At 39.7% G+C, this 57,671-nt stretch carries 48 protein-coding genes and 1 tRNA gene (2 of these 49 cut by a window edge); 18 read left to right on the forward strand and 31 right to left on the reverse strand.

Features of this window, described 5'->3' with window-relative positions; genetic code table 11:
• The 7 genes in view from H8B06_RS17250 to H8B06_RS17280 are tightly spaced (at most 26 nt apart) and all read left to right on the forward strand, a layout consistent with a single transcriptional unit that may run on beyond the window.
• Positions 1–388, forward strand: partial view of a sensor histidine kinase gene (locus H8B06_RS17250; protein ID WP_190995449.1) — the 3' end only. 1,082 nt of this gene lie to the left of the window's left edge; the window shows 388 of its 1,470 coding nt (coding positions 1,083–1,470); its start codon lies off the left edge, out of view; the stop codon is at positions 386–388.
• A gap of 6 nt (positions 389–394) precedes the next feature.
• Positions 395–3,991 (forward strand): response regulator, encoded by a 3,597-nt coding sequence (locus H8B06_RS17255; RefSeq protein ID WP_190995450.1) that lies wholly within the window; start codon positions 395–397, stop codon positions 3,989–3,991.
• Positions 3,992–4,017: 26 nt separating this feature from the next.
• Positions 4,018–4,383: a response regulator gene (locus tag H8B06_RS17260; RefSeq protein ID WP_190995451.1), complete on the forward strand. Its 366-nt coding sequence runs from the start codon at positions 4,018–4,020 to the stop codon at positions 4,381–4,383.
• Positions 4,384–5,208: a CheR family methyltransferase gene (locus tag H8B06_RS17265; protein ID WP_190995452.1), complete on the forward strand. Its 825-nt coding sequence runs from the start codon at positions 4,384–4,386 to the stop codon at positions 5,206–5,208.
• A gap of 4 nt (positions 5,209–5,212) precedes the next feature.
• Positions 5,213–5,794, forward strand: a complete 582-nt coding sequence (locus H8B06_RS17270; protein WP_190995453.1) for a chemotaxis protein CheB — start codon at positions 5,213–5,215, stop codon at positions 5,792–5,794.
• A gap of 13 nt (positions 5,795–5,807) precedes the next feature.
• Positions 5,808–6,176, forward strand: a complete 369-nt coding sequence (locus H8B06_RS17275) for a response regulator (RefSeq protein ID WP_130142939.1) — start codon at positions 5,808–5,810, stop codon at positions 6,174–6,176.
• A 23-nt stretch (positions 6,177–6,199) separates the two neighbouring features.
• Positions 6,200–8,428: a mechanosensitive ion channel family protein gene (locus tag H8B06_RS17280; RefSeq protein ID WP_190995454.1), complete on the forward strand. Its 2,229-nt coding sequence runs from the start codon at positions 6,200–6,202 to the stop codon at positions 8,426–8,428.
• A 3-nt stretch (positions 8,429–8,431) separates the two neighbouring features.
• Here H8B06_RS17280 and H8B06_RS17285 read toward each other — a convergent pair whose 3' ends face one another.
• Both H8B06_RS17285 and H8B06_RS17290 read right to left on the reverse strand, forming a co-directional pair.
• Positions 8,432–8,824: a hypothetical protein gene (locus H8B06_RS17285; RefSeq protein ID WP_190995455.1), complete on the reverse strand. Its 393-nt coding sequence runs from the start codon at positions 8,822–8,824 to the stop codon at positions 8,432–8,434.
• A 251-nt stretch (positions 8,825–9,075) separates the two neighbouring features.
• A complete protein-coding gene (locus H8B06_RS17290) occupies positions 9,076–9,915 on the reverse strand; it encodes a universal stress protein (RefSeq protein WP_190995456.1) in 840 nt (279 codons plus the stop codon).
• 234 nt (positions 9,916–10,149) lie between these two features.
• On the opposite strand from H8B06_RS17290, the gene H8B06_RS17295 reads away from it, so the two are divergent.
• From H8B06_RS17295 to H8B06_RS17310, 4 genes are all read left to right on the forward strand, one after another.
• Positions 10,150–10,392 (forward strand): hypothetical protein, encoded by a 243-nt coding sequence (locus H8B06_RS17295; protein ID WP_190995457.1) that lies wholly within the window; start codon positions 10,150–10,152, stop codon positions 10,390–10,392.
• A 44-nt stretch (positions 10,393–10,436) separates the two neighbouring features.
• Entirely contained in the window at positions 10,437–10,670 is a 234-nt protein-coding gene (locus tag H8B06_RS17300; RefSeq protein WP_190995458.1) for a hypothetical protein, read from the forward strand.
• Between the two features lie 80 nt (positions 10,671–10,750).
• Complete coding sequence (locus H8B06_RS17305) at positions 10,751–12,013, forward strand: dicarboxylate/amino acid:cation symporter (protein ID WP_190995459.1); 1,263 nt, start codon at positions 10,751–10,753, stop codon at positions 12,011–12,013.
• Between the two features lie 351 nt (positions 12,014–12,364).
• On the forward strand, positions 12,365–12,664 hold the full coding sequence (locus tag H8B06_RS17310; RefSeq protein WP_190995460.1) for a hypothetical protein: 300 nt from the start codon (positions 12,365–12,367) through the stop codon (positions 12,662–12,664).
• Positions 12,665–12,749: 85 nt separating this feature from the next.
• On the opposite strand, the gene H8B06_RS17315 is transcribed toward H8B06_RS17310, so the two are convergent.
• The 3 genes from H8B06_RS17315 to H8B06_RS17325 form a co-directional block, all read right to left on the reverse strand.
• Positions 12,750–13,682 (reverse strand): siderophore ABC transporter substrate-binding protein, encoded by a 933-nt coding sequence (locus H8B06_RS17315; RefSeq protein WP_190995461.1) that lies wholly within the window; start codon positions 13,680–13,682, stop codon positions 12,750–12,752.
• Complete coding sequence (locus H8B06_RS17320; protein ID WP_190995462.1) at positions 13,683–14,969, reverse strand: DUF4374 domain-containing protein; 1,287 nt, start codon at positions 14,967–14,969, stop codon at positions 13,683–13,685. It lies immediately after the preceding gene.
• A gap of 69 nt (positions 14,970–15,038) precedes the next feature.
• On the reverse strand, positions 15,039–17,429 hold the full coding sequence (locus H8B06_RS17325) for a TonB-dependent receptor (protein WP_190995463.1): 2,391 nt from the start codon (positions 17,427–17,429) through the stop codon (positions 15,039–15,041).
• 134 nt (positions 17,430–17,563) lie between these two features.
• Here H8B06_RS17325 and H8B06_RS17330 point away from each other — a divergent pair, with 134 nt between their 5' ends.
• Positions 17,564–18,595, forward strand: a complete 1,032-nt coding sequence (locus H8B06_RS17330) for a helix-turn-helix transcriptional regulator (protein WP_190995464.1) — start codon at positions 17,564–17,566, stop codon at positions 18,593–18,595.
• A 113-nt stretch (positions 18,596–18,708) separates the two neighbouring features.
• Here the strand turns inward: H8B06_RS17330 and H8B06_RS17335 are convergent, their stop codons facing one another.
• Genes H8B06_RS17335 through H8B06_RS17345 form a run of 3 tightly spaced genes read right to left on the reverse strand, consistent with a single transcriptional unit; the run spans position 18,709 to position 20,459 of the window.
• On the reverse strand, positions 18,709–19,497 hold the full coding sequence (locus H8B06_RS17335) for a DJ-1/PfpI family protein (protein ID WP_190995465.1): 789 nt from the start codon (positions 19,495–19,497) through the stop codon (positions 18,709–18,711).
• A gap of 10 nt (positions 19,498–19,507) precedes the next feature.
• Positions 19,508–19,840 carry a hypothetical protein gene (locus H8B06_RS17340; protein WP_190995466.1) on the reverse strand — a complete coding sequence of 111 codons (333 nt, stop codon included), beginning with the start codon at positions 19,838–19,840 and terminating at the stop codon, positions 19,508–19,510.
• 52 nt (positions 19,841–19,892) lie between these two features.
• Positions 19,893–20,459, reverse strand: a complete 567-nt coding sequence (locus H8B06_RS17345; protein WP_190995467.1) for a Crp/Fnr family transcriptional regulator — start codon at positions 20,457–20,459, stop codon at positions 19,893–19,895.
• 279 nt (positions 20,460–20,738) lie between these two features.
• Here H8B06_RS17345 and nhaA point away from each other — a divergent pair, with 279 nt between their 5' ends.
• Positions 20,739–21,917: a Na+/H+ antiporter NhaA gene (gene nhaA, locus H8B06_RS17350; RefSeq protein ID WP_190995468.1), complete on the forward strand. Its 1,179-nt coding sequence runs from the start codon at positions 20,739–20,741 to the stop codon at positions 21,915–21,917.
• Positions 21,918–22,087: 170 nt separating this feature from the next.
• On the opposite strand, the gene H8B06_RS17355 is transcribed toward nhaA, so the two are convergent.
• From H8B06_RS17355 to H8B06_RS17400, 10 genes are all read right to left on the reverse strand, one after another.
• The gene (locus tag H8B06_RS17355) at positions 22,088–22,933 is read right to left on the reverse strand and encodes a universal stress protein (protein ID WP_190995469.1); all 846 of its coding nucleotides are present in this window, start codon (positions 22,931–22,933) and stop codon (positions 22,088–22,090) included.
• A 315-nt stretch (positions 22,934–23,248) separates the two neighbouring features.
• Positions 23,249–24,169 (reverse strand): alpha/beta hydrolase, encoded by a 921-nt coding sequence (locus tag H8B06_RS17360; RefSeq protein ID WP_190995470.1) that lies wholly within the window; start codon positions 24,167–24,169, stop codon positions 23,249–23,251.
• 153 nt (positions 24,170–24,322) lie between these two features.
• Positions 24,323–25,186, reverse strand: a complete 864-nt coding sequence (locus H8B06_RS17365) for a helix-turn-helix domain-containing protein (RefSeq protein ID WP_190995471.1) — start codon at positions 25,184–25,186, stop codon at positions 24,323–24,325.
• Positions 25,119–25,634 (reverse strand): hypothetical protein, encoded by a 516-nt coding sequence (locus H8B06_RS17370; protein ID WP_190995472.1) that lies wholly within the window; start codon positions 25,632–25,634, stop codon positions 25,119–25,121. Before H8B06_RS17370 ends, H8B06_RS17365 begins: the two co-directional genes overlap by 68 nt.
• Positions 25,635–26,161: 527 nt before the next feature.
• A complete protein-coding gene (locus tag H8B06_RS17375) occupies positions 26,162–27,268 on the reverse strand; it encodes a hypothetical protein (protein ID WP_190995473.1) in 1,107 nt (368 codons plus the stop codon).
• A gap of 292 nt (positions 27,269–27,560) precedes the next feature.
• Positions 27,561–28,580, reverse strand: a complete 1,020-nt coding sequence (locus H8B06_RS17380; RefSeq protein WP_190995474.1) for an HNH endonuclease — start codon at positions 28,578–28,580, stop codon at positions 27,561–27,563.
• On the reverse strand, positions 28,577–30,445 hold the full coding sequence (locus tag H8B06_RS17385; RefSeq protein WP_190995475.1) for an ATP-binding protein: 1,869 nt from the start codon (positions 30,443–30,445) through the stop codon (positions 28,577–28,579). The genes H8B06_RS17380 and H8B06_RS17385 overlap by 4 nt, the downstream gene beginning before the upstream one ends.
• 401 nt (positions 30,446–30,846) lie before the next feature.
• Entirely contained in the window at positions 30,847–31,608 is a 762-nt protein-coding gene (locus tag H8B06_RS17390; protein WP_190995476.1) for a hypothetical protein, read from the reverse strand.
• A 10-nt stretch (positions 31,609–31,618) separates the two neighbouring features.
• Positions 31,619–35,422 (reverse strand): YecA family protein, encoded by a 3,804-nt coding sequence (locus tag H8B06_RS17395; protein ID WP_190995477.1) that lies wholly within the window; start codon positions 35,420–35,422, stop codon positions 31,619–31,621.
• A 65-nt stretch (positions 35,423–35,487) separates the two neighbouring features.
• Complete coding sequence (locus H8B06_RS17400) at positions 35,488–36,366, reverse strand: hypothetical protein (protein WP_190995478.1); 879 nt, start codon at positions 36,364–36,366, stop codon at positions 35,488–35,490.
• Positions 36,367–36,768: 402 nt separating this feature from the next.
• Between H8B06_RS17400 and H8B06_RS17405 the strand changes: the two genes are divergently transcribed.
• Positions 36,769–37,758 (forward strand): DUF6602 domain-containing protein, encoded by a 990-nt coding sequence (locus H8B06_RS17405; RefSeq protein ID WP_190995479.1) that lies wholly within the window; start codon positions 36,769–36,771, stop codon positions 37,756–37,758.
• Between the two features lie 576 nt (positions 37,759–38,334).
• Here the strand turns inward: H8B06_RS17405 and H8B06_RS17410 are convergent.
• The 4 genes from H8B06_RS17410 to H8B06_RS17425 form a co-directional block, all read right to left on the reverse strand.
• Entirely contained in the window at positions 38,335–38,706 is a 372-nt protein-coding gene (locus tag H8B06_RS17410; protein ID WP_190995480.1) for a hypothetical protein, read from the reverse strand.
• 68 nt (positions 38,707–38,774) lie between these two features.
• Positions 38,775–39,962 (reverse strand): hypothetical protein, encoded by a 1,188-nt coding sequence (locus tag H8B06_RS17415; protein WP_190995481.1) that lies wholly within the window; start codon positions 39,960–39,962, stop codon positions 38,775–38,777.
• A 237-nt stretch (positions 39,963–40,199) separates the two neighbouring features.
• Positions 40,200–41,168, reverse strand: a complete 969-nt coding sequence (locus tag H8B06_RS17420; protein WP_190995482.1) for a hypothetical protein — start codon at positions 41,166–41,168, stop codon at positions 40,200–40,202.
• Between the two features lie 172 nt (positions 41,169–41,340).
• The gene (locus tag H8B06_RS17425) at positions 41,341–46,401 is read right to left on the reverse strand and encodes an NACHT domain-containing protein (RefSeq protein ID WP_190995483.1); all 5,061 of its coding nucleotides are present in this window, start codon (positions 46,399–46,401) and stop codon (positions 41,341–41,343) included.
• Positions 46,402–46,507: 106 nt separating this feature from the next.
• Here H8B06_RS17425 and H8B06_RS17430 point away from each other — a divergent pair, with 106 nt between their 5' ends.
• Together H8B06_RS17430 and H8B06_RS17435 are read left to right on the forward strand one after the other, a co-directional pair.
• Positions 46,508–48,043 carry a recombinase family protein gene (locus tag H8B06_RS17430; protein WP_223857744.1) on the forward strand — a complete coding sequence of 512 codons (1,536 nt, stop codon included), beginning with the start codon at positions 46,508–46,510 and terminating at the stop codon, positions 48,041–48,043.
• On the forward strand, positions 48,040–48,237 hold the full coding sequence (locus tag H8B06_RS17435) for a PTS sugar transporter subunit IIBC (RefSeq protein ID WP_190995485.1): 198 nt from the start codon (positions 48,040–48,042) through the stop codon (positions 48,235–48,237). The genes H8B06_RS17430 and H8B06_RS17435 overlap by 4 nt, the downstream gene beginning before the upstream one ends.
• Before the next feature lie 158 nt (positions 48,238–48,395).
• On the opposite strand, the gene H8B06_RS17440 is transcribed toward H8B06_RS17435, so the two are convergent.
• From H8B06_RS17440 to H8B06_RS17460, 5 genes are all read right to left on the reverse strand, one after another.
• A tRNA-Glu gene (locus H8B06_RS17440) sits at positions 48,396–48,467 on the reverse strand.
• An 86-nt stretch (positions 48,468–48,553) separates the two neighbouring features.
• Positions 48,554–49,279, reverse strand: a complete 726-nt coding sequence (locus H8B06_RS17445) for a hypothetical protein (protein ID WP_190995486.1) — start codon at positions 49,277–49,279, stop codon at positions 48,554–48,556.
• A 35-nt stretch (positions 49,280–49,314) separates the two neighbouring features.
• Positions 49,315–49,806 (reverse strand): 6,7-dimethyl-8-ribityllumazine synthase, encoded by a 492-nt coding sequence (ribH, locus tag H8B06_RS17450; RefSeq protein WP_190995487.1) that lies wholly within the window; start codon positions 49,804–49,806, stop codon positions 49,315–49,317.
• A gap of 74 nt (positions 49,807–49,880) precedes the next feature.
• Positions 49,881–50,549: a tetratricopeptide repeat protein gene (locus H8B06_RS17455; protein WP_190995488.1), complete on the reverse strand. Its 669-nt coding sequence runs from the start codon at positions 50,547–50,549 to the stop codon at positions 49,881–49,883.
• Between the two features lie 128 nt (positions 50,550–50,677).
• Complete coding sequence (locus H8B06_RS17460) at positions 50,678–52,603, reverse strand: polysaccharide biosynthesis protein (RefSeq protein WP_190995489.1); 1,926 nt, start codon at positions 52,601–52,603, stop codon at positions 50,678–50,680.
• Positions 52,604–52,722: 119 nt separating this feature from the next.
• Here H8B06_RS17460 and H8B06_RS17465 point away from each other — a divergent pair, with 119 nt between their 5' ends.
• Positions 52,723–53,934, forward strand: a complete 1,212-nt coding sequence (locus tag H8B06_RS17465; RefSeq protein WP_190995490.1) for an alanine dehydrogenase — start codon at positions 52,723–52,725, stop codon at positions 53,932–53,934.
• Positions 53,935–53,937: 3 nt separating this feature from the next.
• Positions 53,938–54,780, forward strand: a complete 843-nt coding sequence (locus H8B06_RS17470; protein ID WP_190995491.1) for an alpha/beta hydrolase — start codon at positions 53,938–53,940, stop codon at positions 54,778–54,780.
• Positions 54,781–54,805: 25 nt separating this feature from the next.
• On the opposite strand, the gene H8B06_RS17475 is transcribed toward H8B06_RS17470, so the two are convergent.
• The 4 genes from H8B06_RS17475 to H8B06_RS17490 all read right to left on the reverse strand — a co-directional run.
• Positions 54,806–55,852 (reverse strand): ABC transporter ATP-binding protein, encoded by a 1,047-nt coding sequence (locus tag H8B06_RS17475; RefSeq protein ID WP_190995492.1) that lies wholly within the window; start codon positions 55,850–55,852, stop codon positions 54,806–54,808.
• A 69-nt stretch (positions 55,853–55,921) separates the two neighbouring features.
• Entirely contained in the window at positions 55,922–56,710 is a 789-nt protein-coding gene (locus H8B06_RS17480) for an outer membrane beta-barrel protein (protein WP_190995493.1), read from the reverse strand.
• Positions 56,711–56,721: 11 nt separating this feature from the next.
• Entirely contained in the window at positions 56,722–57,450 is a 729-nt protein-coding gene (locus tag H8B06_RS17485) for a hypothetical protein (protein ID WP_190995494.1), read from the reverse strand.
• Positions 57,450–57,671, reverse strand: the 3' portion of a protein-coding gene (locus tag H8B06_RS17490) for an RNA polymerase sigma factor (RefSeq protein ID WP_190995495.1). Its footprint extends 312 nt past the window's final position; the window shows 222 of its 534 coding nt (coding positions 313–534); the start codon falls outside the window, past its right edge; the stop codon is at positions 57,450–57,452. The genes H8B06_RS17485 and H8B06_RS17490 overlap by 1 nt, the downstream gene beginning before the upstream one ends.

Raw genomic sequence — 57,671 nt, forward strand, 5'->3', positions numbered from 1 at the left:
TGTACAGGTTAAAATTGAACGGCAGGGAGAAACGATTACAAAAGAGGTGAATGGAGATGCTTTTCGCATCGAACAGGTGCTTATAAACTTCCTAACGAATGCAATAAAGTACTCTCCCGATAGTGATAGGGTTGTCGTACATACTGTCGTTGACAAAGATCAGCTCTATATCGCCGTTCAAGATTTTGGCATCGGTATTCCTGAACACAAAAAAAATAATATCTTTACGAAATTCTATCGTGTGGAAGAATCATCTGTAAAATTTCAAGGACTAGGAATTGGTTTATATATCTGTGCAGAAATTATTAAGCAACATAATGGCACATACGGCATAGCAAGCTCTTCAAACCAAGGAACTACCTTTTATTTTACTATACCATTTAATTAAATCAATATGCCTAAGAAACTCATTCGGAAATTACAAATTGGATTTGGTTTTTCGTTGTTTGTGTTGTTGTTAAGTTCGTCAGCATCTTACGTCAGTATAAAAACACAAATGAGTAACCGCAGTAAGGTTATCAAAACACAGCGGACAATCGATTCGGTTAATAAGATTTTGATTGATTTGCAGAATGTGGAAACGGGACAACGGGGATATCTCCTAACAGGCGAAGTGAAGTTTTTAGAGCCTTATTATGAAAGCTGGACGTCCTTGCCATCATCGTTATCTGCAACACGTGAATTGGCGAAGGATGTGCCGGAACAATCGCGGCGCATAGACAGTATAGAGACGTTGGTAACAACGAGACTGGATCTTTTAAATGAGCTTGTTGATTTGAAAAGAGGTGGTGGATCGGCTACGGTCGAGCAGTTGGAACGTGGTAAGCTGTATATGGACAGTTGCCGGAATATTATCAGCCGGTTTGTCAGTGATGAAGCCGGAAAGCTTGATTTGAGTGCTGCCAAGATGCAACGAAATTCAGGACTGACTTCTTTCTTTATCATTTTTGCAGCTTTCGCCTCTCTTATCATCACGATCTTATTCTATCTGCAGATTCGGAATGAGTTTCGAAGAAGAGAGAAAATGCAACAATTGCTACGTGAAAAGGACGAGGATACAACGCGTCGCTTAAATATCGTGCGGAATCTGGCACATCAGATTGCGGATGGGGATTATTCCGTTAGGTTAGACGACGATGAAAAGGATACACTGGGCTATATTGCTTCTTCCCTGAATGGTATGGCGATAGCATTGGAGGAATCATTCGGGAAGCTCCATAATAACGAGTGGAGACAAACCGGATTGGCTAAGATTAACGATATTTTGGCCGGGAATAAGACCGAAGAGAGTGTTGCTAATGACGCCTTGGAGCTATTGATATCCTATACGGAATGTGTGAACGGTGCGTTCTATATATGGGATAAGGGATTATTGGTGCTCGCGGGCTCCTATGGGTTAGAGGAGCATATGAAAAAGGAGTACCGACCCGGCGAAGGAATTGTAGGGCAAGTGTTTAAAGATAAACGCATTAAAACGTTGGACAACCTCACTGATGAGGAATTTGTTGTTAGTTTTTCTTCGGGGCAAATCAAGGTAAAGCATCTTCTTTGGTTACCACTAATGCTGAAGGGACAGTGCTTTGGGGTAATTGAATTGGGAAGTGTTCTACCTTTTGAGAAACTAGATATGGAGTTTTACCAAGAAGCTTGTTACAACATTACGTTGGAAATATTGGCCGCTAAAGGAAGAAAACAGATTCAGACATTATTAGAAGAAACACAGGCACAGGCAGAGGAACTGCAAACACAGCATGCAGAACTGGAAAATCTTAATACAGAATTGGAAGCCCAAACACAGAAGTTACAAGCTTCTGAGGAAGAGTTACGTGTTCAACAGGAGGAACTGATGCAGTCTAATCAGGAGTTGGAAGAACGTTCGAAGTTACTGGAAGAAAAGAATCAGCTTGTTGCCGAACGAAATTTAGAAATCCAAAAGAAAGCGGAAGAGTTAGCGTTGAGTACAAAGTATAAATCGGAATTTCTCGCCAATATGTCACATGAGCTTCGTACGCCGCTAAATTCTATTTTGTTATTGTCCCGGTTGATGGTCGAAAATGCGGATGACAACCTAACAGATGATCAGATAGAATCCGCTAAAGTTATACAGAGCTCGGGTTCCAGTTTATTGAGCCTTATTGACGAAATTTTGGATCTATCAAAAATAGAAGCTGGAAAGATGGAGCTGGAGTACGAGCATGTGGCATTGACAGATTTGAGGAACGACCTGTTAAATTTGTTTTTGCCAATTGTGGATGAAAAAGGACTGGCATTAACCGTTGAAATAGATGAAGGAATGCCGGGCTATGTGGAAACAGATAAACTGCGGGTGGAGCAGGTTCTCCGTAATTTGCTCTCCAATGCCATTAAGTTTACACCAAAAGGCAACGTGGCGCTATCCATATCACAAAAGCAGGATAATCCGGATTATATACAGTTTGTCGTAAAGGATACAGGAATTGGGATTAGCCCTGAAAACCAAAAGATTATATTCGAAGCTTTCCAGCAAGCAGATGGATCTACAAGACGTAAGTTTGGGGGAACAGGGCTAGGACTTTCTATCAGCAGGGAAATTGCCCGGTTGTTAGGGGGCGAAATTACGGTGAGCAGTACACTTGGCGAAGGCAGTAAGTTCCGTCTGACGATTCCCAATCGGAAAATGTCGGATTCATTGCCCCTTACATCGGAAGTTCTTGTAGAGAGCATTACACAAGAAGTGGAGGAGATGACCGCCTTGGTTGCTGACACGGGATCTCCGTTCACTATTTCGAATATTCCCGAAGAGGTTGAAGATGATCGCCATGAGATAAGATCGGGCGACAAGGTTATACTTATTGTTGAAGATGATACCGCATTTGCTAAAGCACTGCTTAAATATGCCCATCAAAATGGATATAAAGGTGTCGTCATTGTACGGGGAGATTGGGCAACAAAGGCGGCTGAAAAATATCAACCTTTGGCAATTTTGTTAGATATACAGTTACCGGTGAAAGATGGGTGGCAAGTGATGGATGAAATCAAGAGCAATCCGAAAACCAGACATATTCCGGTACACATTATGTCATCCTTGGAAGTAAAGCGGGAAAGTTTATCTAAAGGTGCTATAGATTTTATCAATAAACCTATTGCAATAGAGCAGATTGGACAAATGTTCCGGAAGATAGAAGACGCACTTACCCGGAACCCCAAAAAGGTATTGATTGTTGAAGAAAATCCAAAGCACGCCACGGCGTTGTCTTATTTTCTGAGCAATTTTAACATCGCATCGGAAATTAAAAGCAATGTGGAAGATAGTATTCGTGCACTAATGTCGGAAGATGTTAACTGTGTGATTTTGGATATGGGGGTGCCTGATGATACGGGATATGAAACGTTGGAAGCTATCAAGCAAAAAGAGGGGTTGGAAAATTTACCTATCATTATTTTCACGGGAAAAAATTTATCACAAGCCGAAGAGCTTAAAATAAAACAGTATGCCCACTCGATTGTTATAAAAACAGCACATTCTTTTCAACGTATTCTAGACGAGGTTGGATTATTTCTTCATTTAGTGGAAGAAAGTAATCTGGAACCTGAAAAAAGGAAGACCAGCAAGCTAGGATCGCTGAATGAGGTACTCAATGGAAAAACGGTATTGATTGCCGATGACGACGTGCGGAATATTTTTTCATTGACGAAAACATTGGAACATTATCAAATGAAGATCGTGTCGGCGATAGATGGAAAAGAAGCGTTACAGCAATTGGAAAAATATCCGGAGACATCCATTATTCTCATGGACATGATGATGCCTGAAATGGACGGTTACGAAACAATTAGGCAAATTAGGAATATGCGCGATTATGCTAAACTACCGATTATTGCGGTAACAGCCAAGGCAATGACGGGCGATCGTGAAAAGTGCATCAAAGCGGGCGCATCGGATTATATTTCCAAACCGGTCGATAAAGATCAGTTACTATCCCTGTTGAGGGTTTGGTTATATGAAAACTAACGTTGGAACTAAATATGATGATAAAGATGCAAAAGGTAATCTTACTTATCGATGATGATAACCGGAATATTTTCGCTTTGGAATTGACATTAAAAGCTCGAAAATATAAGTTTTTGTCGGCTCAAAATGCCACGGAAGGTCTGCAGTTATTGCAGTCTAACCCGGAGATCGGTTTGGTTTTGTTGGATATGATGATGCCCGAAATAGATGGATATGAAGCGATAAAGCAAATCCGGAACTCAGAAGCATATGGGGACGTTCCTATTGTTGCCGTTACGGCGAATGCCATGAGTGGCGATAAAGAGAAATGCTTAGCGGCTGGGGCAGATGATTATATTGCAAAGCCTATTGATGTAGATCGGTTAATGAAGATTATTGAAGAGTTATTATAGATGATGGAGTTAGATATCGTGAAGAACGATGATATGGAAATGTTATTAAAAGATATTTCGCATTTATATGGTTATGATTTTACACAATATAGTAAGGCATCTTTAAAACGGCGTCTCAATAGGATCTGTATGCTCGATAAGTTTACTAGTTTTGCAGAATTAAGATATCGACTTATTCATGATAGCACTTATTTGTCCCGATTTATTGAGGAAATAACGGTTAATGTGACCGAGATGTTTAGGGATCCCCATTTTTACGCAACGTTACGTCATCATATTTTACCCCTTTTAGGCACTTATCCATTCATCCGTATATGGGTTGCAGGTTGTTCTACAGGAGAGGAAGCATATTCATTGGCGATATTACTGAAGGAAACAAATTTATTTGATAAAACGTTGATTTATGCTACAGACATCAATCCTAGCGTGCTCGAAAAGGCATCCAAAGGGATTTTTCCGTTAAACCACATGAAACAGTATTCGAGAAATTATATCCTGTCTGGAGGCAAAAACGATTTCTCTTCTTATTACGTTTCCATGTATGATGTGGCCAAATTCCATTCTAATTTAAGTAGTCGAATGATTTTTTCCACGCATAATCTAGTATCGGATTCTTCCTTTAACGAATTTCAGCTTATTTTGTGTCGGAACGTCCTTATTTATTTTGATAAAGACCTTCAGAACAAGGTGTTTAAGCTGTTTGATGATAGTCTTCAACCCCTTGGTTTTTTGGCCTTGGGAGCCAAAGAAACCCTTCGGTTTTCCAATGTGGAACATCATTATAAACAGTGGAATGAGGATAGAATTTGGAAAAAAATATCGTAGTGTGATGAAAAATAGAAAGGCTACAGAGATTTTATTGATAGGTGGCTCTGCCGGAAGCATCAGCGTCCTTTTGGAAGTCTTGCCCCATCTTAATGATCACCTCTCTTTTCCTATCATGGTTATTGTTCATCGCCAGGCACATCCCGAAAGTATATTGGAAGGATTATTAGCATTTCGTAGCCGTTTACCTGTGGAGGAAGCCTATGATAAAATGATATTAAAGGCAAGTCGTATTTATTTAGTGCCGGCAGATTATCATCTTCTATTTGAAGACAAACAGATGGTGTCTTTGGACTATTCGGAGAAAGTAAACTATTCCAGACCCTCCATTGATGTTACATTTCAGTCTGCCGCTCAGATATTTATGGGGCATACAGCAGCGCTATTATTATCTGGAGCCAACGCAGATGGTTTGGAAGGTTTGCGTTGTATAGCACAGCAACAAGGAGACGTACTTGTACAAGATCCCGATACGGCTGAAATAGCCTATATGCCACAACAGGCCCTTCTTAATTTACAGGTTGATGCGGTTCTAAAGCCAAGAGAAATGGCTTCCTTTATCAATCAGTTAAGTACAAAATATTAACATTTACCATACTATGAAAAACAAAAAAATACTTGTATTTGATGATGACACCAATATTTTGGATGTTTTTACGATAGTTCTCGAAGCTTCGGGATACGACGTAGAAATCTCCGAAACCTCTCATAATATTTTAGAGAGGGTCAGAGAAGTAAACCCCGATATGATTATTATGGATAATTGGATTCCGAATATCGGAGGGGTGAAGGCCACGCAAATACTGAAAAGTGAATCTGCTTTTAAGCATATTCCGGTCATTTATTGCTCGGCGAATAATGATGTAAGCTCCCTTGCCGAACAGGCTGGTGCAGAAGCATATCTCGCTAAGCCATTTGATTTAGATGAGTTGGAAAACAAGGTGGCAAGTTTACTTCGAAACGTTTAAGCTGTATACGGTGTTCTATAATTATGATGACAATAGAAAAGAATAGAAAGTTGCAACAATGGTTGCTTCGGCTTTTTGTATTATTGCTGTATAGTATTATTCATCCTGGGGTTCAATCCCAGGATTCGCTTTTTTATTCCCAGCAGTTTGTTTGGAAGGAGAGACAAGCACAAATGCATCAATGGAAACAGGTACAAGATACCCTTTCGACAACCGTAGACAGTATTAAAAAAAGCCTTTTATTTGAACGTAAGGCACCCGATTCCACAGCGCTAGATAGTACATTAGCTTTTTTGGGAGCAACAAAGAAAGGGATTTCACAATATATTTATGATATAAAGACCGCTCGAACGATATGGTCATCTACACCCGCACAAATACAGGTTGAAGCGGATAGTTTGCTGGAGGTAGACAGTTTGGTTACCGGCTTACTTGGAACAGATTCCCTAGAAAAAGGAGCGAAAGACCTGATAGATACGTTGCCGCAACTTATTCGCGGTTATGAAAGGTTGATTGGTGATGTGGTTTATTTGGAAAGATTGATTGGTCGCCAACAAGCAGAAATAGGGCTCGCCAATGTCGATTCTGCCGCTGCGGAGATGAATCCTGTTCGGCGACATATGGTGAGGGCGGTACAGACTAATTTAGGAAAGGATGGTTCCTCTTCGGAGTTTTTCGATTACCCGGCGTGGAGTAGTCGGCTTTTTTTAATTCTAGTAAGCTTCCTTTATTTTTATTGGATGTATAAATTGGGGCGAAAAACAGAAGGGGGGGAAGAAGAATTTCGATTATATCAGAACCAACCGTTATGGATTCCATTTTTAAAAGCCTCTATATTCTTTTTGGTCTTATTGCCATTTGCCTCCTTTTCTGTACCTGTCCTTATTCTTGAAAGTAGCTATTTTCTCGTTTTTGTTTTTCTTTATATTATTCTCTATCAGGAGCTTTCCATCTTTAAACGTAAAGTACTGGGACTGATTTTCGTTTCCTATATTATACTGATAAGTGCAAATCTTTTTTTATCGGCATTGTGGTGGACCAAGGCTTTAGCTATATTGGCTAACGTTATAAGTATCACTTTAGTTTGGTTTATGGGACGTCGAACAGATGTCGATAATCCAATAGGGTATATTCACCGTTATGCTCGTTGGTTGATTATACTTGGACATTTTCTTGCTATTGTACTAAATTTAATGGGATATATCAGCTTTGCACGAATGTGGAGTCTAGCGGCGGGTATTGGACTGTTGCAAGTTATCGCATTACGTGCTGTGCGTGAAATGTTACTTCACGATATTGAACATCAATATAAAAAGGCTAAACCTGAAGCTTTGTTTCGGCGTTTTGATTTGAAGCGGATGCTACTGAGTTTTGAACGTTTATTTCGTTTTTGTTCCGCCGTCTTGATCGTGTTGGTATTGTTGAACAATTTTCACCTTGTACGTGAAGCCAGTGCTTTGTTGGAGCGTTTGTTCATGACAGAACATAAAATTGGAGGTATTACGTTCGCTTATGCTAATCTTTTGCTTGCCGTCGTCGTTATTTGGCTAGCGAATTGGTTTCAGAAAGACCTGAAAAATTTGTTGGATGATACCTCGCCTACCGACGAACTGCAGGTGCGCAGGATGACACTATTCCCTTTATTCAGATTACTTATTATCGTTATCGGCTTTTTGATTGGTATTAGCATATTGGGTCTGGGAATGGATAAATTGACGGTTATCATTGGTGCATTGAGTGTTGGGATTGGGTTGGGATTGCAAAATATCATCAATAATTTTGTGTCAGGTATTATTCTGGTTTTTGAAAAACCTTTCAAGATTGGTGATTATGTGGAATTGGCAGATAAAAAAGGACAGGTGAGGGAGATTGGAATTCGTTCCAGTACGCTGCTGACCGATGAGGGGGCTCGTGTAATTATACCCAATGGCGATCTGCTTTCGGGGCGATTAGTCAATTGGACGTTTAGAGATGCCGATATTCGCGTGAATTTCAAATTAACGGTAGAGAATAGTGCTACACCCATCGAAGAGATCAGAAAAGAATTGAAAATAAAACTTGCGAGCTTTGAAGAAATCGATCGATCGATTCCAATGAAGATATTTACAAAGGAAATTACAGCTGAGAACTATCAACTTAGCATTCAGGTAGGCATTAAGCACGTTCGTTATATTGAACGCTTTCGGAGTCGATTTTTGGAATCCTTTAAAAAGGATATGGATGCTCGAGGAGTTAAAGTATCCTCGAGCTAAATCTTATCCCATAGGGTTTGTTCCCGGTTCTACTGTCGGATCCCGATCGATATTGGGCTCAGGCGTTGAGAGTTCATTGATTTCGGGCTCTACGTCCGGGTTAATCTCGTCAATATCAGGGTTGGGTGCTTCCAATGGATCAACATCCGGTTGCTCATTAGGTTGATCTTCATCGATCTCGTCCAGCTCCGGATCCTCGCGTTCAAGAGGGTCTACATCAGGTTGTTCCGGCGGTACGTTTTCCACGCCTCTTTCATCATCAGGAACAATTTCCTCTTCAGGTAAATTTTCTTGTCCTTCACGATTTGGAGAGGCAGGGTCAGACGTTGGATCTACTAATGCAAACGCTATGATAGGACCTTGTTCTTTCATAGCAAAAACGTTTTTTGTTTTCATCTCATTATTTTTTTAAGTTGTCGATCAGCGATCGATGTAAATAATTATTGTTCATATCATTTACACTCGGGTCATTGTACTTTTCCTTTGTAATGTATTAATTGAACCACTTTTTGCACCATATAGTTGCAGTGATAAATACTTGAAAAATAAGATAAATACCCTAGCGAATAGGGTGTTAAATAAAAACGACCCTGGTCGGGTCGCTTAAATTATATTCATATTCACAGGGAATTACATCAGTTTGTCTATTATTCTTTGTCCCTCAAAAGCAAGAGCGGAATAGCAGATTTTTTGATCAATTGTTTGCTTATACTTCGACGAAATAACCGCTCAAAAAAACCATAAGATTTGGGAATCGTCACAATTAATCCTGCGTCATGCTCTTTTGCAAACTCCTCGATTTCTTCCGCAATATCATCCCCTGTCTTATAATGATATTCCGGTTGAAATATATCTAATAGCGCATGCATTTTGTATTGTTCCATAATAGCGTCGGGGCTTACATTTTTTCCTTCTACGGTAACGTTTAATACCAATAATTTGGCACGGAGCCTTTCAAGCCAGTGACCAATTTCAGCTACAGGCGTACTATCCGATACTTTTCTCAAATCGCATGCAAAGACAATCTTTTGGATCGGGTCATAATCAGCATCTGCAGGGACGATAAGTAGTGGCAGTTTTAAAGAAGAAGCTAAATTAACCGTATTACTACCGATTAGCGCTTGCTCTAAATTACTCCTCCCTGTTGTTCCTGCGACAACTAGATCGGCATGCCATTCTTCGGCAAGACCTTCAATTCCACGTAGCAATGGGAAATTATTCGTTACTAATTGGACGTTCACATGGTCATTCTCGCCCAGTACCCGTATCAATTCTGCCTGTACTGTTCTCAAATTAGATAGACTTTGTTCCTCTACAAGGGAAGGGGTAGCGTCCGTCATGGGTAGATCCGTGCCGATAGGTAAATTATCATAGGCGTGGTAAAGTATAAGGTGATTTGCGTCTACCGACTTCGCCAATTTCGCGGCGTATCGAGCGGCGTTTAACGCCGATTCTGAAAAATCCGTTGTAATGATAATCGTTTTCATTTACTTATTTTTTTGTTCTGCTTAATTTAATTTTCTCTTCATCCTATTTCATAAACAATCAGTTGGACGGGATTGTTTCTATAATTAATATCGAAACGGAAATAAATACGATTATATGTGTGAGATACGTGGCAGCGCGGAGTGAAATACCCTTATTTAACTTTTGGCCAACATTTTTGGAATATAATCCTTTTACTATGAAAGACATACATGGTAATTATAAAAAACAACGACATGGAAAATTTAGAGAAAAACGTCAATGTGAAAGAAGGAGAAATGACCAAGGAAATTGAAAGCAAAACGGCGCAAGTTCCGTCAAAGGTATATTTATGTGTTGCCCTCACGGCGATGGCCGCATCTGCCACATTAAAATGCATGGGACATAAACACACGGCCCTGTTCGTAGGACAATGGGTAGCTCCTTTTTTGCTTTTTGGTATTTACAATAAAATTGTAAAAACACACGGACACGATTAAAAGAGTAGACGGTGTTCGGTAGAAACCTTATAAATAAAATAAATATGGCAACAAAAGTAGAAAACGAAAAAACGGGTCTTGGCGAAAAAAAGAAAAAGAAAGAGGGGAATACCTATAGAGAACTTGGATCGGTCATCAAAAAGACAGAGCGCACCAAGGATGGCGATGGGGAAGCGGGAGTAGATCCACAGGCAGAACAATTGAACGATATGCCTAACGATCCTACGGAACGTCCCCTAGAGCCGAAAAAGTCAAAAGACAGAAAAACCAAACAATAAGTTTTTCTAATCCGTAAGGTTATATTATATTGGGGTTTTCCATATAGACCGTCAAGTATCTATATATAAACCCGAAACAAATGAAGAAAATAGCATTACATTGGCAGATATTAATAGGTATAATAGGCGGTATATTAGTCGGCTTTTTGTGCATTCAATTTGCAGGGGGCAAAGAATTCGTAATTGATTGGATTAAGCCGTTCGGCACTATTTTTATAAATCTATTGAAATTAATTGCTATTCCGCTTATCATTGTTTCTCTCATTAAAGGCGTTTCGGACTTAAAGGATACCACGCAATTGTCCGGTTTGGGACTGCGAACCTTGGGCCTTTATCTTCTTACCACCATCATTGCTGTTACACTTGGGTTGGGGTTGGTTAACCTAGTGCAACCGGGAGGTTTCCTTTCTAACGAGACCAGAGAGGAGATGCTGCGCTCATTTGGCGGCGTGGTTGATGAAAAAGTGGAGGAGGTTACGGCTATCGAGGAAATGCGAGGGCCGCTGCAACCTCTTGTCGATATTGTTCCAGATAATATTTTTGAGTCGGCATCCGCTAATAGCAATATGTTGCAAATCATATTTTTTAGTATTATCGTGGGCATCGCGATGATTTTACTTCCTTTCAACCAGGTGGAAGCTTTCAAGCGAATAATGGACTCTGGAAATGCTATTGTGTTGAAAATAGTTGATATCATCATGTTCTTTTCGCCTTTTGGCGTTTTTGCACTGATGGCTGCGCTTGTTGCCGAGGCCCCTTCTCTGGATGTTTTCAAAGCATTGGGAGCATATTCACTTACGGTTGTGGCAGGATTGCTGATTATGGTATACGGCGTGTATTCGCTGTTTATCTACTTCTTTAGCCACATGAGCCCGGTACAGTTTTTTAAAGGTATTTTCCCGGCACAATTACTCGGTTTTTCGACGAGTTCCAGTGCAGCGACATTACCTGTGACCATGGAGTGTACAGAAAAGAATCTAAAGGTAAGAAAAGATGTATTGAGCTTCGTTTTGCCCATTGGTGCGACCGTGAATATGGATGGTACTTGCTTGTACCAAGCCGTTGCTGCTATTTTTATTGTACAAGTAATGGGATACGATTTAAGTACGGCCGAGCAACTGAGTGTTATCGTAACGGCAACCTTAGCCTCTATCGGAGCCGCGGCCGTCCCGGGCGCCGGATTATTAATGTTGGTTATTGTGTTAGAATCCATCGGTGTCAGCCCGGCGGGTATCGCCTTGATCTTTGCCGTAGACAGACCACTGGATATGTTGCGGACATCCGTCAACATTACGGGCGACGCTATGGTTGCCGTGTTGATGGACAAATATGGCAAAGAATAGATGATATCGTAGTGATCCTCATCGGTGATGCGGATATTACTAAACTGGAGACGCCATTTCTTGGTCGGGCATAGCTGACATGGAATATCGTTCCAAGCCAGTGGGAAGAGAACGAACAAGGAAAAAATCGGCAAATGTACGAGAACCATTTTAAAAAATGGGGTCTGTGTGTGCAAACTTTTACGCACAAGGGTGTTTTTTTGTTGCAGTATTAGTCACCTTAGACTGAAATCAAGGTGAAATATGCGTTTAATACGGTTAAAGAAGGTTTTTGAGGTGAGTAAATACTAACCGTTACGTATAACTGATGAGCCAAAAGGTATACGTGTTGAAGCAAAGGATATAAGGGATGTGGTAACAGCAGTACGTGCTAAGTCGAAACGTATACGAGATGATGGAAAAGGTAGAAGAGATGCGATAGCAGATATACATGATGAGTCAAAAGATATACGTAATGCGAAAAAAGATACAGCGGATGCGATAACCGGCATACGTGCTGAGTCGAAACGTATACGAGGTGATGGAAAAGGTATAAAGGATGCGGTAGAAGGTATACATGCAGAGCCAAAAGGTATACGTGGTGTGTCAAAAGATAGACGTGATGCTCTGGAAGGCATATCCGACAAGACAAATGGTGTACGTAATGAATGAAAGATATAGGAGAGGGATGCAACTGGTAACATCACTCATCCATCGACATTCTGACCAGTTGCAACCAATAATACGGTATAGAATGTTAGAACGTAATACCGTACAATTTTTTCCCTATATCTGTGATCTTCTGGTCCACCGAGATCAGACCGTTTCCCGAAAGATACCATATCCACCCGGGCACGATAAATACCTTCCCGTTTTTATATGCTGCGGTTGCTTTGACATCTTCGGTAAATATGTCGTTTTTCTCTGGCATAACACCCTGTATTCCCGTATTGCGATCAAAGATGAACAGATAGTCTGGATTGATCTCTGTCAGCTTTGGAACTTGTGGACGCTCTCCCTCTCTCGGAGCTGTGCGGCCGTTAACTGAAACATACGCAGGTTTCAGACCCAGTACGTCATGGGCAAAGCCAAAGCGAGAATTCGGGCCGCTTGGGTTGAAGCGGCCGTTCATGTGCATAGCCACAACGGCTTTCTTAGGGTCGATCTGTGCCTTAGCCTTAACTAGGTCAGCTTTTTTGTGCAATACTTTTAGTTTTTCCTCTGCCAATTTTTCCTTACCATGCAAGGTCGCGATCGTGCGTACGCTGTAATCAAAAGAATTCCAGAAGTCATCGGCATCCGAGCCGAAGATAATGGTCGGTGCTACCATCGCTAGTGAATCGTATTGCTTACCCTGGCGGCCACCAGTAATAATCAGATCGGGCTTCAGTTCTTCCAAGGCTTTGAAGTCGGCCTTAACGATAGAGCCTACTTTAGCATATTTCTCATCGTTATATTCGCCTAGGTAGGCAGGAACGGTGTTGGGTACGCCAGCGACCGGAATTCCTAGTTCGTGGTAGGTTTCCAGCGCGCTGAAATCCATGATCACTACTTTTTGGGGATTCTTCGGAACCGTCGTTCCACCCCGGCTGTGTTTTATGACGATAGTTTCCTGAGTCCATGCAAACGAAACCATGCAAAAAATCGCAAGCCCTAGGCCTACGATTTTTTTGTCGATAAACAATATCATTTATTTCTTACGAAGTTTTCCGATTCCTGAAATAGTTTTTGTATCGACCTCTATACCTTTGGTCGCTTTTCCTGTAGCTGAATCAACGATATATACTGTCGGTAGCTTGTCAACTTCTTTGACAGGCACATAAAACTTGCCATCTTCGGCAATAGGGGTGCCAAACGAAGGGTAATAGTTGAAGTCCGGAAGCCCTTCTACCCATTTAAAGGTCTTATCTACAACATTGACCAAGGCAAGCGCGTTGATATTCGGTACACTTCCTTCGATTGGGTTGGTTCCTGGAATCAGATATCCCAGGATAAAGTAATCTCCACCTACATGGTACATCTGCTTAAAGAGGAGCTTGCCATCTTTACCTGTTTTGGCAACTTCATTTTCCAAGTTCCAATAATAGGACTCGTCAAAGCTTGATGTCCCCGAATTGATACGAATTACACCCGCAGGTTTTTTAGATGCATCGTTGGATGGCGAGAAAACATATACGTTGCCTTTTCCGTCGTCTGAAATCGAACTGTAATATTGTGAACGATGTCTTCCGGTAGCAGCACTGATACGGTCGTCGCCATAGATACGTTTCACGTTCAGGTCCTTGTCGTAAGCAGCAACCCATACCGAATCCGGATAAGCGGTAGCGCCAGTAGACGATCCGCCCGATCCCGTGCTTGTTCCTATGGAGGACGGTACTAAGGCTGTCAGGAACTCGTTACCAAATTCAACCACACCGGACAGCGTAGCATATTCTCCGTTGCCGGTCAGATTCGTTGTGCTTTTGGTTACTGAAGTTACGGCATTATTTTTTGCTGGATCTACAAAATTAAAGGTTGAATAGATATTATTCGGATCATCAGCAACTGTTACGCCTCCGACAACAGTCAATACCTTTTCCTGGAATACGCCATAAGTTGTAAACCGGGATACAATCTGGAATTCACCACCGCTTTGCACAATATTACCGTCAGCACCTAAACCTACACCAATGCCAAGACCGGGATCGCCCTTTTGGTATTTCAGGCCGATACCGATATAAGGTGTAGGGAATAACCATGACCCAAAGGCATCTGTTTCCAGTCCCTGTCCCTTGATCGATAATGTTTCCTGTTTGGTGATATCAGGAACGGCCAATAAATAAGCAGCATTATCACTTTCTTGTGCTGCAATAAAGAATTCCACATCGTTGGACTCACGGCCATTTTCCGGCCCGTCATTTTTTGTACATGCCGCTGTACTTACCGCCAAAGCAACTGCTAAGGTTCCTTTTACTACTCTACTGTTAAATTTTATCATATCTGACTTTTTATTAATTTAAAATTGTTGTTGGTTCTTATACTTTATACTTATTTGTTGATTCATTCCCTACATAAAGAAATACCGGAGCTTCACGCTAAAGCTTCTACCGGGCTTCTGCAGACTGAAATTGTCGTACAAGCGCTGATCGGTGATATTGCGCGCCTCAAAGGTGACGTTGTAACGTCCACCTTTCATTGCATAGGACGTGACGATATCGTGTGAAAACTGCCGGTCGATCGTCCTTTTTTCACTCGAAGTACCCAGACTTGGCCAATTGAGATAAAACTCGTGGACGTAGTTTAGGTTATATCCTACGGTAAGCAGATTGGTGGGAGCACCCAGATCCTGAAAACGCACTTCGACTTCGCCGTTACCATAGAAATAAGGCTGGTTTGGCATTCTGTCATTATAAGTTGCAGACAGCTGCCCATCACCGTAGTTGGTGTATTTTTCTTTGTTAATCAGGCTTTGGTAAGTAAGCGTACCACCTGCGGATAAAAAACGTTTATAGTAATAGCGGCCTTCAAAATTTAACCCCAGATTTTGTACCTGTCCATGGTTTACGCTTTGCGCTTCGCCGGTACGTTGTACAACCGTCCGCTGGATAAAATCCTGCACATCCCGGTACAGTCCACTCGCATCGATATAGATCGCGTGGTTTTCATTGAAGTCTTCCTGATAGGAAACACCGATGTTTATCCCGTTACTTTTCTCTGGTCTTAACGCAGCATTGGCACGCTCTAAAACCGCATCACCCAGAATTTCCGTTTCCGAAGGCATCCGTAGCGCCTTTTCGTATGAAAGCTTATATTGAAGCGCTTTCCAGAAATAGGTGGTAGCTATACCGTAACCGAATGCCCCGGCATCTGCCGTTATACGTTCCCAAGTCGGAAAGGACTCGCTTTCCCCTACATTTACTGTACCCGTCGTGCTCTGTTTGTAATGTTTACCGAATACTGTTGTTACCCACTGCTTATTATAATTGAACTTGTAAGACAGACCGAGAATATTCTTATAGTTGCTGGCTTTATCTTCAGGCTTGGAAAATTCATCTTTGATGACATTCTGATCGGCATTTTTCCGTATATAGGTTGTCCACACATCGTTGACTGCTAGGCTATGCCTGTTGTTGATGTCATAGACAACATTCAGTGAAGCACTCGCATTGTTGTTGTTAAACTCCGCCATCGTACTCGCTCCTTCACCTATGGTTTTTCGCTGACGAAACTCGCCCAACCAATTATATTCTCGTGTAGCCGTATCGATGTTCTGGTTGTAATTGTGGTTGTAATTGGCCATTAACCGTACGTCCAGACCGTCAATAAACAAGTCTCTTTTAGAATATGTCAACGACGGCATAACGGTATTTCCTTTACGGGCTTTCTCTCCGTATACAATTTTCATAATATTGGCGTTCTGGATAGCGGCATATTCCTGTCCGACGGTTACACCCACCAGAAACTGATCAGCCCACTTGGTATTGACAAAACCAGCTTTAATCGCCGCTGTTTCATTATGATATTTATTATGAAAAGCTTTCGTCCAGACGCTATCGGGCGTAAAAATACTGGTCTCGAAATCCCTGATCTGCGTGTAGACCGGATAATCATTATCCGAATAATTCTGGAAAGCATTAAGCTGTACCGTAAAACCGTTCTTCGCCGAATAACCCACGTTCACGTTTGTTTTATGCGTGTTAAATGACCCGTAAGAATACGATACATCGGCGTAGGATTTATTGCGTTTGTTCGTAATGATATTGATCGCTCCCCCAAGTGCATCAGATCCCAGCTCGATGGGCACGACGCCCTTATATATCTCGATCCTTTCCGCAATGTTAACAGGGATATTGTTCAGCTGGAAAGCCGAGCCCATGCCTTGCATAGGTATCCCATCAATGAATACCTTAACGTGGCGACCGGTAAAACCGTTCAAGTTTATCGAGGCGCGGGATCCCAAGCCGCCATCCTGTCTTATTTTAACCCCTGAAGCCCGATTGAGCAGGTCTGACAGTTCCATTGAACTGTTGTGGAATTTTGTAGCGTCTAGAACAGCAACATTGTAGGCTGTTTCCTTAGCCTCCTTAAGTGCTGATTTTCCGCTTACCGTGACCTCATCGATCGAGGTGCCGCTCTCTTGGAGGCGGATCCGCTGGTGTTGGGTCTCTCTCGGTTTTAAAACGATCTTCGTCTCCTTCGATGTAAAACCGACAACCGAGCTGACCAACAGATAGTCACCTGGAGAAGCGATCAGGACATAATGTCCGTTATCATCTGTCTTGGCTCCGTACGACGTATTCTTTAGGTATACCGAAGCTCCCGGCAATGCCTTTCCGTCCTGATCCTGCACATAGCCTGTAATTTTTGTGTAATCGTGACGTTGCGCCAGCCCCGGTAGCGCCAACAAGAGGGATAGTAGGAGCATACTGCAGTAAATAAATTTTCTTTTTCGTAGCATGACCGTATAATATTCCATTTTTCTATATTTGCTATTGGTATTTAGATTAATTATAAATTATTTTTTTGCAAAAGTAGTTGCTTTGCTTAGCATCAAATAGTGGAAAAAAGGATAAAAAATAGCGAAAATAGGTCATGCGTATAAAAGCGGAAATAAGTGAAATTGGAAAAGCTATATACAATACGGAAGTTGTGGATTCCTATCAGAATGATGCTGTTCTTCAGCACGAGAACTTTGTTTACAACAATAACCGGATATGTATAAAATGTGAACAGTTGTATGCGGCCGGCTTGCATATCGTAGATGCCGAGATCACGGCAAGTAAACCTTTATCCCATCCTTGGATAACCGAAGGACCGCATATCCGTTTCTTTTTTTATCTAAAAGGGAATACTTCTGTCTTAAATGGTGCCGGCAATGAGAATTATAACCATAGGGTTGGCATGCTCCAGCGTAATTTCCTAGATACGGATGGCGGTGGTGGTGTGCTCAAGATTAAAGAAAATGATTCTTTGCATTACATCATCGTTAAAATGTCGCTTGACTTTTACATCAACCTGCTCAAAGATGAATTATGGATTGCCGAGGACGCATTCCATACGTATGTTTTATCTCAAAAGCCGGAAAATAGGCCCAATGAAACCCTATACATGGATCTGAAGATGCTAGACATTATACAAGATATCATCAATCGGCAGGATATTGTGGTATATCGATATCACTTTATCAAGATAAAATTACGTGAGCTGTTGTTCGCTATACATCAGCAGACGCATTATGGAAATAGCGTTCCGGAAATAGCTTCCAACCCTTCTGACAGCTTGGAAAAAATAAAGTCCTATCTTATTCTCCACATGGACAACCCGCCTACTAGCACGGAACTGGCTAAAATATTTCTGATAAATGAGCGGAAATTAAAACAGAACTTCAAAAGAAAATATGGAACAACGATATATACCTTTGTTGTACAAGCGAGAATGGAGAAAGCAAAAAAGTTGTTGCTGGAGAATTACAACGTCAACGAATTGGCTCTGTTTCTGGGCTATCAAAGCGTATCTCATTTTATTAAAGTTTTCAAGACACATCACGGGTGTACACCAAAGGAAGCATTAAAACGGTTTGCAGCACTGGAAATGCAGGCGCAAAAAGAAAACTTAATCCGGTAGTTGGTCCACAGTTTGATGAACCACAAAACTGTCTGCGGAGCACAGGACCGCCATTTCGCCAATGCCTCGTTGGCAGTAGTGTTTTTTATGCCATTGATTTTACTTCGGTCAGGCTATTCTTCTCGTAAATATTCAATAATTGCTTCTAAAAAAAGTTTACTAAATGAACTTCCCGAAAATGGATTCTGGCTTGTTATTAAATTTCTGTCTCTTATAGCGAAGTTAGACTTCGGAAGACCACATCTATATTTTAATCCGAACTTTTTTAGTTTTTTTGCTATTTTTCTGTTTTCAGGTTTTCCCTTCATTATAAAACGCTCAATAACAAATTCCTCAAGCGGTGAAACCGAATTAACTGTGAAACCACTGTAGGGGTTTTCATCTTTTGGCATAGTTAGTATAAGACTCGGAGCGTGGCAAATAAGCCCGGTTGGTTTGTTTTCCTTTGCAAAGTATTTTAAAAGAATTGGTATATTATTATCAACCATCAAATCAACCATTAAGCCTTGTCCTCCAGGAATTATTAAGCCAATGTAATCTGACTTGATATCAATTGCTTCTTCAAGGGTTTTCGGATGATTAAACAAGGTGTCTGTCTTAATAAAGAAAAGTGCTTCATTTTTTAACGCTAAGTTTTTTTTCCAGTATTTATCATTAATGCTTTCTTCATCTATTGTTGCTACAATTCCATTTGGCGTAGCAAAATCTACTGTATGTCCGGCATCAATTACTGATTTGTAAGCAAGATAGAATTCATTCAAAAAAACTCCGGTCTGTCGAAGCTTTTGTCCGTTATTCAATTCTATGGTATCTGCTGCACTCATTATGAATAGTATTTTATTGCTTTGCGCAGATACTGTATTGGTTATAAGTACTATAATCGTTAATATTCTAATAATCATTTCATAAATTTTAAATTGTTATGTCTTTCATTATTTTATCAGCCAGTTGTGGGCTAATCCGGTTTATGGCTCTTAGTAGTTTTACTTTATGAATATTCACTTCATACCTATTGTTTTTAAATGCTTGTATAAACTCCTCCACTAATTTTTGTGGCGATATTTTTCCTTTTCCTCTATCTTTTGTCATTTCTGTATCTACTAGAGGCGGTATGATTTCAAATACTTTTACTTTGTCCAATTGGTATCTTAATGATTTTGAAAAGATGTGAATGTCTGCTTTTGTTCTGCAATAGACTGCCGAGGTAGCACCTGTAATAAGAATTTTATTTCCGTTTAATTTCATTCTGCAAAGTTCACGAGAAGAAAAACGGAAAACATTTACATATGTAAATATTTTATTTTTTTGCTCTTATTCGACTTAATTGTGTTGGTGAAATTCCTAAGTACGAGGCGATATGATATTGACTGATTTGATTTTCTAAATCAGGATGTTCTTTTTTGAAAATGTCGTAGCGTTCTTTTGCTTCGAGTGTTACGAGTTCAATTTCTCGTTTTTCTTTTATAGCAAACTTGTATTCCGCTAATACTCTTGCAAGACTTTCAATTTTTGGAAACTCCCCGTAAAGCGAAACAACTTTGTCGAAATCTGCTACTAATATCGAACAGTCTGTTAAGCACTGAATATTAATCAGATTTCTTTGTTTTGTCGTGACAGAAGAATAGGCTGCCACAAAATTAGGAGGTGTGAAAAATGTTTTATTGTATTCGTTTCCCGAGCTATTTTGGAAAAACGCCCGCATTACACCCTTGGAAAGAAAAGCCAATTTTGATGAGTATTCTCCTTCTTTCGCAAAGTAATCATGTTTTTGTAGTTGGGCTTCAGAAAATAATGAGATAAATATTTCCGATTCTTTCTCTGTGAAGTGAATTAATTTTCTCAAATATACTTTCAGCTCTTTCACTTTGATTTGTGTGTTGGTTTTTTAACGGCGTTTACTTCCAAGATCAATATAAATATCAAAGCAGTATTTGATTTCTTCTTCATAACAGTGATTTTAAATGTCAACAATTTATAAAATTCTGCTAATTTAATATTTTCAATATAAACACCAGATTATTTGAGGGTAAATCGACGGAAAGTACCATTCAACACCATAGTTTAGGTAAACATATCCGATTTTCCTTTTCTAATCTATCCCGTTATATTATATTTGAAGTTTGTCATTTTTACAGAACTAGTTATGCTGAAAATCCTTAAAAATTTCACGCAATCACCGACAAGCGGAGGGATAATCCTGTTTATATGTGTACTTATTTCCCTGACGGTTGCCAACTCGCCGCTGGGTGCCTCATTTGAAAATATACTCAACACACCGCTGGGCTTGGAGACAGCTTCGGTACATCTACGATATACTACCGCCCTCTGGATCAATGACGGCCTGATGGCTATCTTTTTTCTTTTGGTCGGGTTGGAAATTAAACGGGAACTTGTCAGCGGAGAACTTTCTACCCCCCGACAAGCTCTTCTTCCGATATTATGTGCTTTTGGAGGTGCTCTGGTACCGGCAGGTATATACTTTGCTGTAAACCAAGGGACAGAAACCGCCAGTGGCTGGGGGATTCCCATGGCAACGGATATCGCATTCGCCTTGGCGGTGATCGCCATGCTGGGCAAACGTGTACCCGCTTCATTAAAGGTGTTTTTGGCTGCCCTGGCCATCGTGGACGATCTTATCGCCATCCTGGTCATCGCCATTTTCTATTCCGCCGAACTTCACACCATATATTTGGGCTATGCCGTGGCTATATTGGCACTGCTCTTTATTTTTAACAGATTAGGTATCCGGTCTTTGGTCTTTTATCTCATCCCCGGTCTCTTTGTCTGGTACTTTGTCCATCATTCGGGTATCCACGCTACCATCGCGGGGGTATTGACGGCCATGACAATCCCATTGGCTACTAAAGGACAAGAAGAACCGCCCTTACTGAAACTCGAACATGCCCTTACCACGCCTGTAAACTTTTTGATCGTACCCCTGTTTGCTTTAGCTAATACGGCCATCCGTTTCGAGGAGGGCATGCTAGAGGGACTGATCTCGCCTTTAGGGATAGGGATCATTGTAGGGCTTATGCTGGGCAAACCAGTAGGTGTCTATCTGATGACGAAACTGGCGATCCTGCTGCGCATCGGTTCTATGCCGCACGGAGCATCTTGGGCTCAGATTATCGGAGTAGGTCTTTTGGCAGGTATAGGCTTTACCATGTCCATATTTATTGCCTTATTGTCTTTTTCGGACACCTTGGTCATTGCCGAAGCAAAATTCTCCATACTGGTAGCCTCGCTCCTTTCGGGTGTAACAGGATACATCCTGTTGAGCCGTGTTGCAACACCATCGAACGATAACGAAAAAAAGACGTAGGATAAAAAATAGCATTGTACTGGTAGATACCAGACCATTGGATATGCTTCGAACTGCTGCCAATATAACGGGTGATGCCATGGTGGCTCTATTGATGAACAGATCCGGTGTAGACAGTACTGGGCTTTAGTTAAATGGCGGTCCGACGACACTTGTTTACATGACACGCACTATTCCGTATCTTCGGAAGTCAATAGAACAGGCGTTCGTGGATTGAGTACAATTGCCTTCGCTAGACTTTTGTGTAGCAGCTTTTTGAAAAATCCCCGAGAGTCGATAAGGGTAATCAACGTCATATCGGCTTTCAGACGGTTTAAAATCCCATTAACGGCATCTACATTTTCCGGGACATGTGCCATTTCTGTAGACAAGCCCTTCACTGAAGTCTGCTTTTCCAACGTAGTTTTCCATTGTTCCAGACTCCGCAGGTCGTCGTCCGTTGGTGCATCTTTTCCTTCATGGATATGCACAAGGGTACAGGAAAGGGCTATATCGCCAAACAGTGCGTTAAAAATCGTGAGACTTTTGACGTCGCCCTGCTGGTAGTCCGTGAAAAAGACGACATTTTCCATTTTAAAAGAATCCGTATGCTCCGGAACGATCAACAAAGGACGGGATACATCCTTGGCAACATCGTAGGTATTATTGCCCAGCAGATCCCTTCGGGTACCCGATGCCCCATGTGCGCCCATAACGACCAGACGGACATCGTCTTCCTTTATATAATGGTTGACGGCCTCTAAAAGACTATTTTTGTTTACACTTGAGGATATCTGTATGTCCGAATATTTTCCCAGCATGTTCATAAACTCCGCCAGTCCCTTTTCCGCCCCGATTTTCGCCCGGTGCTCGTCTGTTTCATTGGCCAACGGACTCTGGAAAGCAGAGGTAAATGAACGGTAGGCATGGAAAATGTGGATGTTTGCTTGCATCTTACGGGCCAGCTCTATGCCGTAACGTGCAGCTATCAAGGAGTTGTGCGAAAAGTCTGTGGGTACCAAAATGGTTTGATTCATATCTGATTCTTTTATATTTGAGATCGGTGCTTTACTTTCGTACGGCCTGTTCTACCAAAAGTACAAAGCCTTGACGGCATTGACAAGCGATTCTGGGCGTATTCGGCGACGGATTATTTTTTTCGGTTCCAGAAATCCATATTGCGGAAGTTATATTTTGAGCTATCGAATACAGTGTCTATGCCTTTTCGTCTCTGCCCGTCATAGTCTTTCAGCAATACCAATACCCTGTTATGTAGGAAGATAATGGCGATCAGCCAAAAACACAAAAACAGCTTCCAAACAGGAAGCTGTTTAATCTTATTCAAATAGCAATTACAGATTATTTTGAAAGAAAGGAACGATAATCGAAGCTGTTTCTTCCACATACTGAGGAATGTCGTACAATTCCATATGGTTTGCACCATTTACTATGTGAAGATTTTTAACTGCACTCGCGGCGCGGGTGTAAATATCTTCACTCATCCATCGGCATCCTGATTCGCTTCCTACTATTATTTGTATAGGTTGCGTCAAAAATGCGTCCGCATAGTTGTACGCGTCATACGTTACTAATTGTGTCAAACTTCTTGAAAGCAGATACCCTGGAGAAGTGGAACACATCGCGCGAGGTGTACGGTAGTATTCCCACGCGTCTTCCATCTCCTTGCTCGGCGCATCTTCTTTCTTTTCAGGTGCAAAAGGAAGTTTTCCGCCATCTGTTCCCTGTGCTTCTTTGGCACGGGCATCAGCGGCCATCATCAACAACGGCATAGCATCTGCATCTTTTGCTTCATTTCCCCAACCGTTGCGGTACATTGCCCCAATATTTACGGTACTGATACCACCAACTGCTTTAATTCTGTGGTCGTTGATAGCCGCATTGAGGGAATAACCACCACCTGCACAAATACCCGCTGCCCCAATTCTGTTTTCATCGATATAAGGCAATGCACTGATATAATCAATTATCGCACTGATGTCCTCTACACGGATGTAAGGATTCTCCAATAAACGTGGTTCTCCTGTGCTTTCCCCCTGATAAGATGCATCATAAGCAATCGCTACAAAACCTGCTTCTGCAAATTTGGTTGCATAGGTGCTTGCTGTTTGCTCTTTTACTCCTCCTCCCGGATGTGTTACCACAATTGCAGGATATTTGTTGGTTTCATTAAATTCTTTCGGTAAAAAGATAATACCAGCCATAGTGATATTTCCGTTGTTGCTGTTTTTGAAATTTATCTTTCGTGTTGTCATATCTTTTATGATTTTAGATGATTACTCTTTTTTGATAATACAAATTTAGAAAGGGTTGTCGTTTCAAAACGTAAACAGATTACGGTAAAAAGGATACATTTTACTGATTATAAATCCAGGAAATAAAAAAGCTCCTAATTTTAGGAGCTAAATTTATATATTCTTAAAAATCTTCGGTGACATCCCTGTTTTTTTACGGAAGAAACGCGCAAAATAATTCGGATAGTCAAAGCCTAAACTATACGATATTTGCGAAATGGATAAAGACGTATTTTTGAGTTTGTCTTTGGCTAATTTTAATACATATTCCTGAATATGCTCGATAGGCGATTCGCCGGTAAAGTGCTTAACCAGATCTCCAAAATAGTTAGGGGATAAGTTCGCTTTCTGGGCAAAATACGCTACTGACGGCATTCCCGAAACGCCTTCATCTTTATGGTAATATTCGTTGAGATTTTTATAGAAATTTTCGACCACCTCGTGATAGGCCTCGCTTCTCGTGTCAAACTGGCGGTTGTAATAAATCTGTGTGTAAGACAAAATCAGTGTGATGTACGAAACAATCACATCTTTAGCATATGTTGATTTCTGAAATTCATCATAGGTTTTTTTGAATAAATCCCATAATAAAACTTCTTCATCTTTGGTAAGATATAAGGCTTCGTGATTGTTGTAATGCACGAAATTATAGGCTTTAGCAACACGCTGTATCAATTTGGCATCGACCAAAATCACATATCCGGAATCAGGTTCGTTGACATCCCAAGCCATTGTGTTTTGCGGACAATCCACATATAAAAAAGAATTTGCCTGATCTTCAAATTTTTGATCAACAATCTGGTTTTTTTCCATAGGTGGCTTTATCGCCAAAAGATAGAAATCGATATTGATTTTTTGGGATTTCCGCAAAAAATCTTTTTCATTTGCAAAATTGACAATGTGCAGGTGTTCATTTTTTAAATGTGAAAACTGCACATATTTCACAAAATCCGGTATGTTGAATATTTTTTTGACCATATTCTGAAAATATTTTACAAAAGTAAATATTCAAAAAAGTAATATGCGGATACATTTCATTGAAAAACGGATACTTTTTACGGATTGATAAAAAAGGAGTATCTTCTTCAGAAGTACTTCTTGGAATATTGTACCGTTCAAAAAAATCTTCCCTCGTCCGCTCCAAAGCTTCGGACACAGTAGAAAGTTCTTTTTTCTTTTCCAAGGCATGAATGCCAAAGGTATAGCTAGCTGTAACATAGCTATCTTGTTGAGGACAGCCTTCCTCATCCAGTATCAATGCCGAAAAACAGCTGTATCCCCGTACCGGTTCCTCCCAATCATCAGCAATGTCTACTTTCAGTAGCGTGTTGAGATGGTCAATGATCTGTTTCTTTTCGATCTTTCCAAAGATCAGTGTGTAGCGCCATTTATAGTTTTTTTTGCAGGGGGATGCAGAGCCAACCAAGGTAATTGATCGCCGCTTGCCAAAGGTGAGGCATCTTCATTAAAATCGGGAAGATCAAAGATTTCAACATCCCTCCAAAACTGTAAAATATCTCGTTGTTTCAATTTTTATTTTTTTAAAATCGGCCGAAACCTCCAATTTATTAATACAAGGCATACTTTTAAACAAATATAACAAAGCCATACAATTAAAGTAACAACGATTAAACACTCACCTTCAAGGAGAATCGAACTTTGGGAAAAAGCCATAACGATGCCTTCAGATAGGTTTTTTAGACAATCCTAAAAAAATCTAAAGATTTTGGTCGCAAATATCGAACGTTAAATGACCAGACAGTAACAGTTTGGGCCACAGATTTTTATGGGCATAAAAAAAGGAGACAACCTGTATATGGTGTCTCCTTAAGTAGGTGCAGTTGCGGAAAGTCGAACTTTATGGAAGACTATGAGGCTATTTTGGATGCAAAGCATCTGCTCAAATAGTTTAAAAGTTGCCTTTTGCAATAAAGAACTTCAAGTGAACTAACGTTATTTTAGTTCTTGTTCCAGTGCCGTCATTTGTTGAGAATAGCTTGGGTGTTGAAAGAAATTGAAATGCTCATCAAAAATGTATTGAGCACGCCCCTCCTCCAGATCCTTGACCAAGTGCTTGCGATCAGGCAAGTCAGGAGGCATTAGGTCTTCGATATAAAAACGCATGAGCTTAAAGAGATTCGCTTTCTGTTTTACGCCTTGTAGGAACTCAACCTTATTTGGCACCCTCGCTGCTATCTTATAGATATTATCTTTAAACAAAGAATAATATTTCGGCCTCCGCTTGATATTTTCGTTCAGATATCTTAGCCGTGCAAACAATTCTCGTATTTGCACGGAATTAAGCGCACCATTAATCTTACTTAAAAACGTTTTGTAGCCTGCCAGACAAAACCGACTATCATTCAGTACAGCCAATATAACAATCTTGCCAATTTTTACCATGACGACCTGGCTATTCAAATTATCCAGATAATCAAATTCTTCAGTTTCGGTTTCAACAAGTGCTTCAAAAACAACTATTGTGCCTTGAACGTCTCTAGTAAGTCTCACTCCGGTATGGTGTTGCCGGATAATATTATGGATATGGTATAAAGGATGCCAGCAATAGCTATCTCCAATCTTTCCAGCTGCCAGCCGCCGGTCACGTTCAGCTTCTAAATAAGTATCTTTTAAATGTGTTTTGAAAAACAAGAGACAAACCCAATGGAACAGACGGAAATACCAACGTTCGTCACTTTGGAGAATGCCAACCACCGTCTTATAGTCTTTTTTGAGCAGTTGGCTGACTGGTATTTCGAGTTCTTGTCCTAATAGCTGGTTACATTCCTGGCAACAAGGAACGGTATAATGGCTATTCTTTATCGTTGTGGCATTAGGTAGGATCATAAACGATGCAGGTGTGCCATAAGATTTTAAGATCCAGTTCGGGATCACATGCTCATTATTGAATGGCTTGGAGCTAGGCTGGGCACCGCATATAAAACAACTATGTCCTCTAACAATCTGATCTAAAAAGTCGTCATAACTATAGTGCAGAGTTCTACCGTCATCCGCATCCACAATAGTCTTTGTTTGCTTATGAATAAGGAATCTTGTCATTGTACTCTAACAGTAAGATAAATGTTTAATTTTTCTCAAATTTAACCAAGATTTTTAAGAACCATGTTGTCCTTATATTCCTCTTCCGAAAATGGAAATGGCCTTTTAATCTCCTCAATTTGCATTTTTGGTTGTTCTTAGGATAGGATATTAAGAAATAGTTACGGTAACCCAAGATCATATATACATTCCTGACTGAAATTTTAAAAAAATGTGATAAATTTTATGCTCTCATCACCCTCTATATCTATCTACATATAGTATCGTCACCCAGTTGATATATTGTGCCAGCCTATTGCCGCTCTAGGTTCAGGCCAAACTCTTCGGCAATATCCCTGGAAATCTTCGAAAGCACCCTTTTGTGAAAGCGGTCCGGATGCATTACATTGCCGATCAATAGTTCTCTGATCTCATTTTTACTCCTGAATATCGATTTCCCTTTTATCTTATAACCCAAGAAAAGATCCTCAATTCCCGAATCGCCATAAAAATAAGCCTTTTTTAAAATCTCTTCTGCATAATCTTTATGAAAACGGTAGCGGTCTTGTATCGCGAATACCTCCAAGCTCTTTTTTGCCCTTTCCAGCTTACGCTCTTCCAGATCCTTGCAAGGCTGGATCACCAGTGTGAAATCCTGGTTATCGACCAGAAAATCCACACTAATGATATTGGTACGAAACTCATAAAGCCCTTCGATATCATCAATAAAAGGGTGAAGATGAGTGTGGATCGAAAATTCCTTTCGTCCCTTCAGATTTGAATTGCAGGAATAGCAACTGGGGACAAGATTATAAAAAGAAAGTGCAAAATAGGGGTGCTTTGCCTTGCCAAGATAATGGTCAAAATGAGGCCGGCTTTTGGATCGCTTGCTCTTTATGGTATAGGTAAATTGGGTATTGCAATAGGGGCAGGTGTTTACCCCTAGTGCCATGGCATGTCCATAAGCCATTTTTCCTCCTTCCCTGAGGGTAAAACCGTTCGAAGTACTATCGTAATCAAATACCGAAAAAAGCTGTGACTTGTACCATTTCTCCACTTCAGTGGGAGATAGACCTGTATGGTGAAGTTGATAGGCGACTTTGGCCTCTTCCCCCAGCGCGTCTAGTCTGACCATATGCAGCTCTAACTGGGCAGGCTGTCCGCTGATTATTTCCCGGATATGCTGGTGCAAATCATTCATCATCGGTTTCAGTTCGCTGTCCGCTGGCCAGTCCCGCAGCTTGGCGCTCAGGTCAAATACCAGCTCCAGCTGGTCATAATAGTTCCTGGCCATCACATCCAGTTCTGCCAGAGTATAGTGGATCTTGATCATAGACGCTTTTTTGATTGTGAAAGTTTTCGCTTAATTTCCTTAACTTTTCGTTCCAGCATGTCCAGCTCCTCGGTCAGGCCGAATTTTTCAAGCCACATTTGCTGAAGCTTGCGTCTGAGTAGTGGTTCACCGATCAGTTCGATGGTTCGCTTGTAATCATCATTGGGCCGCTTTGTTCGCCCATCGCCCAGATATCGGATGATCTCATCGATCTTCCGCTTGGCAAAGGCTCCGATCATCACCCCGTCCATATAAAAACTGTCCCCGTAAAGCTGATGAATATTAGCGCCGAAAGTTTCCACCCGGTCATTATCCTTGCTATGGAAAAATGAAGTACGGTCTTCGGACTGTTCGATGAACAGTACGTTGGCCTTGGGCAAATCAGAAGTCAGAAATGGCGTATTGGCTGCGAAGATCAGCTGCAGCTGATAACCGTTAAACAGTTTGCTCAAAAAATCAAGCGTATTCATGAAAAAAACACGCTGCCACTCTGGATGATAACCCGCATCCCCCTCATCGATCAGGATGACCAGTTCCTTGCTCAGACCATTATGTTCATAATGGCGTACATGGTAAAATCGGGAAACCATGGTCAGAAAGGACTGCTCTCCCGAACTCAGCGAGCGCCAGGAGAAATCAAAAAAGGAACTGATACCTTTGACTTTTAGGTAGGAGGAACTTATGGTCCTGAAGATTGCATCGGTCTTATCGTTCAAAGGAAGTACCAGAGTGTTGCCACTTTCTTGATATGGAAACATGAGCTGGCTTTTAAAACCCTCATCGAAAATCTCAAAAAAGGTAGATACCGATTTAGCCAGTTTATGGAGGTCGGTAACCTGTACTTGTTGCCCCTTGGCCTCTATGTACGCATTGGACATCGTTGCAAAATACCCCTCTACAAATGCCTTTACCGAATCGGTTGCGGAAAAATTAATTGGATGGCGGTAGAAATTGTTTATAGTATATTTGCGCTCATTAATCAGATAATTGATCAGTAGGGCAAAAGCCATGTTATCCATAAAACGTTCCACTACATCTTTTGCCTTTGGCAAGGCCTCGAGTTTTTCCAACAGCTCCACCACATCAGGATGCTCGGAATTTCCCGACATAAAATACAGCCGGTCATCGTGGTTTATGGTGATGAAAAGTTCTTCTGGTTTATCAAAAGGGAGGTCTTCAGCGAATTCCGAATTTAAAAACTCGATTGTCCTGGCCATTTCCGTCCTAGCAAAACTTTCCAGATCGCTTGTTTCGGAAAGCAAATGCATTTGGATCTGGCCGTCGCGGTTTTCTTCCATGACTCTTACGCGTTCGGCCTGCAATAAGTTTCCCGTTGATAAGTTACGTTGCCCTTTCCAGTTTTCAAATTTTTGGTTGTAGTCCAGAAAATAGGAATAATAGATATATTCTGCTCGGGAAAGTTCCCCTGTCCACCTAAATTTCTCGTTTCTTGTTCCTTCACCATAAATCATGGGCTCAAAGTGCTTGCCCTCGTCCACCACCTTGATGTCAAGGCCGTTGGGCAAAAGTATATAACATCTTTGTTGACCATTTTCGATAAAGGAATAGGCGATCACGTCATATTCCACATTCGCCTCAAGTCCTTCTGGCAGGTGCGATTTGATGTAGTCCAGTACAGTGGACTTGCCTGCCCCGTTCTTTCCAATGACCGCGCTGACCCCCTCCACATTGTCTTTGCCGAAAAATCCGGGAAGGTATCCTGGATTCTCGGTTATTGTTAATACCGGAAGATCTTGGCCCGATTGGCCCGAGTCCTGCCATTTAAAGATGTACTGCTCGGAAAGATTGATAGCTTTGCCCCGGAGAGACTTATATTGGTTTACCCAGATGAAATGGATCTGCATGAGTGATTACTGTATTTAGAGGTTGTCAATCATTGCGATAATAATAAAATTTCTCCGTTTCCCCTAATCTGGGCTTCAGCCATATTTCAAAAAACTGATTCTCAATTGGATTTATCATATAGGTTTAACCTTTATATTTGATTATCTTATCGGGGCAAAGAAGCCGCTAAGACATTCCTCAGGAAAGATAACCCCTCCCCGTATTGCCGTTGGCATAGGGTACAGTAAGCCCAAAATTCTTCCAGCTTTTTATTTCATCCATATGAGCGCCCCGAGCTATCGGTTAGCACACGGAATCGATTGATTATCGTCTCAAGAATTACCCTATAACTGCTTAAAACTTCAATCGCCTTGCCATGTGATACAAATTTGGCAGCTTATGCGTTAAAATAAGATAAATATTAGTAACCTGTATATGGTAAAACGTAAGGATTACGCTCCATTTCGTTTTTCATTACATACCCTTGAACATCCCAGAAATCCGCAACCTGAATTCTTGTGCCGCGGCAGCCAAAATTCACTATATCGTTAGGCAATAAAAGCCATTCGCTATTTTTTGAAATAAGCTTATTGGCCCTGTTGTATTTTTTCTGTCCCGTAAAATGTTCCATAAGTATCCTAGGATTTACGACGATTAAACTATGCTTCTTTTCAGAAGCATTGCATACGCCACAACCCGCATTACTAAGCGCCCATTCTAAGGCAATTGTTTCGAAAGGCTCATCGCTATTTAACTTACTGGGGGTTTTACGGTTAGGGTTGCAGGAAAAAGCAAAGTCCCATACGCCTTCAGCAATTGGTTTTAGGTCGCCAAAAGGTATCTTCACGTGGAAAATATACCTAGTTTCGAGATAGGGTTCATTACATACGATCAGGTCATCAGCGTGCATCCTGGAAGCCCAATCTTTGGCCCGTCCCTCATCTTCTGAAAATGAAATATAATCAGTGATCGCATAGTAGCTTTTTTCGTATTCTTTTACGTGATCTATATGTTGTTTGATGGTTTCTAAAAACCCGATCCGTTCTATATTTAACGGATCTCCAAAATTACCAAATGCTCCAGAGACGATGCCTTCAGACCGATAAATGGCAGGTTTCGTCCGATCGTTATTTATATCATCCCCTCGATACAAATTTAAAATAATAGATGAGTTTAGATCCATATACTATGTGTTAATTCTTTGATTGTGGTTCAGCTGGGAAATTTCTCGATATCGCATCGTAGCCTTCCTTCTGTATAACATAGCTGGAAAGGAAGGGCAATGGTAGATCCATCTCTCTAAGGTGGGGAGTCAGCATGTCTTCTTCCGTTATAAAAAAGGACAGCACCTGATAATCATCAACGTCGATTCCAAATTTTTCACTCAGCTGATGAAGATTTGATTTTAACCATAAATCCCGTTCCATATGCTTATCTATCCACCCTTTTTTTTCAGATCCTCCAAAGAGTTTTGATGATTCCTCTACCATTTCTCGAATATTTCTGCTTGGAGCCATCGCCTTGCATTCCAGACTAGCTATCTTTTTCCTTTGAGGATCTATAATCAAAACATCAATATCTCCTATCAATGTAGTGTGCTTAAACTGATGCTCATTTTTAGGTCCAATAAATTGATCTGTTGCGATAATTAGGGCTGTCGCATCGATGGAATCGACCACTTTTTTGACCAATGCATCACCTCGCATTTGTGCGAACTCTCCCAAAACCTTTTTAACAGCTTTTTCATTTTTCAATACCCTAAAGCGATCCATCTGGCATTGCTCTGCCAGATATATTCTTGATGCCAAAACCTGCCGTGCCCCCCAATAGGCTACTTTCGCACCAGCCTCATCTACAATTATAAGAGGCCTTCGCATGAGGGACAATAACCGGTTAAACCGCCAAGGCTGAACATCGATGTCCTGATACCCTTCCGGGATTGTGGTCACATTACCACGATGGGTTAGCGAGAGAAATGCAATTGCACGATCAAATTCTTCCTGTTCAAAAACAAAAGTTCCTTTGTTGATTTCTGCTCTAAGCAGATTTAAAGGCAGTGATGCATAATCCCTATCTTGAGAGAAGCCTATTCCAGCCAGTCCGTCTATAAATTGACATATTCTTGTGAAACTGATTCCATAGTCGGTTATAAAAGCTTCATCGAGATTAATAGGCACCTCTTTCCCTTTAACAGAATTATTTTGAGGAAAAACCTGCTTGAATGTTGCAATGGCGTCTGAGACATTTTCAGAAGCCTTTGATCGGTGGTAGGGGTCAAAGACCTCATGATGGATTTTCTTATCCGTGCCAATCCGGCCAGAGTTCAAAATGCCGATGCGTGTATCAAATAGGTTGAAGAAGATGTGGTCGCTTGTAGAACCCCAGGAAATTATTTGATCCATTATGCCAATCAATTCATCTATTGCGGTTGTAGATATAGGTCGGTCGCCATAGTAAGGTTCCGCTGTGATGTGTTCAATAATCCCCCTGATGGCAACAGTTGTCCGGCTGAGTTTACCCATACTTTCTTCCAAGTCCTCTTGCTGTTGTTCCTGTGAAACGAAACATGCGATCCTGGTGGGTGTATGTATTCTTATTTCTTCCCTTTTATGAATCAGGCTTTCGTGTTTTCCAATTAAAATTTTCAATAGTTCAGTGCTATTGTACGACCGTAATTTTTCCCGCAACATGTTTAGCAGGACTTCTTTAGCCAGCTTATCTGCAAAAGCCTGGCGTTCATCTTTGGTTTCAAGCTCACCAACTGGAGGACAACTATTACCGAGTGCCGGAACAATCGTATCCAATACCTTGCTTACATCATATTCTTGGACATACCTGTGTTCTGTTATATGTCTCGGATCTATTAGCATATTGTCATTGCTATCCAATATGAAGAATTTCTTTTTCATACCAAGTGGTGCTTGTTTCGCCAGAATATCCTCCAGCCGTTCTTCCGGTATAATAGGTAAGTCCTTTTCAGATAAAATTTGATTGAAACCGTACATAAGCTGTGTTACAAGAATGCGTTCGCCTTCATTGTCGGAACCATATAGATATGGGATCAGTTGATGGGGGACGATGATATTAAATCCAAATTTGGTAACACCGACTTTGAAGAAAGAAGCCAGATGCTCCTCCCTTTTAAAATCCCGCCTGATGTTTTCAAATTTTGATGGATCATCGAGTTCGAAAGTTATGATTATCGGATCGTTTCCAAGTAGTTTCAAAAATGAATTTACCTGACTTTGAATTTGCCAAAGCCAATAAGCGATTGCATCGCACAGTTGCCAATAAATATCCCTTAGCTCCTTGTTTAATGGAAATGGCAAGTTCTTGGCTTCCACCCAGACGGGCTGGTTAAATCCTTCTACCGCGAATCTCAACCTCTGTTCAGCCAAATCCATTAGATTTAGATATATCGGTGCATAAGTGTCTTTTCTTTGAACGGGAACAGAAACGATTCTGTGATTGATATTGTAATTTATGGCGTGTGCGTCTACTTTTGTTTTAGCCTTGACCAGCCACTCTTTTGACGCGCCAAAATTTAGTGGCGGCATCGGATCTTTCACCTCGTCTGTATAGTAAAAGGAATCGTTCTGTTCTTTATAGAATTTCAACAAATCAAGGACTGAGAATTGCGCAGGTAAAATATGGGAAGTAAATCTTTCCTTAGTCAATGCAAACTTCCATAGATCAATTGCGTTTACATTTTGAAGTCGCCATAAGGCCTCAATATCAAACGCACTAGTTACGATCGCTGGAATCTCTTCGTGTGCTTTATTCATAAAATAGACTGTTCGGCCTATCATGGATAACAGCGTTAGCTGCAAAATATGGAAATGCCCGAAATTTTTATCGGCTTTGAGTATGGTGATTGCATTTTCCGTTTCCTCAGGAGAGACTGAGCCTTTGATAGCATGTTCAGGCGTTTGATGATAACCCACCCCATTATCAGCAATATAAGAAATGTAGGCTATCTTATCGGTATCAAATGTATAATAAGTGGAACGTTCATTACACAATTTCTCCGATCCATTTACTTCCACAGATTTAAAGCCAAGTTGCCCCAAGTATAGCTGCATCGAATTCCAAATAACATCATGATATGCGTCTCCCAAACTAATTACGACCCCAGCACGATCAGCTTCTGCCCACATATAATCAGTTAAAGCCAAACCAATGCTTGCAGGAGAGGTAATGATATACTCCCCGTTTAGTTGGATGATCGGTTTATATAAAATTGGGTTTCTTTCGATCTCAAATATATCTGCAGGCAAAGTTGAAGGATCCAGAACGAATAAATCTAAAGCCTGTTGAGCGATTCCATGTTCCTTAAGAAGCAATCGCATTTTTGCATCTGTAAATGTAACTGCGGCCTTAAGCTGTTCCAGTTTATCGTCATTAGGAACGAAAATTAGAGAGTCTGTTTTTAATCCGTCCTGGTATCGTTGCAATCCCGCTCGTTTTGCAACAATATCGCTGATTAAAAGCAACAGTTTAGCGACATGTCTAATGTTGGTTCTATACTGGAGAGGGAGTTCCGTTTTCGGCCATTGATATATTGCTGTTAACAGATTCGTCAGAATCTGTTCGCCAGTCTCCGTAATTCCAGGCAACAACAAATAATCTCCACCGTAAAAAGATACCAACTCAGTAAAAAGATTTACACAAGGATCCTCCATATAGCTAGCAGGAAACTCCTTTTCTGTAAAATGCTGGATCTCCTTTGAGGTAGGGATGCCTAACTCATTCATAGAAAGAATAGATCTAGTAGTCAATTCTTCAAGCCTGAAATTCTTGCCATGGTTTTCTGGCATAAGGGTTAAACCAGCAAACGTTTTCAGTAATTCTGATGTCGAATAATTACTGAAAAAAGGTTTGGCTACATCCTGTGATTGCAATCCATCAGACTTTGATAGAATACTCTTATTTATACAACACTTTTTAAATTTGATGCCGCTACCACAACTACAGAGGTCGTTTCTTCCTACTTTCATTTTTGTATTGTTTCGTATTGATCAAATCGCTATATAACCTTGGCCTTATCCCTTATATTTCAGTTTTAATAGCTTAGTTTTTCCTTTATTTCCTTATTAAATTCCAACAGTTTTTCAAGCTGGGGCTGTATTTCTTTTTCCAATACTGATATTTCAGAATCGACATAGTACAAATTGTTGTATCTCAATTCATCTAATGTGGTTGTTAATGTACGTATCTCATAGATAAATCGTTGGACTACTTCAGTTGGAGGTTGTTGTTTCACTTCTTCGAACATGGAAACGCAAAATTCGTTATAGAAACTCTCAATATTTAATGGCTTTTCTAATAGAAGTTGATTGAATATATCTAAATATTTTTCATATAGCGAGTTATCCACTGCTATCAACCCCGGCATAATACTATAAAAATTATCAGCAATACTTTTAAATTTTGTCCTTAATGTAATACTCGTCTTTATGTGTTTTTCATTGCCAACCATTACCTGTTGCAAACGTTGATCTATAAAATCCAATCGTCCTAAAAATTCCTTGTACTTCTCTATATTATTTTCATCGCTACCAAACAACAATGTAAAACCCTGAAATACGTCTTGGGAGTCAATAGTTCTTATTCTATTTAAATGTTGAGAGACCACTAACTTGGGCAAAGTTAACTCGAACGGAGAACCTTTTATTATTTCACCTTGTTCAACGAAATATCCTTTCTGCTTTGCAACTGTTTCTAAAGCGTCTTCCAGCAAAAGAGACAAAAAAAACAATCTGTCTTTTAAATAGGACTCTCTCGATAGCAACGAAGCCTTATGATCATGGCGGATAGTTTTCCGAAAAATGTATAGTGAACCTAAAATTCCAAGAAATGCCCCTATAATTGTAATAATTAAGGTCTCCCAAAAAGAAGACGCCCCTTCTAGATAATAATGTTCTCCAAACCTAAATATCATTTTTTAATCAAAATAAAATGGTAAAAACCCCTATTATAACGAGTTGAAAATCTCAACTCTAAAATTATGAAAAACATTGATAAATACGCGTTTCGAGAATCGGCTAATCGATATCACTTAGAATGCCTCTGTCCCGCACCACCATCCTTCTTGTCTGCAAGTGCAGGCTTATGTATCGACCCGATATCCCTTCTTTGAGATATAGGTGAGTGCTTCTATATCCAAGATATCATCCCATTTTAATGCTGGCTGATCGTGTTGTTAGACACACCTGCTTTTCCTTGTACGCATTTCGAAGAGCGAACGAAAAAATGCTTTAGGACAATGGCATAAAACTTTTGATTTAAACAACCTGCTCGCTCTGAATCTAATTTTGTAAATTAGCGTGTAAAGTTAAGTTTCATGGCAAAAGATACTCTTCCACTGAAGATACAGACACCCAATCAGGGCTGGAAACAGTTCCTAATGGCAAGGGATGAAATGCTAGCGGCATACGATAGGGCACGTGAGATGAGCCGTAAAAGAGCGGTACAGACCGAACACGGCAATGTTGCCGAAGCCGAGTTTCGCAGGTGGCTCACCAACTTCCTACCAAAGCGATATGGCGTCACCTCTGGCTATATTGTCTCGCAGGGCATTCCTAACTCAGAGAACATGGTGCATTATGATGTAATCATCTATGACCAGATGGAGTCGCCTATTCTTTGGGTCGAAGGCAATCCGGACTCTTCCGACTCCGGTAGATCACTGGCCATCCCTGTCGAATACGTGTATGGAGTAATCGAGGTAAAGTCCGTGTTCAATAAAAAAAGTGTAAAACAGGCTGTCGAGCATTTGAGGAAATTGAGACCGTTGATGGGGATCCCTAAACCTTCAGTCCATGACTATAGATTTTACCTGCCCAAAACTTTCTTTTGTGCAACTGTTTTCTTTGAATTGCACAAAAGCAATGAAAAGGATTTTGCAGCACTCGATGCCTATTTAGATGGTTCAGACCTTAGGGGATTTTATGGCGGCTACATCCTTCGTCCAGAATCGCACGAAAAATATTCCAGTGGAAAGATCTTGTTCGAGTATCTGTATGATGAAGAAGAACCATGTCGCAACTCCCTGCTCTTTTGGGCGCACTCCAAATGCAAAAAAGTCGGCAAATACCATTTAAGAGCAAGAATAACTCACTCGGAAACTTACTTCTCGGAATTTGCCTTCGACATCATTGCACTATTAAAAGGCACTTACAAACCGTACGCCTTATCTAGCATGTATGCTTTTGGCACAACAGATTGGGAAAATGGAAGCGCTGTAAGTACAACCTACGCTAACCCAGAGGATGTTAAAAGGTATCGGGAGGAGCTGGATAGAGTTTTTAACCGGAATTCTGAGGACAAGTAGCGAAAAATGCTATGTATAATTCATTTAAAAATATACTGTGTGATTGAATTCGACAGGAATTTAATTCACTTTCTAAAAATTATTGCCCGTAAGGGCCGTCCGAAATTTTGGACATAGCAAAGTGCTAAGAATAACCTGCTCTTAGTGTGTAGATTTCTGCCAAAGTAGCCACCACATTTCGTTCCAAGCTAGCTACTAAACTCATTGCTCAGCTTTGCAACCCCATCCCACAGGAGAAATCGAACTTTTAAAAAAAGGTCTTAATGCTATAGTAGAGTGTGTTTTTAAGGTAGTCTTCAACAAAAGCCTACAGATTTTACCCATAAATATCGAACTATAAACAACCGGGTATTAACATATTGATTCACAGATTTTTATTGACATAAAAAAAGGAGATAACTGTTATATGGTGTCTTAAGTAAAGAGTTGCGGAAGCCGCCTATTAGAGGATTGTGAAGCGATATTAAACGCTAAGGATATTTTTGAGTAGATTACAAAATAGTTTCGATCTGATCTGGCAGTTGGGCAATCTTTCTACTAGATTTTAGGCGGGTTTCTACCGAATCATTCCCTATATCAGACTCTCCTCTGTTTCCTTAACTTCATGATGAGAGCTATACCTTCTTTTGTCATATTAGCTGCGAACAATTTGTCTGTTTCTTCAAGTCTTGATAGAACAAAACATCGGAGGGATGGGGATTTTGGAAACCAATTCAAAGACTGAAGTAAAAATATGCATTGGCAATTCGCATCAACATTTTGTTTCTCAATTATTTTATCTATATTATTTCTTATAGACGTTAAGAAATTTTTTCTATCTATTTTGTTGGCTAACTCAACAACCCGTTGATTTTTCAACGGAGTAGGTATTGGCATTAACGAGATATGATTTCTCTCTTTTTTATTTTCGAGGGTATTGATTGAAAGAGAAGACAATTTCTCATCCATATCTTTTAAATGTATAATAAATTTGGTCTAACTTTTCTTAGATAGTCATTATATAATATGGACTTAAATTAATCATCATGACTTACCACGTAGAATATGTCCTCATATTGATTGTTAAGGATTTTACAAATTTTTTCCGCTATAAAAGTATTATAATCCAAACTTTGAGCATGTGGTGCCAAGCTGAAGATGTCTTTCAATGCATAGCATCCATCATAAACAAGAACCATGTCATTTTCGACTAGATATCGTACCGTTGGATTGTCCGTTTCTTGACTAACAATATTGCACCAACCACAAAATCCAAAATCCTCATTTTTTTCCAAATATTCTTCTCCAAGTCTTTTAGCCTCCAATTTACAAAATGCCAATACCTGATTTAGCTTCTCTATTTTTTCTTGACTAAGCGGGGTATAATTGAAAGTATAGAACACATCAACAGGCAGATCTTCTATGTTTTTCACTTTTCCTTTAGCAAATAATTCTATAGCAAGATCCAGAATAAGAAATTTAATATTGGCAGTAAATTCTCCAGATCGTATATAACCACTTTCCCGTATTGTCCTAACATATCGTTCTAACACCAAGGCCTCCTGCTTACTTTTTACGATAAGAATAACTTCATCAAAACTGTCGATGTCAAAGAGATATAGACCATAGAAATAATTGTCATAATTTTCGTTATCAGGCCATATCTCATCATTTCCAATAATCCTCCATTCCCTTTCATGAGTCCAGTCTATCTCCTTTGTATCTCCCAACTGAAAAGCTACATAACGATATTGTTCTCTTATGGGTAAAACAGTCTCCTTGATAACCCTGAGACTTGGATTATCCATTGGAGACTCATCAAATTCAAAGATATTGTCTACAGAAAGCCCATAAATGACCGGTCTCCCTCCCTTTTTAAAAAGATCTTTTTTTTTGACAGCAATTCCGTAGTCAGATACACGGTATGGGTTTTTTCTTAAGTTACGATATTCTAACAGGTTGATTATTGGCATTTCAGTAAAACATATTGTTGGCTCAAAACCATAAATGGTAGCTTTACCATTCCTGAAAGAAAAACTACCTCTAAGCCCACCTTCGACAATGATATTAAACATACATTCCATCTCCGTCATTCGAGCAATCTTATCATTCTCAGCCAAGTGCATTTGACCGCCAAGCTCGAATACCAAAGGAAGATCTTTTACATCTTGTTTCCGTAAAAAATGAATAACATAATCCGAGATGTCTGTTCTTTTAGTTCGCATTGTTGGTTCCTCGTTCTATGATTTGTAGCCAATGGTTATTTAAAATAAAGCGGTGATTGTTAAATCGCAATTTGATTAATTTCAAACTTAACTGCTTTTTCAACTATCCCTCAAACATTTCACATAGTATTCGCTTTTTGTATTTTATAAATAGATCCTAAAATACTAATTATTAACAATACTTCATTTTTCAAGTAAATCATTCAATCATGAATAATTCACTTAAAAGAGCCTGTATCAATCTTTGAGAAATGAAATAGAATTTGAGGGCTTAATAGATTTAAGATTTTGTAGTAATAATGGGTATCGGTCAAAAACACTTACTAAAAAGATCATCCCATGGTTATTACTTACCTGCATGTTCAAATCGTGTACCTTAAATATCTTTTCAAATGCACCCACATTATAGTTCTGGACAAAATAGAACAACAAGGACCGTTCACTGGACGACAAACTCTTGTAATATTTTTTTATTGTTTCAGGTTTGAGAAATAACATATCATTAGTAGTTCCCCAGTAATCATCAAATTGCATAATCGGGGAGCTGAACAAATAGTTCCAAACTTGCTTTACAGCATTCAAGATGGTGTACGAACTATATTTTTTCTCAAGTTCTTCAAGTATCTTATTAAGGATCGCCGACACATCATCTATTGCTTCTAACACGTATCCCTGATTAATTCTCATATATTTGCCCTTATTCCTAGGATCAGCACCTGTCGTCCAGATATATTTCAAATCAACCTTTAAATTATTATGGATCAGCGAGTTTCTTCTTGCTTTTTTTTCACGAAGTCTTTTACTATACAATGACGAGAGATCACCTATTTCCAACAATTCGGAATACGCTTGAAGCAATTTGCCGGTGTTGTCGTAACTACTCTCAGAGATATAAGTTGAAATAAGATGTGCTATAAACTCATATGTGAAATCTCCGCTTAGAAGTTCATTCTTGTACTTTTCAGAATCAAGTCTAATTTTAGGGAGCTTTTCAGGAAAAGAAAAAAGATACCGTTCAATGCATTCATTTATTGAACCCTCGAACAACGCTATCACATAAGCGAAGATCCCCTTATCAATAAAGTCGGTTGAGATCGGCTGTGTTTGGTAGTGTTCCTTAATTTTATTTAATTCCCCTATACCGTTTAAGATCGGCTCAATAAGATCATCGTAAACCAAAAGGTTGGGCTTTTTCCTCATAATCATTCTTTCTCCATTTTTTATTTCAAATTCTCTCTCAGTATGCAGCTCCTACGATAAATTTCTGCTATAAAGGACAAAAACAATTATCAGTTCCCTGTCCTTACCGTAACGCCTGACCATATAGTTTTAGCAAGGATGAAAAACAAGGCTGGATTATTATCAAGCAGACAGTCGATTATGACTCTAAAGACTCTACGGTAGAAAATGATATCATAAATTCTCTAATCCAATATGCATCAGAAGAACCCTGTTTTACTAAAACATCAAGCATATCAAGATAATCAGACAGCAAAGATGCATCTTCCATGATTTCATTGAGATGATTATAATAACCTCTTGACATTAATTGTTCAATATCACGGTATTGTTTTAGATTCTCAAAATTACCTGTTTTTTTGAGATGAGTAATTAACCACTTAAAGCCATCCTGAAAAAGCACTTCATCACCGATATGAGAAAGTAAGGTAATTACCGATTGAATCTGTATTGGTCCAAATATTTTTATGCAAGTGATGAAGAACGAAGGGTGTATCTCAATTGGTTTCCAGTTTACTGCGGTATTTTTCCATCTTACTTCAATATCCAATAACAACAGATTACTAAATAATGAAATGTTATTCCTGACGAGATAATCCCGAAAAACTGTCCACGCAGCAATAAATTGGCTTACAGCATAATTTACTTTAGAAGGATCTTCATCTTGGAAACTGTTATCGGCAAAAATGATAATAGATTCAATAACTCCCTTTGAGAACTTAAGTATCTCTAATATACTGTCATAGTCATCTTTTTTTACATCTTTTAAATTACGCCCAGCATGCTCAAGAAGGTGTTCAAAAATAGCTGAACTCAATTTATGCGAATTCCATAGGATGAGCTCGCTTAACTTATACTGTAAAGCAAGTCTGAGATATCCGACTTTTTCCACTTCTTCAAAGTTTCTCTTTGGAACTTTGTATGTCATCACAAGCTCTGTAAGGATTTTTATAAAATCAAAAACTATAGTTTGAGCTGTAACAGTAGGTAAAATGTTAATAGCTCTATTGAGGTAACGTAAAGAACATTTTTTGAAATCTATTTTAGATAAGTCAACATAGGGTTCTTTGTCAATCGCATCGTTTATAAAACTTACATACTTTTTTTGATATTGAGCAATATCTTCTTCAGATCTAAATCTGGAGAATAGATGTGAATTGGTTTTGAAAAACGTTGAAAATTGTAGTAGTCCGGAAAAAAACTTAATGGCAAGCTCTTCGTTTCTTTCCCATATAGTTGTCCCAAAAGACTTATAAAAATCGCTAGCCTGTGGATCATTGTCCTGAAATGGGGAGGTTAAGAAGCAAAGTGCTAGTTTCTCCAATTCATTTTGTTTGACATTATCATTACAGCATAAAAGTACGGGAAAGGCTTTTACAGCAGATTTCATATCGAAAGGAGAAGCGAAAGGCTCTAGTTCCAGTTGGCTACCATAGCTGCGATCAATTTTTGAGCTTATCAGAGTTACAATAAGCTGCTCACACCAATTCTTTTCGTCCTGATTCAGTTCATCCCAAAGCATTGTAATCCCAATTTCAGCCAATAATCCTGGTCTGTGCTTAAAGGTTTCAAACGTTTCCAATTTGATATATCCCTGCCATATTTCTGTCCATTTGTCCTTTAGTGGCAGGACATCACCTTTTTCAACCTTATGTAACCAAACAACATGGTCTGAATCAACTTCCGATTCCTTTTGAGAGACCTTAAGTTCACTCACGTACTCTTTGATTTCTTCACTGTAAGACGGTTCTATTAGAAAACCAGCTTTGCTGCCATCGTTGTATTCTGTTGTAACCCTCCAAGTTCTTACATCCATTTCATCTAATCGCTTTTTCCAAGAAACATCTGACGGGTCAGCAGATTGTCTGTGGTAGTCCAAAACTTTAAATATTTCTTCGTTGGCTGTTCCATAATTGAAACAATAATATTGAATAAAATTCTGGAGTCCCCCTTGATATTTTTTTCTATGCGGAAGTTTGCCCGAAGCTAGTCGTTCCTCATCATGAACTTCATGAAATGTATTAAGAATGAAATGACTTTGATCATGTACAAATCTTGCTATATCGTAGTCAATGAACTTTCTATTGGAAAATAGACATGAAATATAGGCACTTGCAAATTCTGGATAAGCTTGAAATATACTGGAAATAACACCAGTAACCGCTACCGAATTACTATTCCTGAGGAGATAATCTATTAGATCATTGATTTTTTCAATATTTTTAGCTCCCTCCTGACATAATTCAAGCAGATACTTTTCCAAAGCCATGAGTATGGATTGCCATTCATAAGGTGAAACTTTTACCGTTCCACGGTATACGCACCACAACAGATCACTTCCAAATTGTCGGATCTTGGTACCATCAGGTAAAATCAAATCCAGTTGTCTTAAATCGTCTCGTTCCGCAAATTCCGAAAGCGCATAATTTTCAGCACACCAATTACTAATTTCCGCAATAAAACACAATGCCTGGAAAGTATGATATTTCAGCAACCAATATACAGGAGTCTGGACTGCGCTAGCTGGAAAATAATTAAGCCTACTTCCCTCATTTCTCAATCCAAAATACTCATTGACATCCAAAGAACCCGAAGACCTAGTGATTTCCATCATCATCCGATCATGATCGTTTTTGGGGTAGAAAACCTGACAAGTAGTTTTCATCCAGTGCTCCTTTGCTAAACTGATTACCATGTCTGGCATACATCTAGCCATCTGTTTTGAAGGATAGCCCGATAGTGCCACTTTGATCAGTTTTATCTTCAATCGATCTTCATCGTAGAATCCGTCATCCTCAAACTCATCTTCACTATCTCTTTCTTCAAGAATAGACTTTAATTCATCCTGGATTCCACCACTAAACCGAACGAGCAATTTGACCTCTTCATCACCATCTCTATTTCTGGAATATCCGAGTTTTATATGATGTTTAAAGAGGTAAAGCATAATCAGTCCCGCATCTTTTGTTGTTGAATTTTGTCCATGCTGGTAATCAAGGATATTACTCCATTCCTTTAAGAGATTATATATTGTTTCCCAATGTTCAATCGATATTTCTTCAATATATTCGTATATCATGGAAATTACGCACGACCATCCATATCCTATCGGGATATAATATTTTGAATTTTGATCACCGATGTTCTTTTTACAGGCAGTTCTCATGATTTTTATAATCTGTAAGAGCAGTCCAAAATTATTTTTAACGATCAATGATTTATTGGCAACAAAAAAACTATCGCAAAATTCAGAATGCATGATAGCTATCAAACATTCATCTGCCCGATAATTCTCGTAAGAAATTGATAATGCTTGTTGGGTTACAAATCGTACCTTCTTCTGTTCACCAGTTTTAAGTACTGAATTTACCCATAATCTATATGCCCTTCTCATAGCCGGCTCATTGCCCAGAGAAACAAAAAAAAGTTCTGCTGATGTATTTTCATTAAAAAGAAAATCGACATGATTGATTAATGCCCAATCTTCAAGTACATCATGAGCGGGAGCAAAAAAGCCCTCGTTTTTTGACTGGATAATTACATTCTCCTTAAGTAGTTTCTCCAATACCACAACATCTGGTTGTTCAATACTGACAAATGGCTGCATTTTTTTTGATCTCTTTACGGAGATCTCTACAAAAACTTTACTTCTTCTACCAGGAAGGCCATCATGAAACTCGTTGATCTTATTTTCAATTATGGTCTGCCATAGATAGCTTTTAAATGCATCTTCGTCAAAATTATCTTCTACTTTTCCATTTAGCTTCACTGCTCGATAGGCAAAATCCAAATATTTCGGAATTTTAAGTAGGGGCTTTAATCGCTGGTTTTCAACCAAGGGCTTTATTAGTGGTACATGGTCAACTACTAAATTAAGTTCACTATCCGAAAGTTCTGTGATGTCAACCCGAGCATATTCGAACTGGTTAAGAAATTTTAGATCAAGCAATGGAAGGCTAGATTGTCTACAACTAATAATGAGCTTAACGGTCGGCATTTCCTTAATTGCCAATAACAATTGATAAAATGCAGTGCCTGTCGTTTCCAATAATTTTTCAAGCGCGTCGATATAGATAATGTTATTTTCGAAGGATCCAAAAAGTGAAAAAAGCTCTTTGAGGGTGTAATTAATCAAATGCTTTATAAAGTAATCCCTTAGGTTTCCTTCGGCAAGTTCATCTGCTTTAAAACACAAAACCATTCCGTTATGCTTTTCACGTATTTCCTTAATATACGCTTTTGCCAATGCAGATTTGCCAAGTCCTGGATTACCAGAAATTACAACGATTCTCGACCGATTGATGGATTCGACTATATTGTCCATAATCTTGTCTCTGGATAAAGTATAGTCTCCAATTTTATCCTCAATCATTTCCATGACCTCATAATTCTGTTCACTCCAAGACTTCAGAGCATTTAGCATTGTTGAAGAATTGGTTTTTGAAAGCTTGACCGTTAGGTCAGTTGGCAATTTTTCAGATTCATAAAATGCACCTTTGAAGTTCCCATCGGCCATTAAGACAAATAAATCATTCCAAAGCTGTTCACCACTACATTCCTGATTATTTCTGAACTGATCCAATAATGAAATACAGTTGGTTTTATCGGTACTGTTATCCTGAGCAAAATCTCGCTCCAAAAAATATAGTGTCCTGCAAAATTGATGTAGCAAGTCATTAGTAAGGTCGTTAGGAAAATTGTCGTTGATTATTGATCGAAAGATATCTAAATACCCTTTTTTTGCCTTGACACGATCGACTTCCTGTATAAAATCCTCAGCATCAGACTTAGATCTGGACCAATCAAGAAGCACGTTCAAATGATTTTTTTCATCTTTGGTCAGATCACTTTTAACAATGTAAATCTTATCATTTGAAGGATCGAAAAGCTCTGCATTCCGAAAATCACTCCAAGCATCTGTGACAACTTGTTTAAACGTATCGCCTTTTGCGGAAACAACCAAGTTATGTTTAATTTGGAATAGGACATTAATCTTCTTGTCCTTATGAGTGCACTTTAATAGAAGATCATCGGTGCGATAACCCACTGAACCTGACTGTTGGCGGAAAGCCATAATCTTCCCAGATATACCTGGGATATTCAGGTCAAGTAGAAAGCTTATAAAAAAGCTCGTCTGAACCTCAATTTCATAAAAACTACCACCTCCGCCCTGTGAGAATACGTTACTGTTTATTGCCATGACTCAAGCTAATCACTACTAAAGTAAAAAACATTTGTAAATTGAGAACTAAACTTCTTAAGAATTCACAACCTATTTTAGTTGAATATAATTAGAGATTTCATATATGATTAGAAATCTCCAATTTAGAATGCTTGCTGATTTTGAAACCCAATTAGATACTTTTAAAGATATGAAAACAGCTTACTTATATGTCCGCGTAAGCACGGACGAACAAAAAAGAAAAGGTTATTCCTTACCGGAGCAGGAAGATCGATTACTGAAATATTGTGATTACAACAATATAGAAGTTAAAGGCATTTTCCGTGAAGACTTTTCAGCAAAGAACTTCAACCGTCCAGAATGGAAAAAATTGATTGCGACAGCCAGAAACAGATCAAAGGAAGATAAGAATATACTCTTCATCAAATGGGATCGCTTCAGTCGAAATATTGAATACGCATATGAAATGATAGGTATGCTACGAAAATACAAAACGACACCAATGGCCATTGACCAGCCCATAGACTTCTCTGTACCAGAAAGTACAGTCATGCTTGCCGTTTACCTGTCAGTGCCTGAAGCGGAAAACAGCAGAAGAGCCCTGAATACCGCTAACGGTCTACGTAGGGCCAAACAAATGGGAAGATATCCCAATAAGGCTCCTGTTGGCTATATCAATCTGACAACGATGGATGGCAAAAAAATTATAGCTCCCAAACAACCGGAGGCAGGCATTATAAGATGGCTGTTCCATCAGCTTGCCAAAAATATCCATAGGGTCGAAGCAGTTCGACGAATGGCTGAAGATAAAGGATTGATATGTTCACGGTCGTATTTTTCCAAGCTTATCCGTAATCCTGCCTATTGCGGTCTTATCCCCGTAAGACTCAGCTCTGGGGAGCAGTACATGGTAAAAGGAATTCATGATTCATTGATTTCAGAAACCTTGTTTTACGAAGTTCAGCGTATCATTACCACAAAAAGGAAAACCAGCAGTAAAAGAGAGGAATTGAAGGCAATGTTTTTCCTAACGGGGTTTTTAACCTGCCCTCTTTGCAACCGAAAACTCTGTGGAAGCTTTTCTACCGGATCGACAAAAAAGCATCCATACTACCATTGCCGAGGGAGATGCAAAACAAGAATAAAGGCTCCGCTTCTCAATGAAAGTTACCAGCAGGAACTTCAGCGTTTGATGCTTTCAGAGAAAGCAGTCAATATATTCAATTGTGTTCTGGAAGACTGGAATACAAATACACAAAAAGCTGAGTATCTTCAGGAACGGCAACAGGTCGTGAGAAAACTACAAGAACAGGAACTGACCTTATCCCAAGCCAGAAAGCTGTTCATCGCGGCGGTACTGAAGCTTGATGACTATAGCGAATTAAAGAGGGAGTATCGTGTTAATTCCAAGTGCCTGAAAAAAGAACTCAACGATATTAACGAGAAATTGAAAAATATTGATAAGCAACGACAACAGGGGGATCGGCCAATTGTAAATATTCTTCAAGGATTTTCAAGCATGGATACGACTGATAAAAAACATCTCGTCAATCTGATTCCTCCTCTTTGGGTCGATTACAAAACAGGAGATATGTCATTGGATCTGAACACGGCATTGTCAAAAATATTATTAACAAAGAAACACCGATCAAGAAGATGAGTTTTATAGATAAAAAGGTTTCGGATAAACGAGCAATTGTAATACTAGCAAAAAGCGGCATCCAAGTGAGCGAGGAAGAAGCCAATATTATACTGGATTTTCTCTATCTTGTCGCAAAGAACTACAACAAACCGGAAGAGGATAAAGAAGCCGAATCCCTAAGGAGAAATCGAACTTTGGAAAAAAGGCCATAACAATATCAAGGAGTAGGTTTTTCAGACAATACTACACAACAGGCTAAAAATCTTGGCCACAAATATCGAACTATAAATGACCAGACACTAACAGTTTGGGTCACAGATTTTTATTGGCATAAAAAAAGGAGACAACCTGTATATGGTGTCTCCTTAAGTAGCCCGTAGGGGAATCGAACCCCTGTTTCAAGAATGAAAATCTTGCGTCCTAACCCCTAGACGAACGGGCCGTTTTTGTGTTTCGGTGTGCAAATATAGAAATGATTATTAACTATGCAAAATAAAATTCAAAAAAAGCGATTTCTTTTTCAAGAAGCTACAATATCGAAAACTTTGTCTCCTCCATTTCCGTAAATGCAGCTACCGTAGAAAATAAAAGACTTTTGCTATTATTCTCCAAATTCCTAAAGGTAGTAGGAAGGAATAGTCCGCCACCAATATCTTTATATCCGTTTACAAGATAAGTTTGGCCTTCTTTATCTACAAATTGCTTAATCCATCCCGTTTCCCCATTAAATAATACCTCACCCGACAATCCCTCTTTCAGTTGAAAAGGGAGCGATTGTAATTTTTCAGCATTGAAAATCTTGGACGATATTTTTCCTGTTTTTGTTTCGGGTTGCTCAATTAGTGCAGGCAGAAAAAGAAAAGTAGCGTCTTTTTTGAATTGTTCGTTGATTTTGGAGAAAAGTTCGTGCGTTTCAGGATCAATCTGTTTTACTTCATTGCCATTGACAAAAAACTTGGATAATTTACCCGTCTTAAAGTTAAACAGTGAAACAATATTGTTGCCGTCGTTAGATCTACCTTCGAAACGCGCTTGCCCGGACTTCATATTGATAAGGAACTTGCGACTGTTCTGAAAATATTTGATGTCGTTTCCATTTGCCGTAAAGAGAATGTAGTTTGTGCTGTCCCACTTGTCTTTTCCTCCGATTCCCTTTAATAGTATTTTACCTGCCTCCTGTCCTTCCTGTGCCCATATAGGCACATACGAAATGGAAAGAATGCCGATAATAATTGCTGTTAGGAATGTTCTCATAGTTGATGACCCCTAATTTTAAAATGAAGCGACAATTACTTGTATTTTTTACTGACAAGTGCCATTTGAATGGCTGTAATAGCCGCTTCTTCTCCCTTGTTTCCGTGTTTTCCACCTGCTCGATCTAATGCCTGTCCCAGATTATCCGTGGTTAATACGCCGAAAATAACGGGTTTATTGTATTTGATGGCAACATTGGCGATACCGTTTCCTACGGCGTCACATATAAAATCAAAATGTCGCGTTTCACCTTGAATGACGCAGCCAAGACATATCACCGCGTCAAAAGATTCATTGCGAAGCGCTATATCCGCTCCAGAAATTAATTCATAGCTACCGGGTACCTGGATAATATCGATATCATGTTCAGCAGCACCGTGTTGTTGTAAACCTTGCAGAGAACCATCTAACAAAGCTCCTGTAACTTGGGCATTCCACTGTGAAACAACGATTGCGAATTTTAGACCCTTCGCGTTGCCAACTTCAATATGTGAGAAGTCTGACAAATTCTTCATGCTACTAGACATGGGTGCAAAGATATATAAAAAAGGCTGCTTATAAAAAATAAGCAGCCCGTATCTCTTAATAAGCTATTTCTTATTTATTGTTTTGCTTTTGTACGCGCGATAAAACCATCGATCATATTCGCTTCGGGACTATTTGGATAGTCCGATTTGATCGTTTGATAAGTCTGTTCTGCATTTTTGAAATCCTCTAATGCTTCGTAAACTAAACCTAATTTTTTAAGGAATAAAGGTGTCGTATACGTATTTTTACTTTTTTGTGCTGCTTTTTTATAATGATTGGCAGCACTCTTATAATCTTTAGATTCGGAATAAGCATCTCCAATTAAACCTGTAACCAAAGGATCTAAAATATCACTACCCGTATCGGAATATTTTTGAAGGTATTTTATAGCTTCTTGAAAATTGCCCTGACGAAGGTACAAGCTACCTAAGTAAGCATTGGCGATATTCGCAGATTTAGTATTGGAATATTCTTCCGCAATCTCTTTGAAACCTAGGAATGATCCGTCTCCGTCGATAGCTTTAGCTTGTAGAGAGTCAATTGCAGCATATTCTTCTGCTTTATATAATTGATTGGCTGCCTTTTCTGCGCGCGGGGCTAGGTATAGTCGCTGATAACCTAAATACAATAAAATCAAGAGAATAATACCACCCACGATGAAGGTGATGCTTTTTTGATTATCCTGAAAAAATGAACCCGATGATTTTTTAGGTTCAGTTTGATTTACGTTTTTATTTGACATTTGTTATTATCGTATAATAAATATGGAACGCAAAATTACACTTTTAAAATTTTAATACAAGTTTTCTGCTGTATTTTACGTGTCTTTTATCAAGAATGCCGTGGTTGGCCCTCCAAAACCTACGTTTCCTATCCATTGGTAGTAGAAGAAACTTCACCGTCCAGCTGTTCATAAATTGAGTTTTGACTCCTAAATTCAGGTACAATAACTTTCATTTGACGAACGATTTCTACATTATTGTTTGTTTTAACACGCTCCAAAAGGAGATTGATCTGTTTACAGATTTCCGAAAAATTATTTTCTCGCACCTTCGCAATCATAATTTTTTGGTGATGCGTAGGGAGTGTGTTTTCCAGATCGTTGAGCAATTCCTCATATAGTTTTTCGCCGGGCCGTAGTCCGGTAAACTTGATATCGATATCTTGGTAAGGGATAAATCCGGACAGTTTAATCATCTTTTCGGCAAGATCAACAATTTTGACGGATTTCCCCATGTCGAACACGAATATCTCTCCACCATTGCCCATACATCCCGCTTCGATAACCAGTTGGCAGGCTTCTGGGATAGTCATAAAATAACGCGTGATTTCAGGATGAGTCACCGTAAGTGGGCCGCCTTTTTCTATTTGTTCCCGAAAGCGTGGAATAACCGATCCGTTGGATCCAAGGACATTTCCGAAACGTGTCGTTATGAACCGGGTTTTTGCATTTGGATGATTTTCTTCCAAATTATTGTTCATGGATTGCACATACATTTCAGCGATGCGTTTGGTCGCTCCCATCACGTTGGTAGGATTGACGGCTTTATCTGTAGATACAAACACAAACTTTGATACCTGGAATTCAACCGCTAAATTAGTTAAAATAAAAGTACCAAATACATTTGTCCGAACGCCTTCAATCGGATGGTTTTCCATCATAGGTACATGCTTGTATGCTGCGGCATGATAAACGTATTGCGGTTTGAATGTCTCAAATAAGATGCGCATTCGATCCTCATTTTTTACATCGGCGATAAAAGATTGGTAAGCTTGGTTCTTAAACCGGTCTTGTAAGTCTAAATGGAGGTTATGTAGCGGAGATTCTGCTTGATCGCATAAGATAATCAATTGTGGTTCGAAATGGCCGAGTTGTTTGGCTATCTCACTTCCAATGGAGCCTGCAGCACCAGTTACCAAAATACGTTTACCTCTCAATTGTTCTAAAAGCGAATCATTTTTTAGCTTAATAGGAGCTCGTTCTAGTAAATCTTCAATTTTAACTTTTTTGATCTGGGTGGGGGAGACGGTACCATTGATGATCTCACTCACGGGAGGGAGTGTAAGTACGTTTATCTTTTGCTCCAAACATATATCAATAATTTGGTTCTTTTTTTCCGAGCTGATTCTATGGGAGGCAAAAATCAATTCATCGATCGCCAGTTTATGGATTAAACGTCCCAGATCACCAGAGCTGAAAATTTTGATACCGTCGATATATTTGCCGATTTTGGTCTCATCATCATCCAAATAAGCGACGATATATTTATTTGATTTAAGGTCGTGGTCGAAGGTACGCTTTACCGCTATGCCTAGATCACCGGCACCATATACAATGACGTTTTTCTTGTCAGACGTTTTAGTTTTGTTGTACTGGAAAAATATCTTGATTAACGTCCGATAAGTTGTTAAACCGGTAAAGGCAAACAGGCTATATACGATGATGATGTTCGTCGGAATGAGCGATGGCATATTGCTCGCAATCATAATCAATTTAATCGCGAACAGAATGATAACGTTAAAAAGCAATGTCGATAGAATCCGGATAGAATCCACAGCACTGGTATAGCGAACAATGCCAGAATAGAGTTTGAAAATTAGAAAAGAAATAGAAGTTATTCCCAAACAATATATTAACTCTATAGCAAAATGTGGCTTTGCGTACTCCTGTATATTGAAAGAATGAAACAGACCATACGCGAACACAAAAGCGATCGCTGCAATAGCTAAGTCAAAAATAAAAATGGTCCATCGAGGAACAATGCCAATTTGGTTAAAAACGGGAAACTTTTGCATTGAAATATTTTTACATAGGATGTAAAAATAGGAAAAAAAGTGGATTTATGAATCTTATTCCCAAAATATCAAGAATAATATCTAAATTCACTAGTTGATAAAACAGATAGGATTGTAGCATGAGCGATATGTCAAAAATTGCCCACAAGGCGATATTTCAGCCGAAAGAAGCATTGGCAAGTGTGGGTAAAAGTCGGCACACATTAAAAATTGGCGTGCCGAAAGAAATATCTTTCCAGGAGAAACGGATAGCCTTGACCCCGTTATCTGTTGCGTTACTCGTTGAATATGGTCATGAGATCGTTCTAGAATCTGGAGCAGGTGAAGCTTCCAACTTTTTAGATTCCCATTATAGTGAACAAGGTGCAAGAATCAGTCATGATAAAGAGGAGGTGTTTCAATGTGATATTGTTATCAAGATTGCAAGCCCCACTATAGAAGAGGTGAGTATGATGAAAAATAAGCAGGTATTACTATCATCCCATCAACCATCACTCATGAAACTACCGATATTACAAGCGCTGATGCGAAAACAAATTACGGCTGTTTCTTATGAATATTTGCAAGATGAGGGGGGACATTTAACCGTTGTGCGTGCCATGAGTGAAATTGTAGGTGCAACTTCTGTACTTATCGCAGCAGAATATCTTAGTAATATATTTGATGGAAAAGGTCTGATGCTGGGCGGCATAACAGGTGTTCCTCCAACGGAAATGGTCATTATTGGAGCGGGAACGGTGGGAGAATATGCCGCTCGTGCTGCTATTGCCCTCGGTGCGCAGGTCAAAGTATTTGATAGTTCTGTATACCGATTACGTAGATTGCAAAACAATGTAGGTAGTCGTGTTTTTACTTCCGTGATACAACCTATTGTATTAAATAAAGCTGTTAAATCTTGTGATGTGGTTATAGGCGCCTTAAGAGCGAAGAATGGTCGTTCTCCCTGCATTATTTCCGAAGATACGGTATCCAATATGAAACCGAACGCCGTGCTTATCGATGTGAGTATCGACCAAGGTGGATGTTTCGAAACCTCCGAAGTAACCACACATGACAAACCGGTATTCCGAAAATACGATGTGATACACTATTGTGTTCCTAATATCGCATCACGTGTGGCGCGTACGGCGACCTACGCCCTCACCAATATAATGACGCCTCTACTTCTCCAAATAGGAGAATGCGGAGGTATGAATAATATGATATGGTCTGATAAATGTATCCGTAGTGCAATTTATCTCTATCAAGGGATGCTGACGAATAAGGACATTGCAGAAAAGTTTAACTTACCATCAAAAGATCTGGATTTAATTATCGTAGCTAATCAATAAAAAATGAAACTTATTTATTCTATACTATTTGTGGTGTTATTAAATTATTATTCGCTGGCACAAGAAAAAGTGGCATTATATACCGAAATTCCCAATGCAACAAAATCTGCAGAAGACCTAGGAGAAGAAAATGTTCCTGTTTTGTATAAATATGAATTGCCAAGTGCGAAGCAGGCGATACTGGTGATTCCCGGTGGAGGGTATTCCCATGTAGCTATTAGTCATGAAGGACATGAAATAGCGAAAGCATTTAATGAACAAGGTTATAGTGCGTTTGTATTATATTATCGCCTACCTAAAGATGAGCATATGAAAGTGCGAAAAGTAGGGCCTTTACAAGATGCACAACGTGGTATACAATATATTAGAGAACATTACGATTTCGATCGGGTCGGCGTAATCGGGTTTTCCGCCGGTGGCCATTTGGCAGCATCTTTATCCAACCACTTTGATGATGTGAAAATTGACAATAAAAACGCCATTAACTTAGCGCCTGATTTTTCGGTACTGATCTATCCTGTTATTTCAATGGATGATGAGATTACACACAAGGGGTCTAAGAAAAACTTGATAGGAGAAGAACCTAATACAGGTGATTTGGCATATTTTTCATTGGAGAAACAGGTGTCTACGAAAACCCCACCTACGTTTTTGGTGCACGCCGAGGATGATAAAGGGGTTCTTATTGCGAATGCATTACGTTACAAAGAAGCTTTGGATAAAGTAGGTGTAGTTAATGATATATTTATTTATCCAACGGGAGGGCATGGTTTCGGACTAAATAACAAGACCGATGCCAGAAAATGGTCGGACTATATGTTTACGTGGCTGGAAAATCTGAATTGAAGAACAGAAACGCGTTGTAACGGTATTAGCGGAACGTGATGTGTTTTGCGATACTGACCGTTACCTTGCTGCCGATGGGAATAGCGGGTAACGGGTGCATGATAGCATGTAACGAAAATTCTCCGTTGTCCAGTACCCATTCTTTATAAAAACCACGGAAACGTATATCTTTTACATAAAATACGCCCTGTGGGTTTTCGACAAAAATCACATCTTCTTGATGGATACCAATGGTTTGTGCAGTTAAGATGCCTAGATGTGCGGCTTGATCCGGAGACAGGATATTGCTCTTTGCTAGAAGTTGTGCTGTGTAGCTGTGGGTTGGTTCGTAGTATAGCGTTGTAGGAGATCCCTGTTCCACAATCTGTGCGCTTTTCATCACGATTAACTCATCGGCCATGGCTAAAACTTCCGTCGGATCATGGGATACTAAAACTATCGTGAGTCCGGTCTCTTCAACAATTTGCCGCATATCTTGCTGCAGCGCGTCTCGAAATGCCGCATCGACCTGATTGAATGGCTCGTCCATCAGCAATACCTCCGGTTCGTTTACCAGTGCACGTGCAATAGCCACGCGTTGTTTTTCTCCACCGCTTAAATCGGCAACCCGTTGTTGAGCGAGGTGAAGAATCTTTAGCCTGTCTAACGTTTCACGAGTCTTAGATTCTTTCCGAGCAAGGTTGGTGTTCGGTAATTGGGATGCGATATTATCCCACACTTTAGCATATAGGTTGAGATCATCAAATCCTTGTGACACCAACTTCATCGCATCGTGTCCGGGAATCAATTTATCTTTTCGAGTGGGAATCAACCAGCCGCGATAGCGCACCTCGCCCGAAGAGGGCGCTAATAAACCATAAATAAGTTTTAATAATGTAGTTTTGCCGCTTCCCGATTCTCCAATGATAGCTGTAATCTTTCCCTCCTTGATACCAAAATCAACTTTATGAACTGCTACAACATCCTGCTTCGCATGAAAGATATGGGAAAGATCTTCACCATAAATAAGTGGTATGCCTATCCTTTCTTGGTCGGTCGGGATGTATTGACAGGAAGAGGTTTGCTGCGCCATAGAGAATATTGAAACTTGTGAGGCACAAAAGTACAAAAAAGAACGCAGCCTTTTACCTTTACGCCCAGATTAGAACCCTAAAGTCAATCCAAATGTGAAATTATTTAAGTTCTCTTGATTAGGGCTATTTTCGAACATATCATTCATGTAATATTTCGCAAAAAGACCCAATGATCCAAACCCTACCCGTGCGAATGCACCATATTGAAAGCTTGCCAAATTGTAGTTGTCCTTGAACTTTTGTTTACCGTGTTCTTCACTTTTAAATCGTTGCGTTCCTTTTAGTAACACCCCCGTCATGGCACCAAAAGCAATTTTCGGACGGTGGCCGTGATGATTTCTGCGGCCACGCCATTCGAAACTCAATGGCGTGCGAAGATAGGTAGACGTAAAAATGTTCTTTTTATATGTGATGTCAGACGGGCTATACGTTAGTGGAGTCGCTTCGGTGTCTAGGATAATATCATTTTTCAACCGGAGGTAATTCCATTCGAAACCTGCAGATACGTACATTTTGAAAGTTTCATTGAAACGAACACCAAATTGGGCGACATCAAATCCAAAATTGGATGCTTTTTTGTATTTCAGAAATTGATTTTCCTCGCCTAACGTAAAACTTCCATCGTCCATCAGACGCGAAAACCCCCAATCTATCCGTGTAAAAGTAAGACCACCAAATACACGTGGATATTTAATTTCCTTTCCACGGTCGTCATAGTCTTTTTTTCCTAAGGTTGGTTCGATGTTAATTTTTCGGGCGATCGTATCGTTACTATCATCTTCTTGTGCAAAAGTATGCTGTGCAGAGAAAAGCATCGCTATGCTCATTAGTCCGGTGTATAATAAGTTTGTTTTCATCTAATTGTTTTTTATTGTCTTCTTTTTTTATGTCGGTTTTTTACTAAACTATTAACGATATCGAGACGGATAAACCCTTCTTCGTCTTTGCTGAATTGAACGGTTGTATGATCCGTCGGGTTCAATGCATCGGATATTTTGTTTAAGATACTGGGTACTATGCCTTCCACCGGCTTTTGCGTGGAAGCTAACATGCTCTCTTCCGTTTCAGGGTCATCAATTAGTGGAGCGATCGGTGGAACGTTGATAACGTATTGCTGCTGTATTTTACCCTCTACTTGAAAGCCATCTGTCAAAGCCAGTGAGACATCAACAGGTTTGAGTTTCACTAGTTTTAGATGGCGCTCCTGACGCGATGAATCTTCGCTAATTGATTTTTTTTGTTTGGGAGTGGAAATCCGATGGGCCAATGTTTCGGGTTTTGCCAATACCTGTTGTTTTGGCTCGTTCGTATGCGTTGGCTCCATAGGGATTGCCGGGGGGGATGATTTGGATGATTCTTGTGTGGCAATCGGTATGTGAAGTGCAGGTGTAGGTTGCATGGTACGATATAATAACGCGATCAAGCCCAAACACCCAACAACTATTGCCGCATACTTTACCCAATCAAGCCTTCTGACCGGTACTATTTTTTCGCGATCTAATTGGTTTTCAATTTGATGCCAAATGTCGTTTCTCGGTGGAACGGTATGCTGTTCCAATTGTTCCTTAAATAGTTTGTCTAGTTCTTTATTGTTCATTACCCGATATGTTCAATTTTCAACAATTTTTCTTTTAACCATTGCCGTGCTCTGGACAATTGTGATTTGGAGCTGCCTTCGCTAATAGACAGCATTTGTGCAATCTCTTTGTGTGAGTACCCCTCGACGACGTATAAGTTGAAGACTGTCCGGTAACCGATTGGAAGCTCCGTCACTATAGCTAACAGGTCTTTATATCGCAAGTTTTCGTCGCTTTCCGC

The organism is Sphingobacterium micropteri (assembly GCF_014692515.1).
GTDB classification, from domain to species: domain Bacteria; phylum Bacteroidota; class Bacteroidia; order Sphingobacteriales; family Sphingobacteriaceae; genus Sphingobacterium; species Sphingobacterium micropteri.

Coding starts and splice junctions, on each gene's coding strand:
- H8B06_RS17390 (WP_190995476.1), bottom strand. CDS start 31,608: ATGGATCTAAACTCATCTATTATTTTAAATTTGTATCGAGGGGATGAT.
- H8B06_RS17380 (WP_190995474.1), bottom strand. CDS start 28,580: ATGATCAAGATCCACTATACTCTGGCAGAACTGGATGTGATGGCCAGG.
- H8B06_RS17435 (WP_190995485.1), top strand. CDS start 48,040: ATGAGTTTTATAGATAAAAAGGTTTCGGATAAACGAGCAATTGTAATA.
- H8B06_RS17425 (WP_190995483.1), bottom strand. CDS start 46,401: ATGGCAATAAACAGTAACGTATTCTCACAGGGCGGAGGTGGTAGTTTT.
- H8B06_RS17355 (WP_190995469.1), bottom strand. CDS start 22,933: ATGAATCAAACCATTTTGGTACCCACAGACTTTTCGCACAACTCCTTG.
- H8B06_RS17295 (WP_190995457.1), top strand. CDS start 10,150: ATGGAAAATTTAGAGAAAAACGTCAATGTGAAAGAAGGAGAAATGACC.
- H8B06_RS17290 (WP_190995456.1), bottom strand. CDS start 9,915: ATGAAAACGATTATCATTACAACGGATTTTTCAGAATCGGCGTTAAAC.
- H8B06_RS17255 (WP_190995450.1), top strand. CDS start 395: ATGCCTAAGAAACTCATTCGGAAATTACAAATTGGATTTGGTTTTTCG.
- H8B06_RS17415 (WP_190995481.1), bottom strand. CDS start 39,962: ATGCGAACTAAAAGAACAGACATCTCGGATTATGTTATTCATTTTTTA.
- H8B06_RS17465 (WP_190995490.1), top strand. CDS start 52,723: ATGAGCGATATGTCAAAAATTGCCCACAAGGCGATATTTCAGCCGAAA.
- H8B06_RS17460 (WP_190995489.1), bottom strand. CDS start 52,603: ATGCAAAAGTTTCCCGTTTTTAACCAAATTGGCATTGTTCCTCGATGG.
- H8B06_RS17445 (WP_190995486.1), bottom strand. CDS start 49,279: ATGAGAACATTCCTAACAGCAATTATTATCGGCATTCTTTCCATTTCG.
- H8B06_RS17315 (WP_190995461.1), bottom strand. CDS start 13,682: ATGATATTGTTTATCGACAAAAAAATCGTAGGCCTAGGGCTTGCGATT.
- H8B06_RS17300 (WP_190995458.1), top strand. CDS start 10,437: ATGGCAACAAAAGTAGAAAACGAAAAAACGGGTCTTGGCGAAAAAAAG.
- nhaA (WP_190995468.1), top strand. CDS start 20,739: ATGCTGAAAATCCTTAAAAATTTCACGCAATCACCGACAAGCGGAGGG.
- H8B06_RS17480 (WP_190995493.1), bottom strand. CDS start 56,710: ATGAAAACAAACTTATTATACACCGGACTAATGAGCATAGCGATGCTT.
- ribH (WP_190995487.1), bottom strand. CDS start 49,806: ATGTCTAGTAGCATGAAGAATTTGTCAGACTTCTCACATATTGAAGTT.
- H8B06_RS17325 (WP_190995463.1), bottom strand. CDS start 17,429: ATGCTACGAAAAAGAAAATTTATTTACTGCAGTATGCTCCTACTATCC.
- H8B06_RS17335 (WP_190995465.1), bottom strand. CDS start 19,497: ATGATTATTAGAATATTAACGATTATAGTACTTATAACCAATACAGTA.
- H8B06_RS17400 (WP_190995478.1), bottom strand. CDS start 36,366: ATGATATTTAGGTTTGGAGAACATTATTATCTAGAAGGGGCGTCTTCT.
- H8B06_RS17260 (WP_190995451.1), top strand. CDS start 4,018: ATGCAAAAGGTAATCTTACTTATCGATGATGATAACCGGAATATTTTC.
- H8B06_RS17430 (WP_223857744.1), top strand. CDS start 46,508: ATGATTAGAAATCTCCAATTTAGAATGCTTGCTGATTTTGAAACCCAA.
- H8B06_RS17270 (WP_190995453.1), top strand. CDS start 5,213: ATGAAAAATAGAAAGGCTACAGAGATTTTATTGATAGGTGGCTCTGCC.
- H8B06_RS17475 (WP_190995492.1), bottom strand. CDS start 55,852: ATGGCGCAGCAAACCTCTTCCTGTCAATACATCCCGACCGACCAAGAA.
- H8B06_RS17265 (WP_190995452.1), top strand. CDS start 4,384: ATGATGGAGTTAGATATCGTGAAGAACGATGATATGGAAATGTTATTA.
- H8B06_RS17405 (WP_190995479.1), top strand. CDS start 36,769: ATGGCAAAAGATACTCTTCCACTGAAGATACAGACACCCAATCAGGGC.
- H8B06_RS17385 (WP_190995475.1), bottom strand. CDS start 30,445: ATGCAGATCCATTTCATCTGGGTAAACCAATATAAGTCTCTCCGGGGC.
- H8B06_RS17360 (WP_190995470.1), bottom strand. CDS start 24,169: ATGACAACACGAAAGATAAATTTCAAAAACAGCAACAACGGAAATATC.
- H8B06_RS17320 (WP_190995462.1), bottom strand. CDS start 14,969: ATGATAAAATTTAACAGTAGAGTAGTAAAAGGAACCTTAGCAGTTGCT.
- H8B06_RS17330 (WP_190995464.1), top strand. CDS start 17,564: ATGCGTATAAAAGCGGAAATAAGTGAAATTGGAAAAGCTATATACAAT.
- H8B06_RS17420 (WP_190995482.1), bottom strand. CDS start 41,168: ATGATTATGAGGAAAAAGCCCAACCTTTTGGTTTACGATGATCTTATT.
- H8B06_RS17375 (WP_190995473.1), bottom strand. CDS start 27,268: ATGACAAGATTCCTTATTCATAAGCAAACAAAGACTATTGTGGATGCG.
- H8B06_RS17410 (WP_190995480.1), bottom strand. CDS start 38,706: ATGGATGAGAAATTGTCTTCTCTTTCAATCAATACCCTCGAAAATAAA.
- H8B06_RS17395 (WP_190995477.1), bottom strand. CDS start 35,422: ATGAAAGTAGGAAGAAACGACCTCTGTAGTTGTGGTAGCGGCATCAAA.
- H8B06_RS17340 (WP_190995466.1), bottom strand. CDS start 19,840: ATGAAATTAAACGGAAATAAAATTCTTATTACAGGTGCTACCTCGGCA.
- H8B06_RS17275 (WP_130142939.1), top strand. CDS start 5,808: ATGAAAAACAAAAAAATACTTGTATTTGATGATGACACCAATATTTTG.
- H8B06_RS17305 (WP_190995459.1), top strand. CDS start 10,751: ATGAAGAAAATAGCATTACATTGGCAGATATTAATAGGTATAATAGGC.
- H8B06_RS17280 (WP_190995454.1), top strand. CDS start 6,200: ATGATGACAATAGAAAAGAATAGAAAGTTGCAACAATGGTTGCTTCGG.
- H8B06_RS17285 (WP_190995455.1), bottom strand. CDS start 8,824: ATGAAAACAAAAAACGTTTTTGCTATGAAAGAACAAGGTCCTATCATA.
- H8B06_RS17365 (WP_190995471.1), bottom strand. CDS start 25,186: ATGGTCAAAAAAATATTCAACATACCGGATTTTGTGAAATATGTGCAG.
- H8B06_RS17485 (WP_190995494.1), bottom strand. CDS start 57,450: ATGAACAATAAAGAACTAGACAAACTATTTAAGGAACAATTGGAACAG.
- H8B06_RS17470 (WP_190995491.1), top strand. CDS start 53,938: ATGAAACTTATTTATTCTATACTATTTGTGGTGTTATTAAATTATTAT.
- H8B06_RS17455 (WP_190995488.1), bottom strand. CDS start 50,549: ATGTCAAATAAAAACGTAAATCAAACTGAACCTAAAAAATCATCGGGT.